A 50,488-nucleotide genomic window follows, 5' to 3' on the forward strand; every position below is an offset into this window, starting at 1 on the left:
GCTGCTCGCCGGGGACACCGTGCTCGGCCGCGGCACCACCGTCATCGCGCCCCCGGACGGCGCGCTCGGCCCGTACCTGGACTCGCGGCGCCCACCTGGCGGGCGCCACGCTCCACAACCGGTGATCACGAGTACCAGGTCGGCTCCGGCAGCTCGTCGCGCAGCAGGTGCGCGCCGACCTCGCGGCGCTTGTAGGCCACCGGATCGTGCAGGGTGTGCGTGCGCACGTTGCGCCAGAACCGGTCGAACCCGAGATGGGACGCGGTGGCCCGGGCGCCGAGCCCCTCGAAGATCCCCGAGGTGATCTCCAGGGCGACCTCGGTGGCCCGGGCCTTCACCGCCGCGACCCGCACCTCGTGTGCGCCGCGCTGCTCGGCGGTGACGTTCCAGGCGTCCCGGTGGATCTCCAGCGCCTCCTGCGCGACGGCGTCGGCGAGCGCCTCCACCGCCCACAGCTTGGACTGGTAGTCGCCGTAGAGGTCGAGTTGGTAGGGCTCGTCGACGGCGCGTTCCTGCCCGCCGTGCAGCCAGGGCCGGGTGGTGGTGCGGGTGTACTCGGCCCCGGTCTCCAGAGCCCCGCGGGCGATGCCCAGGTAGAAGCTGACGAACACCAGCTGGATCGTCGGCACGTTGAGCGTGTTGTAGACCCGCGGCTGGAAGGCGCGGTCGACGAAGCCGGCGGCCGAGGTCCACGGCACCCGGACGCCGTCGACGGTGACGCTGCCGCTCTCGGTGAGCCGCTGGCCGATGTTGTCCCAGTCGTCGTGGAAGGTGATGCCCTCCTGCTCGCTCGGGACGATCGCGAAGATGTGCGTGTCCGTCCCCTCGAGGACGCCCTCCAGCACGGTCACGTCGGAGACCTTGCTGCCGGTGGAGAAGCTCTTGCGTCCGGAGTAGACGATGTCGTCGCCGTCCTCCCGGATGGTCAGGTCGGCGTCGCGCGGGTTCACCGCGCCGCCGAAGAACCAGCGGTTGCGGGTGGCGTCGGCCTCCACCGCCTCGATCTGCTCGGGCGTGCCGACCAGGCGGGCGGCCCAGAACCACAGCAGGTGGTAGCCGAGCAGCTGACCGATCGAGCCGTCGCCCGCGGCGACCTCGCGGATCACCCGGTAGGCGGCCGGCCACTCCTGGCCGCCGCCGCCGTGCTCGACCGGGCCGAGCAGGGTGACCAGGCCGGACTCCTTGAGCAGCGCGACCTCGTCGTAGGGGGTGGCGCCGGCCCGGTCGCGGGCGGCGGCGTCGCGCTCCAGGATCCGGCGGACCTCGCGGGCCCGCTGCAGCCAGCCGGCCTCGTCGGTGGGCGCCGGTGCGGCCGACCAGTCGATCACATCGGATCCGGGGCGGTTCTCGGTCGTGGTCACGGACATCTCCCTGTCGTTTCGTGAATGCTGGGCAGCAGAATTCGGGCAGCCGGACGGACCCGTTGTGCACCGGCCACTGCAATGCGGCGGAAAATTGGGTGCGAAACGGGGTGGGACGCGGGCCGGTGACGATTCCGGAGGGCGTCGGGTGGCGGGCCGGACGGCGGGCGGGTGAGCGGGGGCGCCGGGGACGGCGCGGCCGGGGCCGGGGCCATGCCGGGGCCGGGGGTTGCGGGTCGGTGCCGGGAGCGAGGCCGGCGCCGAGGGCGGCACCAGGAGCCGGCGGCACACCGAGGTCGGGTGCCGGGGCCCCGGACCGGCGCCGAAGCCGGGACCGGGGGGCGACCCGGACCAGGGGCCGGGCAGCGGACCAGCCCCGGCCCGGCGGCGGGATCAGCAGAAGCCTGACGGCGGCGTCGGCGACCGGACCGGCAGGACGCCCGGCGCCGGGATCAGCGGCCGGACCACCAGCAGGGCCACCGCCGCGACCGGCACCGGGATCGGCCCCGAGTTCACCGACAGATCGACGACGCCACGCGGGACAGATCGACGTGACGTCGCCGGGTGAGCTCGGTGAACAGCACGTCCTGAATATTCAGGATATCGCCCCGAAATGTCAACTCCGCATTCCCCGGAATGGGATCCGGCGCACCTGTCCGGTCACCCCGGTGGCGCCCCGGAAATGCGTGAACGGGCCGTCCGTGCGGACGGCCCGTTCACGGTGGGACGAGGGGATCAGACCGCCGTCGGCTGCGGCTCGCGGGCGGCGAGCTCGGCCTCCTTCTCCCTGATGATCGGCAGCACCTTCGCGCCGAAGTACTCGACCTCCTCCTGGAAATGCAGGAAGCCCAGCAGCAGCAGGTTCGCGCCGCGCCGCTTGTACTCGATCGCCCGGTCGGCGATCTGCTCCGGCGTGCCGATGAGCTGGGAGCGGAAGCCGTCGTTGTACTGGACCAGGTCCTCGAACGACGAGTCCGCCCACATCCCGCGCTTGTCGCCGGTGGAGTTCCCGGCCTGCTGGACGGCGTCGCGGAAGCCCTCGACGGCGGGCCGGTTCGCCTTCGCGATGATCTCGCGCAGGGTCTCGCGGGCCTCGGTCTCGTCGTCGCGGGCGATCAGGAACGCGTTCAGCCCGAACCGGACGGGCGCGGCGCGCTGCGCGGTCTTCGCGTGCCCGAGCACCTCCTCGACCTGCTCGGTGAACCCGTCGTAGTCCTTGCCGTTGGAGAAGTACCAGTCGGACACGGTGCCGCCGTTGCGGCGTGCCGCGGTCGAGTTGCCGCCCTGGAAGATCTCCGGGTGCGGCCGCCCGGGGACGTCGACCGGCCTGGGCTTGAGGTCGTATCCGCGCACCCGGTAGAAGTCGCCCGCGAACTCGGCGCCGCCCTCGCCCGCCGTCCAGATCTCCCGGAGCATCCGGATGAACTCCGCGGAGCGCCGGTAACGCTCGTCGTGCTCCAGCCACGGCTGGCCGAGCGCGGTGAACTCGGCTTTGAGCCAGCCGGAGACGACATTGACCGCGATCCGGCCCTTGGTCAGGTGGTCCGCCGTGGCGACCCACTTCGCGAGGACGGTGGGCTCCCACAGCCCGGGGTGGACGGCCGCGATCACCTTCAGCCGCTCGGTCGCGAGCCCGAGCGCGAGCGAGAACGCCGTCGCCTCGTGCTGGTGGTCGGCACCGTAGCTGGCCATGTAGCGGATCTGGGAGAGCGCGTAGTCGAAGCCGTTGTTCTCGGCGGTCCTGGCGAGCCGGACGTTGTAGTCGTAGCCCCAGTCGGTGCGCTGCTCGATGGTGCTGGTGACCAGGCCGCCGGAGACGTTCGGGACCCAGTAGGCGAATTTCAGCGGCTCGGTGATCTGGGTGTTCAGGGTGGTGTCGAGAGGAGCGGTGGAGAGGTCGGACATGACAGGGCTGCTCCATGTGGTTGTCCGCCGGGCGGCGGAACCGGCGCGCGAGGGCGACCGGCTGTGCGGAGGAAGGTGCGGCGAATCCGGTGATCAGCGGATCAACGACAGGCCTGGCTCGTGATGAGCTGGTGATCGACGTGACGGCGACGCGTCAGTAGATGGGCGATCACAAGACTTACCGAACCGAGCAATGCCGAGGTTGTCAACCGTGTGTCCGTGACGACCACGCCACACCAGCCCGCTCCCGGCGCGGCCGCGCGGGTCCTGCGCGGCAGGGGGCGGCCCGGCCGCCGCTCGGAGGTTCGGCGGCCGGGCGCCGCTTCAGCCCGAGGCCAGCCCGCTGATCTGGTCGACGAGCGTGAGTACGAACAGCACGCCGAACAGGACGATGGCCCAGACGAGGCCCGCGAGGCGCCACCCGCGGACCCGGATCGGCGCCGGGAGGGACCGACGATTGATCAGGATCAGAAGGCCGGAGTAGAGGAACATCATGAACCCGCCGACGACCGCGGAGATGATGAGTAGCACCAGCGGCTGGGGGTTCCCGACCAGCAGGATGACGGTCCCGACGGCGACCAGGCCCCAGACCAGCCCGGCGTAGAGCTTGCTTTCGTTGGACTCCGGTCGGTACGAGGTCGTGATGACGTCGGCAGCGAGCCGGCTGGTGTAATCGACCAAGCCCATCGATGCCGCGAGCAGTGAGAAGGCACCGACGAACCAGAACAGGTACTGGAACCAGGCGCCGACCCGCATGCCCAGAACCTCGCCCTCGGTGCGGACGAAGTCGATGCTGTTCGACAGGCCGTCGGCCCCGAACACGGTCGCGTACGCCAGCAGCGAGGTGAACAGGATCGTCACGAACGTGATCAGGACGAAGGTGGCCAGCTGTTCGAGGTTCGCGAACCGCCACCAGCTGTGCCACCGGCGCATGTTCTCCTCGGTCGGCAGGAACACGTAACCAGGGCTCCGGGTCGCGGTGGGGGCACCGGTGACCGGGCTGGCCAGCCGCGGTACGTAGCTGCCCATGCCGAATCCCTTGTCGCGGATCCAGTTCGCCTGCACCAGGTTCTGTCCGCCGCCCGCGCCGGCGAAGGCCAGTGCCCCGAGCAGTAGGGCGAAGCCGAGTTCGGACGGGACGCGCGCATGGGTGACGACCTGCGGCAGGTCGGCCCACACCTCGGCGCCGATGGCGAACACCGCACCGACCACGAACAGCAGCACGACGGCGGCGACCTTGAGCATCTGCGCCTTCTCCAGGGCGACGTAGACGACCGGTGCGAGCGTGAGGACCAGTCCGATCGCCACCAGCATGCCGATCGCGATGAAGCGCGGCTCGCCGCCGAACATGTAGGTGGCGAGGGTCGCCGAACCGGTTGCCCACCCTGGCCAGATACTGGCGAAGTACACCAGCACGGCGAACATCAGGCCGGCGTGCCGCCAGTACCGGCTGAACCCGGTCAGCACGGTCTCCCCGGTGGCAAGGGTGTACCTCTCGATCTCCATGTTCAGCACGAACTGAGTGAGCAGACCGACCAGGGCTGCCCACACGAAGACCAGGCCGACCTGCGAGGCGATGTAGGGGAAGAGGATGAACTCACCCGATGCCAGACCGACACCGGCGGCAACGATCCCCGGCCCGATCAGGCGCCAGTACCGGGGTGGGGGAGCGGGCAGCTCGCGGATCTCGGGCCGCGGATGGTGCCGGCTCGGGAACGCATCGACCACCGCCTGCGCGTCGCCGGCCTCCTCGGCCGGCACGCCGTCGCTCGTCGTGGCCATTCGACTCCTTCCGTCGCATTCGCTGCGAGCGGGCGCTGATCCCGGTCAGCCCGGCCAGGCCCCTCCTCCCGTCGCGGCGGAGCACCGCGACGATGTGAGAGGGCACACAGTAAGCGAATCGTGTGATTTTTTAAAGATGCAACGATATTGATAAGATTTAAGCCGCGTTGATATCTCGCTCGCTCGAGGCACGCGCGGCGTCATCGGCGCTCGACCGTCGGACTCGTCGGATGAGTCGATCGACCGATGGCCGTCATCAGTTGCACGACGATGTCGTCGAGCGGTGTCGTGCGGGAGGCGGTCCGGGGCCTGGAGCCGAAGGGCCTGGTCGGTGTCCGACGGCGGGTAGGGATCACCGTGCGGCCCGCCGTGGCCCGGAACGCCCTGGACGGGGACATCATCCGGTGGCAGCTTGCCGGCCCGGACCGGCTCCGGCACTTCGCCCGGCTGAGCACGTTGCGGGTGGCGATCGAGCCGATAGCGGCGTCACTGGCCGCCGAGAACGCGAACGCCGAGCAGTGCGATCGGCTTGCCACGGCTGTGATCGGGATGTCCGGAACCGCGCGTGCCGCCGATCAGGAGATCTACCTGCAGCACGACGCCGGCTTTCACCGGACCCTGCTGGAGGCATCGGGAAACGCGTACTTCGCGGGCCTGGCCGACGTCGTGGTCGAGCTGTTGACCGGGCGGACCCACCACGGCCTGATGCCCGCGGTCACAGAGGGGTGGCCGGGACGGCGGAGCGTGAGCCGGCCGGTCGGCATCCGGACGGCCCTCGATGCGTGCCGGCTCCTGGCACGGGGCGCCCCCAACTCCGACGCCGTCGATAGCTCACCCCACCTGGTCAGTTCGGGTTCACTGAGTACGGGACGACACCGAGGCACCCGTGTGCCATCCCGACGAGCCGCTCGGTGAGCAGCTCCGGGGTCAGCCCGCTGCGGAAGAACAGTGTCGACTGGATCGCCCCGGTCGCGGCGTGCACCGCGAGCCGGAGCTCGGCATCGGAGAGGTCCTGGCGCAGCGGGGCGAGCGTGTGCACCCACTCCTCGACGTAGTGCCGCTGCCGCCTGCGCAGCGACCGCCGGTGCTCGTCGGGCAGTGTGTGCGACTCGCGGTGGTACACGGTCAGCTCCGCCCGGTGCGTCAGCGCAACCTCGGCGTAGTCTCTCACCAGTAGGAACAGCGCCTCTTGGTCGGACGAGGCGTGCCGCAGCGCCGCCGCGGCGCCGGACTCCAGGCGAGTCATCCCGCGGTCCAGCAGCGCGATCAGGATCGCCTCCTTGGAGGCGAAGTGCCGGTACACCCCGGAGCCGACGATGCCGGCCTCGGAGCCGATCTCGGCCATGCCCACGGTGTGGAAGCCTCGGCCCGCAGCCAGTCGGGCCGCCGCCGCGAGGATGCGCTCCGGGCGGTCCGGGTCCCGACGGCGTCGCGCCCGACGGTCCGTGTGCCAGATCTCCCCGACCATCTTCTCAGCATGGCAGGCGACGGGTAATGTCCGCTATGAGTGAATAGGAAATCACTTAGAGGGAGTCGGCGTGGACTTCACCGAAACCGACGAGGAGCGGGACCTGCGGGCCGCCGTGTCGGCGATCGCGGGGTCGTTCGGCAGCGAGTACTACGTGCGGTGCGCCCGCGAGGGCAGGCACACCCACGAGCTGTGGGCGGCGATGGGTGATGCCGGGTTCATCGGCGTCAACGTGGCGGAGGAGTACGGCGGGGGCGGCGGTGGGCTCGTCGAACTGGCTGCCGTCTGCGAGGAGGCGGGCGCCCAGGGGGCGCCGCTGCTGCTGATCCTGGTCTCGGCGGCGATCTCCGCCGAGGTGATCGGGGAGTTCGGGTCCGAGGAGCTGAAGCGGCGCTGGCTGCCCGGCCTGGCCGACGGCTCGACCAAGGTCGTCTTCGCGATCACCGAGCCGGATGCCGGCTCGAACACCCACAAGCTGGCCACCACCGCGGTCCGCGAGGGCGACGAGTGGGTGCTCAACGGGACCAAGCACTACATCTCCGGCACCGACGACGCCGAGGCCGTCCTGGTCGTCGCCCGTACCGGGCGCACGTCCGACGGCAACGCCCGGCTGAGCCTGTTCGTCGTCCCGGTCGACTCGCCGGGGCTGGTCCGCACCCCGCTGCCGGTCGACCTCATCGCGCCGGACAAGCAGCACGTCCTGCATTTCGACGACGTCCGGGTCCCGGCGGGCAATCTTGTCGGGGCCGAGAACGACGGCTTCCGGCAGGTGTTCCGCGGACTCAACCCGGAGCGGATCACCGGCGCGGCGCTGGGCGTCGGGATCGCCCGCTTCGCGCTCGCCAGGGCCGCCGAGTACGCCCGCACCCGTCAGGTGTGGGACGTCCCGATCGGCGCCCACCAGGGCGTCGCACATCCGCTGGCGAAGGCACGGATCGAGACCGAGCTTGCCGCGCTCATGACCCGCAAGGCCGCCTGGCTGCACGACCACGGGCTGCCTGCGGGCGAGGAGTCGAACATGGCCAAGTACGCGGCGGCCGAGGCCGCGCTCGCGGCGCTCGACGCGGCGATGCAGACGCTCGGCGGCAACGGCCTGGCCAGCGAGTACGGGCTGGTCCCGTACTGGGGGATGGCCCGGCTGATGCGGGTCGCCCCGGTGAACCGGGAGATGATCCTCAACCACGTCGCCCAGCACGGGCTCGGCCTGCCGAGGTCGTACTGATCCCGCGACCGGGCACCCGGCCCCGTCGCACGCGGACGGGGCCCGGCACCGCAGGCCCGGCGACGGACCGGGGACCACGCCCGACACCGGCACCCGGCCGCCCGCCGGGGAGGGAGCACGCATGGCCGTCCTGAGATCGGCACTGGACACCACGACCGAGGAGTTCCGGCACAACCGGGCCGTCCAGCTCGACGCGATCGCCGCGCTGGACGCCGAGCTGGAGACGGTCGTCGCGGGCGGTGGCGAGCGCCACCTGGCGCGCCACCGCGAGCGCGGGAAGCTGCCGGTACGGGAGCGGGTGGAGCTGCTGCTCGATCCGGACTCGCCGTTCCTGGAGCTCTCGGCGCTGGCCGGCTGGGGCAGCGAGCACACCGTCGGGGCCTCGGTGCTCACCGGGATCGGCGCGGTGTCCGGTGTCGAGTGCATGGTGATCGGGCACGACCCGACGGTGCGCGGCGGAGCGATGAACCCGTACTCGCTGCGCAAGACGCTGCGGGCGCTGGAGATCGCCCGGCTGAACCGGCTGCCGGTCGTCAATCTGGTGGAGTCCGGTGGCGCGGACCTGCCGAGCCAGTCGGAGCTGTTCGTGCCCGGCGGGCGGATCTTCCACGAGCTGACCGAGCTGTCCTCGCTGGGCATCCCGACGGTCGCGCTGGTCTTCGGCAACGCCACTGCGGGCGGGGCGTACGTGCCGGGGATGTGCGACCACGCCGTCCTCGTCGACGGCGGGGCGAAGGTGTTCCTCGGCGGCCCGCCGCTGGTGAAGATGGCGACCGGCGAGGACGCCGACGACGAGGCGCTGGGCGGCGCCGAGATGCACAGCCGGGTCTCCGGCCTGTCCGACCACTTCGCGGCCGACGAGCCGGACGCGATCCGGATCGGCCGGGCGATCGTCGCCCGGTTCAACTGGCGCAAGCGCGGGCCGGGGCCGTCGTACCCGCCTGCGCCGCCGCGCTACGACCCGGAGGAGATCCTCGGGCTGCTGCCGCCGGCGTCGAAGATCCCGTTCGACCCGCGCGAGGTGCTGGCCAGGGTCGTCGACGGCTCGGAGTTCGACGAGTACAAGCAGCTCTACGGGACGTCCCTGGTCACCGGGTGGGCGAGCGTGCACGGCTACCCGGTGGGGGTGCTGGCGAACCACCGCGGCGTGCTGTTCGGCGAGGAGGCGAAGAAGGCGACCGAGTTCATCCTGCTCGCCAACCAGACCGACACCCCGCTGGTCTTCCTGCAGAACACCACCGGCTACATGGTCGGCGAGTCCTACGAGCAGGGCGGCATCATCAAGGACGGCGCGAAGATGATCAACGCGGTCACCAACTCGACCGTGCCGCACCTGACGATCAACATGGCGTCGTCGTTCGGAGCGGGCAACTACGGGATGTCCGGCCGCGCGTTCGACCCGCGGTTCATGTTCGCCTGGCCGAGCGCGAAGCTCGCCGTCATGGGCGCGGCCCAGCTGGCCGGGGTGTTGTCGATCGTCGGCCGGGCGTCGGCGGCCGCCCAGGGCAAGCCGTACGACGAGGCCGCCGACGCCGCCCGCACCGCGGCGATCGAGGCACAGATCGAGCGCGAGTCGCACGCCTTCCCGATCACCGGGCGGCTCTACGACGACGGCGTCGTCGATCCCCGCGACACCCGCACCGTCCTGGGGATGTCGCTGTCCGCGGTGCACAACCAGACGATCGAGGGGCGCCGTGGCTACGGCGTCTTCAGGATGTGACGGCGATGATCCGGACCTTGCTGGTCGCCAACCGCGGGGAGATCGCGAGCCGGGTGCAGCGCACCGCCCACCGGCTCGGGATCGCCACGGTCGCGGTGTTCTCCGACGCCGACGCCGACGCGGGGTTCGTGCGGGACGCCGACCAGGCGGTGCGGCTCCCCGGTACCGCCCCGGCCGACACCTACTTGCGGGCGGACCTGGTGATCGCGGCGGCGCTGGCCACCGGCGCCGACGCCGTCCACCCGGGGTACGGGTTCCTGTCCGAGAACGCCGGCTTCGCGCGGGACTGCGCCGACGCCGGGCTGGTCTTCGTCGGGCCGTCCCCGGAGAGCATCGCCGCGATGGGCTCCAAGGTCGAGGCGAAGGCGCTGATGGAGGCCGCAGGGGTGCCGGTGCTGCCCGGAGTCACGCTCGGCCCGGAGACCGACCTGGCGGCCGCGGGGCAGCGGATCGGCTTCCCGCTGCTGGTCAAGGCCGCCTACGGTGGCGGCGGGCGCGGCATGCGGGTGGTCGGTGACCCGGCCGCGCTGGCCGACGCCGTCGACTCGGCCCGGCGCGAGGCGGCGGGCGCGTTCGGCGACGGGCTGGTGTTCCTGGAGCGCTACCTGGTCGATCCGCGGCACGTCGAGGTGCAGATCCTCGGCGACGGCCACGGCGCCGTCGTGCACCTGTTCGAGCGCGAGTGCTCGATCCAGCGGCGGCACCAGAAGATCGTCGAGGAGTGCCCGTCGCCCGCGGTCTCCGCGGCGTTGCGCGCCGAGCTGGGCGCGGCGGCCGTCGCGGCCGGGAAGGCGATCGGCTACACCGGCGCCGGGACCGTCGAGTTCGTGCTGGCCGGCTCGGAGTTCTTCTTCCTCGAGGTCAACACCCGGTTACAGGTCGAGCACCCGGTCACCGAGCTGGTCACCGGGCTCGACCTGGTCGAGCAGCAGCTGCGGATCGCCGAGGGCGCCCCGCTCGGGCCCGAGGTGCGCGACGCGACGATCACCGGGCACGCGATCGAGGCCCGGCTCTACGCCGAGGACGTCACCGCCGAGGGCTACCTCCCGGCCACCGGCACCCTGCACCGGTTCGACGTGCCGGGCGAGGTCCGGGTCGACTCCGGTGTCGGCACCGGCTCGGTCGTCTCTCCGCACTACGACCCGATGCTGGCCAAGGTGATCGCGCACGCGCCCACCCGCGCCGCCGCCGCCCGCGCGCTCGCCCGGTCACTCGCCGGCGCCGCGCTGCACGGCGTCACCACCAACCGCGACCTGCTCGTCGGGATCCTGCGGGAACCGGGGTTCCTGGCCGGCGACACCGACACCGGGTTCCTGGTGCGGCGCGATCCGGTCGCGCTCGGCGCGGGCACGCTCTCCGGCGACGGGCGCCGGCACGCCGCCGCGGCGGCGCTGGCCGCGCAGGCGGCGCACCGGCGTGACGCCCGGGTGCTGGGCGGGATGCCGTCCGGCTGGCGCAACGTCGGCGGCGCGTTCCAGCAGGTCGGCTACCGGCTGGGGGAGCGCGCGCTGCCGGTCGCCTACCGGTTCCGCCGCGACGGCCTGGACCTGCGGGTCGACGGCGAGCCGCTGGCGGTGACGCCGGTGTCGGTGACCCCGGACGCGGTGGTCCTGGAGTTCGACGGGATCCGGCGGACCTACCGGGTGCACCGCGCCGCGGAGGTGTCCTACGTGGACGGACCGGACGGCTCGGTGGCGCTGCACGAGGAGCCCCGGTTCGCCGACCCGAACGCGGCCACGCACGCCGGCTCGCTGCTCGCGCCGATGCCGGGATCGGTGGTGCGGGTGTACGCCGCGGCGGGCGACGAGGTCGCCGCCGGGCAGCCACTCGTCGTGCTGGAGGCGATGAAGATGGAGCACACGATCGCCGCGCCCGGGGACGGCGTCCTCGGCGAGCTGCGGGTCGCGCCCGGCGACCAGGTCGACACCGGGCAGGTACTGGCCGTCGTCGGGGAGTCCGGATCATGATCCGCGTTCTGGGAGCGCCCGTGTCCGTACCTCCTCGCCACACTCCCGGGACGGGGATCCTGGAATGAACATCGCGACCCTGCTGCGCCGTGCCGCGCTCGACCGTCTGTCCCCGGTCTACGCCTCGGCGGACGCCCATGAGGGGCACGCCGCGTTCCGCGACCACCGCACCCCGGTCTGGAAGGGAGCCTGATGCCGATCTCGATGGAGGCGCTCGCCGACGATCTCGCCGCCGAGTCCGCGGTGCTGCGGGAGCTGCTCACGCCACTGCCCGATCCGGACTGGCGCCGGGACACCCCGGCCGCCGGCTGGACGATCGCCGACCAGGTCTCGCATCTCGCACACTTCGACGACGTCGCGGTCCGCTCGGCCGTCGACCCGGACGGGTTCACCGCGGAGCGGGACCGGATCGTCGCCGCCGGTGGGATCGACCCGGACACGATCGCCGCGTCGTACCGGGATCGCTCCGGTGCGGCCCTGCTGACCTGGTTCGACGACGCCCGCCGCCACCTGCTGGAGGTCTTCCGCGGGCTCGGCCCGGGCCTGCGGGTGCCCTGGTTCGGGCCGCCGATGAGCGCGGCGTCCTCGCTGACCGCGCGGATCATGGAGACCTGGGCGCACGGCCAGGACGTCGCCGACGCGCTCGGCGTCGTCCGCGAGCCCACCGGCCGGCTGCGGCACGTGGCGCACATCGGCGTCGGCGCGCGGGCGTTCAGCTTCGCGGTGCACGGCCGCCCGGTCCCCGACGAGCCGGTCCGGGTGGAGCTCACCGGCCCGGCAGGCGAGGTCTGGACCTGGGGTCCGGCCGACGCCGCCGACCGGGTCACCGGCCCGGCCCTGGACTTCTGCCTGGCGGTCACCCAGCGCCGGCACCGCGACGACGTCGGGCTCGCGGTCACCGGCCCGGTCGCGGCCGCGTGGCTGGAGATCGCGCAGGCGTTCGCCGGGGCGCCCGGCAGCGGACGGGAGCGGGGAGCGGTCAGGTGAGCAGAGCAGAGGGGCGCAGGCCGGTCCGGATCGGGAACGTCTCCGGGTTCTACGGCGACCGGCTCGACGCAGCCCGGGAGATGATCGAGACCGGCGACGTGGACGTCGTCTGCGGCGACTACCTCGCCGAGCTGACGATGCTGATCCTGGCGAAGGCGCAGGCCCGCGAGGGCGGTGTCGGCTACGCGCGGACGTTCCTGACCCAGGTCGAGCAGATCCTCGCCGGCTGCGCCGAGCGCGGCATCCGGATCGTCGCCAACGCAGGCGGGCTGGACCCGGCCGGGCTGGCCGGCGCTGTCCGGGCGGTCGCCGCGGTGCAGGGGATCGCGGTGCGGGTCGCCCACGTCGAGGGCGACGACCTGCGCGGCGATCTGTCCGCGATCGACCCGCCGGTCGACCGGACGCCGGTCTCGGCGAACGCCTACCTGGGGGCGTGGGGGATCGCCGAGGCGCTCGCCGCAGGCGCCGACGTCGTCGTCACCGGGCGGGTCACCGACGCTTCGCTGGTCGTCGGGCCGGCCGCCTGGTGGCACGGCTGGGCCCCCGACGGCTGGGACGCGCTGGCCGGCGCCGTCGTCGCCGGGCACGTGATCGAATGCGGGCCGCAGGCCACCGGCGGCAACTACCCGTTCCTGCACGAGATCACCGACCGCCGCCGCCCCGGCTTCCCGATCGCCGAGGTCGCCACCGACGGCAGCTCGGTGATCACCAAGCCGGACGGCAGCGGCGGCCTGGTGTCGGTCGGCACGGTCACCGCGCAGCTGCTCTACGAGATCGGCCCGCCCGCCTACCTCGGCCCGGATGTGACCGCGCACTTCGACACGATCCGCCTGGAACGGGCCGGCGAGCACCGGGTCGCGATCGCCGGGGTGCGCGGCAGCCCACCGCCGGACACCCTGAAAGTCGCGCTCAACGACGTCGGCGGCTATCGCAACACGATGACGCTGGTGCTGACCGGTCTCGACATCGAGGCCAAGGCGGCCTGGGCCGAGGAGCTGCTGTTCGGGATCCTGGACCGGGACGCCTTCGACGACGTCGACGTGCGGCTGCTGCGCTTCGACCGTCCCGATGCCGGGTCCAATCCGGAGGCGACCGCGCACCTGCGGATCACCGTGAAGGGCGCCGACCGGCGGCTGGTCGGGCGCGGCTTCTCGAACGCGACGATGGAGCTCGCGCTCGGCGGGTACGCCGGGTTCCACACCACCACACCGCCGACCGACGCGACCGTGTTCGGGATCTACCGGCCGGCGAGGGTGCCCCGCACGGCGGTGACGCACACCGTCGTGCTGCCCGACGGGACCCGCCGGACGGTCGCCGACCCGCCCTCCTCCGGCCCGATACAACCGCAGGTCACGGCGCCGGCCCGAACAGGCGAGCAGAGCATCGGGGCGGCAGGTGAGCAGAGCAGCGGGACGACCAGGAGGGTCCCGCTCGGGACGGTCGCCGGCGCCCGCTCCGGGGACAAGGGCGGCAACGCCAACATCGGGATCTGGGCGCGCGACGACGCCGGGCGCGATTGGCTCGCGGCGTTTCTCACCCCGCAGCGGATCCGCGAGCTGCTCGGCCCGGAGACCGCCGGGCTCGACGTGGAGGTGTTCGATCTGCCGAACCTGCGCGCGGTGAACGTCGTCGTGCACGGCCTGCTCGGGGACGGCGTCGCCTCGTCGACCCGGCCGGACCCGCAGGCGAAGGGACTGGGGGAGTACCTGCGCAGCCGGCTGGTCGACGTCCCGGTGCAGCTGCTGCCGCGCTGACCCGGTCCGTCGCACCTCCGGGAGGCCGAGCGGCTGAACCCGCGCACCGCGATCAGCACCGGTTCCATCCTGCTCTGCACCGGGTCCGCCGACGCGTACCGCGAGCTGGGCCGCGGGTACCGGTGACCGGCCCGCCCCGGAGCCGCTCCCGGGCGGTGGCCCGCCGCCGTACCGGCGGGTGGCGCTCGCGGTGGCGACCGTGCAGCAAGCCGGCGCCCACCCCGGCCGGGGAAGGCGCCCGGCTCACGGCCCGCCCAGCCCCATCCGGCCCAGCATCCCGGCGACCCGCTCGTCCTCGGCGTGCAGGAACTCGCCGAACTGGTCCCCGGGCAGCCACACGTCCCGCCAGCCGTTGTCCCGCAGCACCTCCTGCCACTCCGGGGTCTCCCGCATCCGGGCGAAAAGGTCCACCAGCGCGGCCCGCGCGCCGGGATCGAGACCGGGTGGCGCGACGATGCCGCGCCAGTTGCTGAACTCGACGTCCACACCGGACTCGCGCAGGGTCGGCACGGCCAGCCCGGGCACCCGCTCGTCGGCGGTGACGGCGAGCGCGCGCAACGAACCGGTGCCGAGCTGGTCGGCGAACTCGCCGAGCCCGGAGACGCCGACCGCGACCTCGCCGGCCAGCAGGGCGGCGAGCAGCGCCCCGCCCCCGTCGTGGTTGACGTAGTCGACCCGCTCCGGCGGGATGCCTGCGCCCTCGGCCAGCAGCATCGTCGCGAGATGGTCCGGGCCACCGCCGGTCGAGCCGCCACCGACCGGCAGCGCCGCCGGATCGGCGCGCCAGGTGTCGATCAGGTCGCGTACGTCGTGCAGCGGCGACCCGGCCGCGACGACGACGATCTCCGACTCCTCGATCAGCCGGGCGACCGGGGTGGTGTTCGCCAGCGTCACCCGCGGGTCCTGGGAGGTGACCGCACCGACCACACCGAGGCCCATGCTCAGCAGCAGCCGGTCGTTGCCGGTCTCGTTCACCAGCCTGCCGAGCCCGGCGACGCCACCCGCGCCGGGCAGGTTGAACACCTCAACCGGATCGGCGAGCCCGGTGTCGGACAGCGTCCTGGCGGCGCTGCGGGCGGTCACGTCGAAGCCACCGCCGGGGACGTTCGGGACGAGCATCCGCAGGCCGTGCGACGCGCCGGGGCCGGGCGCGGCCAGGTCGCGGACGGCCGGAACGGCGGGCGCGACGGCGAGGCAGGCGAGCAGCGCGACGAGCGCCACCAGCCACCGTCCCCGGCCCATCACACCTCCGACGCCGTCCGGCCCGCATTGTGCCGTGACGGTCGGTGCCACGGCGAACGGCGGGCGAATAGGCTCGGCGCATGCGACGGCGCGCCGGGGGAGCGGGCGGCCCGCTGGCACGCCAGTTCCTGGTGTGGCAGCTGGTCGTCGTCGCGCTGCTGCTGGGCGCGGTGGCGGCGCTGGCGGCGGTGCAGTCGGCGGACTCGTTCCGGGAGACCCAGGGCCGCCGGATGTTGTCGGTGGCCGAGGACGTGGCGTCCGTCCCGACCGTGCGGGCCGCGCTGCAGACCGGCCGGAACGATCTGCTCCCGTCGTTCGCGCGCAGCGCGGAGAACCTGTCCGGGGCCGACCGGATCGAGATCGTCGACGCCGGGCTGGTGGTGCGGACCTCGCCGGACCCGTCGCGGGAGAGCACGCACTTCGACCCGGGTCTGAGCACCGCGCCGTTCGGCCGGGCCTGGATCGGCGAGCAGGCCGGGCGGACGGTCGTCGCGCAGGTCCCGGTGATCGGCGACGAGGGCACCGTCGTCGGGCTGGTGTCGGCCGGGATCCGGGCGCCCGCGCTGTGGTCGTACCTGGCCGGGGCCCGGGCCGAGTCGGTGACGCTGCTCGGGCTGGCACTGGGCATCGGCGTCGCCGGGTCGCTGCTGCTGGCCCGCCGGGTCCGCCGGCAGACCCTCGGCCTGGAGCCGGACGAGATCGTCGAGCTGGTGCAGCGCCGGGAGGCGATGCTGCTCGGCATCAAGGAGGGCGTCGTCGGGCTGGACACCGCGGACCGGATCACCCTGCTCAATCCGGTCGCCCGGGAGCTGCTGGAGCTGCCCGTGGCCCGGCCCGGCGACCACGTCGCCGAGCTGGACCTCGACGACCGGCTGCGCGAGGTGCTCACCGGCGCGGCGGCCGGCGAGGACCAGCTGGTGCTGCGCGGCCCGCGCGCGCTGGTCTTGAACCGGATGCCGGTCCGGCTCGACGGCCGGGAGGTGGGCGCCGTCGTCACCCTGCGGGACCGGACCGAGCTGACCACCCTGCAGCACCGGCTGGACGCCTCGCACACGGTCACCGACACGCTGCGGGCGCAGGCGCACGAGTTCTCCAACCGGCTGCACACCATCGCCGGGCTGACCGAGCTCGGCGAGCACGACGAGGTGCGCCGGTTCGTGTCCGGGATCGTCGCGGCGTCCGAGGGGTGGCGGCGGGAGGTGTCCGGGCGGGTCGGGGACCCGGCGACGGCGGCGCTGCTGGTCGCGAAGAACAGCCAGGCCGCCGAGCGGGGCGTGACGCTGGAGCTGGCGCCGGACACCCGCCTGGCCCCGACCGACCCGGACCGCGACCCGGACCTGTCCGCCGACCTGGTGACGGTGCTGGGGAACCTGATCGACAACGCGGTGGACGCGACCGCGTCGACGCCCCCGGGATCGGTGCGCCGGGTCGAGATCGGGTTGACCGGCGGGGGCGAGGACCCGGTGCGGGTCGAGGTCCGCGATTCCGGGCCGGGGGTCGCGTCCGGGCTCGCCGAGGAGGTGTTCCGTGCCGGGTTCAGCACCAAGGCCGCGGAGATCGGCGGCCGGGGGCTCGGGCTGGCACTGGCCCGGCAGGCCTGTCTGCGGCGAGGTGGCACGATCACAGTGCGCGACACCGGGCAGGGACCGCCCGGCGCAGTGTTCGCGGCGATGTTGCCGTTGGTGCCGACGGAGGTGCGGACGTGAGGGTGCTCGTCGTCGACGACGACTTCATGGTCGCCAAGGTGCACTCCGGCTACGTGGAGCGGATCGCCGGCTGCACGGTCGCCGCGGTGGCGCACGGCGGCGAGGAGGCCCTGGAGCTCGCCGCGCAGCTGCGCCCCGATCTGGTGCTGCTCGACGTGTACCTGCCCGACATGTCCGGCCTGGAGGTGCTGTCCCGGCTCCGCACCGGGATGCCGGACGACCCGTTCGTGCTGGTCGTGACGGCGTCGGACGATCCGGCGACGGTCGCGGCCGCGCTGCACGGCGGGGCGCTGCACTACCTGGTGAAGCCGTTCGACTCGGCGGCGCTGGCCGCCCAGGTGCACCGGGCGTCGCGGATCCGGCGTGATCTGGACCGGGTGCGCGACCAGACCGACATCGACCGGCTGTTCGGCGGGGCGGCCGTCCCGGCCGCGACGGCGGCCGGTCGGCGGGAGCGGATGCCGAAGGGGCTCACCACGCCGACCGCCGATCTGGTGGCGCGCACCCTGCGCGAGCACGGCGCGGACCTGTCGGCGTCGGAGTGCGCGGAGGCGGCGGAGCTGTCCCGGGTCAGCGCGCGCCGCTACCTGGAGCACTTCGTCTCCACCGGGGTGGCGACGGTGCGGCTGCGTTACGGCGGCACCGGCCGCCCGGAGCGCCGCTACCGCTGGGTGGGCTGAGTGGCCTGCGGGACACCGGCCCCGGCGGCGTGCTCCAGCAGCAGCGCGGCGACCGGCTCGTGCACGGCGGCGGGCAGCAGGTGCCCCATTCCGTCGACGGTGGCCAGGCGCGCGGCCGCTCCGATCCGGCCGGCGAGCAACCGCGCGTGCGGCGGCGGACGGACCGGGTCCTCCGGGCCCTCGACGACCAGCGTCGGCACGGTGATCCGGCCCAGCTCGCCGCCGCGGTCGAGCCCGGCCGGATCGGCCTCGGTGGCGTGGGCGGTGGACGGCTCGACCCGGCCGGAGTGCGCCATCACGGCCCGTTCCAGCGCGGCGTGCTCGGCCCGGTCGAACGGCAGCACGCTGCCGCACAGCCTGCGCCGGAACTCGACCCGCCAGGCCAGCTCGCCGCGCTCGTCGCGCGGGTCGTGCAGCTCCTGGCGCATCCGCAGGATCTCCCGGGCCGGCCCGGGCAGCCCACCGCCGGACGGCGCCGCTGCGGTCGTGGCCGGGGGAGCCGTCTCCAGCGGCGTCGTGGCCAGCAGCGCGGCGCTCACCAGCCGGTCCGGGTGGTCGAGCGCGAGCAGCTGCACCAGCTCCCCGCCGAGCGCGGCACCGACGGCGTGCACCCGGTCGATCCCGCAGGCGTCCAGCACCTGCAGCGCGTCGGCGGCCAGATCGGCGAGCCGGTAGGGGTGCTCGTCGAACCGGTGCGCCGAACGCCCGGTGTCGCGGTGGTCGTAGCGGACCACCCGGTGCCGGGTGCGCAGCCGGTCGACCAGTGGATCCGGCCAGCGGCCCAGGCCGGTCTCGTCGGCCCCGGCGACGAGCAGCATCGGCGCGGCGGGCAGCGCACCGTCGGCCGCGGGGAGGTCCTCCGCCCACACGGTCACGCCGGGCTCGACCTCGACCTCGTGCTGCACGGCCGAAGCCTGCCAAACGGCACCGATGCCCCGCGCGGGCGGGTCACCCGGTCCCGGACGTGCGACGACCCGGACCGCGTGCTGCGGGCCGGGTCGTCGCGGGCGAGGGTGGTGGCTCTCAGCCGACCTTCTCGATCAGCCGACCTTCTCGATCAGGGCCGCGCGCTGACGCTCGCCGAGACCGGCGGCCCGGCGCGACGCGTCGATCCCGGCCTCCTCCATCACCTTCGAGACCTTCGCCGGGCCCCAGCCCGGGACGCTCTTGAGCAGATCGGCGACCTTGGTCTTGCCGACGATCTGATCGGTCTTCGCGCGACCCAGGACCGCGGGGATGGTCTCCTCGCCGCTGGCGATCTTGTCGCGGAGCTCCTTGCGGGCGGTGCGCGCGGCGGCCGCCTTCTTGAGGGCCTCGGCGCGCTGTTCCGGGGTCAGTGTGGGCAGAGCCATCGCTGACGCCTCCTCTCGGTTCCACGCGCCCCGTTCCGGGGCGGATTGGTATCGCGGATCGCGGTACAGACTGGCAGAGACACCCTCACGACCTGCGGGAACCCCCTCCACGGGGCGTGTCGTGGCTGGTCACGCGCTGCTCGTCGCAGCCGGGCGACCGCCCGCCGCACCGGAAAGGTGAACTCTGTTGCCGCAGGTCAGCGGCATGAAGTCTCTCCGGGCCCGGGGATGCCGAGCGCGCCGCACAGGCCCGCGACGTCCCAGAGGATCCGCACCTCGTCGATCCGGCCCTGCCGCACCCGGGCCAGCTGCACCGCGGCGACCTGGGCCGGCCGGTGGGTGGCCGGAACGCCCGGCAGCAGCCAGGGCAGCTCGCGGTCGTGCATGAAGGAGAACCGGAGCTCGTCGGCGACCCGGCGCACGTCGAGCGTGCGGGAGACGCGGGCGCGCGCCCATCCGGCGGGCAGCGCCGCCACCACGGCGTCCAGGTGGGCGAGCACCGGGCCGTGGCCGGTGCCGCCGGCCCCGGTGGGCAGCTCGGTCCAGCTGACGTCCGCGGCGAGGAGCGTGGCGGCCGCGGTGGTGTCCCGCCGGTCGTACAGCCCGGCGACGACGTCGTCCCAGGTCCGCGCGATGTCGCGCATCAGCGTCTGCATGGCCGGGGTCACCCGGTCACGGTGCCACGACGCGCCGCTGCGCGGAACGCCGGGACCCGCCGGGTCGGGACGTTCCGCGCGTCCCGGAGGGGGTCAGGCGGAGGCGGCCGGGCGCTGCGCCGGCCCGGACGGGGTGTTCGGGTCGATCTCGGGCCGGTGCTCGACGTTCTCGTGCGGGTGCGCGGAGTCGACGGCGGCGGCGTGCGGGTCCAGCGACCGGTCGTAGGACGCGGTGACGCTGATCAGCCGGTGCCCGCGGTAGCGCGCGTAGCGCAGCGACCGGACCCAGTTGAACAGCGTGCCGAGCCGGTTGCCCCAGCCGATCAGGAAGGCGACGTGCACGTAGCACCACAGCAGGTAGCCGAGCCAGCCGGTGACCTTGACGCCGCGGACGTCGGCGACGGCCTCGCGGGCGCCGATGGTGGCCATCGATCCCTTGTCGAAGTAGCGGAACGGCGCCGGCGTGGTGTCGTCGCCCTTGGCCCGGGCCGCGATCAGCTTGCCGACGTAGGTGCCCTGCTGCATCGCGACCTGCGCGACGCCGGGCAGCCGGTCGATGGTCGAGACCATGTCGCCGACGGCGAAGACGTCCCTGCGCCCGGGCAGGCTGCAGTCCGGGTCGACCGACAGCCGGCCGGCCCGGTCGACCTCGGAACCGGACGCCTTGGCGAGCAGCTCGGCCAGCGGGGACGCTTGCACGCCGGCCGCCCACACCTTGGTGCGGGCGGTGATCCGCTCCTCGCCGTTCGGGCCCTTCACGGTGATCGAGTCGGCGTCCATGTCGGTCGCCATGGTGTTCAGCCGGACCTCGATGCCCTTCTTCTCCAGCGTCTTCTTCGTGTAGCGCTGGAGCTTCTTGGCGAACGGCGGCAGCACGGCGGGCGCGGCGTCGAGCAGGATGATCCGCGCCTGCCGGGTGTCGATGGCCCGGTACTCGCGGGGCAGCACGTGCCGGGCCAGCTCGGACAGCTGCCCGGCCAGCTCGACGCCGGTCGGTCCGGCCCCGACGACGACGAAGGTCATCCAGGCCTGCTGCTCGGCCGGGTCCTCGGCCACCTCGGCCAGCTCGTAGGCGCCGAGGATGCGCGAGCGCAGCAGCCGGGCGTCCTCGATGGTCTTCATGCCGGGGGCGTGCTCGGCCCACTCCGGGTGCCCGAAGTAGGCGTGCGTGGCACCGGCGGCGACGACGAGGGTGTCGTAGGCCAGGTCGATCCGCTGCCCGTCCGGGGCTGCCGCGTGCACGATCTTGCCGTCCAGGTCGATCTCGCCGACCTCGGCGAGCAGGGTCCGGACGTTGCGCTGCTTCTTCAGCACCCGGCGCAGCGCCGGGGCGATCAGGCCGGGGGACAGGATCCCGGTCGCGACCTGGTAGAGCAGCGGCTGGAAGAGGTGGTGGTTGGTGCGGTCGACGATGGTGACGTCGACGTCGGCGCCCTTGAGTGCCTTGGCGGCCTGCACGCCGCCGAACCCACCGCCGACGATCACGACCTTGTGCCGGTCCTGTTGTCCGTCGTGCCCTGCCGTGCTCACTGGGTCCGTCCCTCGTCGGTCGCTCCGGTGCGCGGGGTGTCCGCGCCCTGCTCCACGGCCGGGTTGGCTCCTCCCGTCCCGAGCGGGGGCGGTCCTGGTGACTCGACGGTCGGTCGAGCGCGACGAGGGGCCGTCCGGCCAGTCCCCGACCGTACGAACACCGGCGCAACAGAGCAATCCGAAACGACCCGGAAACGCATCTCGGAGTCCGAACTCACACCTCGATCATGCACAAGCGAGATGCGCGCTCATCCGGACGTGGGACCATGAATCGTATGTGCGGGATCGTCGCCGCTTTCGGCGGTACAGCAGTGGGACGACCGAAGGACACGGACAAGTACGAGCGGATGCTCGCCAGGGTGGCGCACCGCGGCCCCGACGACACCGGGATCCAGGTGGTCGGGAACTCCTGGCTCGGCCACCAGCGGCTGTCGATCATGGACGTGAGCGGTGGTCACCAGCCGATGTCCGACGCGGCCGAGACGGCCTGGATCGTCGGCAACGGTGAGATCTACAACCACGAGCGGATCAGCAAGGCGTTCCCGGACGGCACGGTGCGCACCAAGTCCGACACCGAGGCGGCGCTGCACGCGGTGATGTGGGACGGGCAGGTCGCCGTGGCCTCGCTGAACGGCATGTTCGCCGTCGCGATGGGCCGCAACGACGGCTCGGCCCTGGTCGCCAGGGACCCGTTCGGGGTGAAGCCGCTCTACTGGGTGCCCCCGACCCAGCTGGCCGACGGTGCGGGCGACACGGTGCCCTACACCGACCCGGACCCGCACGCGACGGTGCTGTTCGCCAGCGAGCTGCGGGCCTTCGACGAGTCCGACCGGCCCTACGTCGAGTCGTTCCCGCCCGGCTGCCTGTGGAGCCCGTCGTCCGGGCTGGTCCGGTTCGCCGAGTCGGTGCCGGTCGAGGTCCGCCCGGCCCGGCGCGCGATCCGTCCCGGCTGGGACGACGCCGACCTGTCCCGGGTCCGCGAGGCCGTCATCTCCGCGGTGCGCCGCCGGATGATGTCCGACGTGGGCGTGGGTGTGTTCCTCTCCGGCGGGCTGGACTCGGCGCTGGTCGCGGCGATCGCCGCGCAGGAGGCCCGGGCCCGCGGTGAGCAGCTGCCGACCTTCGCCGTCGGCACCGAGGACTCCGGCGACCTGATCGCGGCCCGCAAGGTCGCCGCGCACATCGGCTCGGACCACCACGAGATCCTGGTGACCGCCGAGGACATCGGCGAGGCGCTCGACCACGCCGTCGAGGTCATCGAGCACTACGACCCTGCGCTGGTCCGCAGCGCGGTGCCGAACCTGATCCTGGCCCGCGAGGCGGCGAAGAAGGTCAAGGTCGTGCTGACCGGGGAGGGCGCCGACGAGCTGTTCGCCGGGTACTCCTACACCCATGGGCCGGAGTACGCCGACCCGGACACCCTGCAGGCCGAGCTGGTCCGCTCGCTGGAGCAGCTGCACCACCTGAACCTGCAGCGCTGCGACCGCACCACGATGTACTTCGGGCTGGAGGCCCGCGAGCCGTTCCTGGACTCCGGCCTGGTCCGCACCGCGCTGGCGCTGCCCCCGGAGTGGAAGCAGCGCCCGGACGGCCGCCCGGAGAAGGCGATCCTGCGCGAGGCGTTCGAGGGCTGGCTGCCCGAGGACCTGCTGTGGCGGGGCAAGGAGCAGTTCGGCGACGGCTCCGGTGCGGGCACCGTGCTCGCCGAGCTGGCGGCCCGCAAGGCCGAGGCGGCGCGGCTGTCCGGGGAGACCCGCCGCGTGCCCGACCATCCCGAGCACTCCTGGCCGCTGCGCAGCGAGGAGGAGTTCCTCTACTACGAGATCTGGCAGTCGCACTTCGCCGGGATCCGCCCGGACCGCGTGCTGGGGGCCTTCGCCACCGCGTGACCGGGGCCCCGCCGCCGCGTGCTCAGCCGGGGATCTCCTCCTCCTCACCGGCCGGTACGTCGGCGGCGCCGACCGCGGCGCACGCGTCCTCGACCGACTGGGGGGCGGCCGAGGCCGGCTCCTCGTCCTCGTCGGGCCCGGCGGTCTGCGTCGACGACGTGGCGGGGGCCTCGGTCGTCGGGCCCGGTTCCGTCGTCGGGGCGGCGAGGGCCGGGTCCGGAGCGGGCGGCGGGTCCGCGATCGCGTCCCGGACGACCTCGCGCATGTACTCGATGTCCGGGTCCGCGGTGACGAAGAAGCCGGTGGACGAGTTCGGGTCCGGCAGTGACGGGTCGAACGCGACGCTCTCCAGTCGGAAGCCCTCGTCGGCGAGCACGGCCAGCGCCGGCAGCACCTGCTGCGGCATGTCGGTGGCGACGTTGTCCCGGGTGACGGCCGCGATGCTCTGGAACCGGCCGATCAGCTCGGTCGCGCTGGTCTCGGTGATCACCGCCTGGATCAGGCAGCGCTGCCGGCCCATCCGCTGGTAGTCGGTGCCGTCCCGGCGGGAGCGCGCGAACCACAGCGCGTCCTCGCCGTTGAGGGTCTGCACGCCGGGCTGGATGTAGCGGTCCGGGGTGGTGTAGCGGCCGAACGCGGTGACCCCGCCGACCGGGACCGGATCCGGGCCGACGTTCACGGTGACCCCGCCGACCGCGTCGATCATGGCGGAGAAGCCCGCCATGTTGACCTCGAGGTAGTAGTCGATCGGCAGGCCGGTCATGTACGAGATGGTCGACTGCAGCAGGTTGATGCCGGGGAAGCGGGTCGGGCCCGGCGGCGCGATCTGCGGGTTCTGCTCGCCGTAGGCGTAGACGCCGTTGAGCAGGTAGTCCCCGGCCGAGCCGGACGGGTCGTTGAACCCGTTCGGGAACTCCTCCGCGGCCGGGGTGCCGGGCGGGAACTCGGCGCGCTGGATGTTGCGGGGGAGGCTGAACAGCGTCGTCCGCCCGGAGCGGGTGTCGATGCTGGCGAGCATCATCGTGTCGGTGCGGGTGCCCGCTCGGTCGTCGCCCGCGTCGCTGCCGAGCAGCAGCACGTTCAGCCGGGGCTTCCCGAGTGCCTCCGCGGCGGACGTCCCGCCGCCCTGGAACAGCGAGTTCAGCAGCCCGCGCTGGGAGTTGAGGAGCTCGACGCCGTATCCGAACGGGACGGCCACGGTCAGGCACATCAGCGCCGCGGTCGCGGTGCCGAGGACCTTCTGGCCGAGCGGCATGCCGCGCGGCCGGGCGAGCGCGTAGGTGCGGGCGACCTGCGCGATCCAGCCGATCCCGCCGAGCACCAGCAGCCCGGCGATCACGGTGAGAGTGGTGGTGGACAGCAGGTTCTGCAGGAGCGTGGAGCGCCGGGCGAGTAGCACCAGCAGGGCGAGCGACACGACGACCGCCAGGACCGTCCCGAGGATCAGCCCGCCGGTGCGGCGGCGGCGCAGCGCGAGATGGCCGGACCCGGGGACGACCGCGGAGGCGGCGGTGAGGCCGAGCGCGGCGCCCAGGGTCGCCCGCGCGGTGTCCATCGGACGCCGGCGCGCCGGGGCGCCCGCCCGGTCCGCAGGGCGGTCGGCGGCCCGGTCGGCAGGGCGGTCGCTGGGACGCGGAGCGCCGCCGGGCCGGGCGCCGGGGCCGCGGCCGGACGGCTGGGCGCCGCCGCGCGGGGCGCTGCCCAGGCGGGCCGGGCCGCGGTGGCCCCAGGCGCCTGCGGCACCGGCTGCTGCGGCGCCGGCACCGGCTGCACCGGCACGGGCGGCACCGTCGGTTCCGGTTCCGGTTCCGGTTCCGGGAGCACCGTCGGCCGGGGCGTCGGCGGGCGGACCCGGCGCACGCGGCGGCCGGGCCGGTGGCCGGGTGCCGGGCCGGCCGGGGCCGGCCCGGTCAGATCCCGGGTCCGCGGCGGGCGGTGAGCCGGGACGGCGCGGCCCCGGCGCACCGGGCCGGGCCGGCGCACCGTCGGGGCGGCCCCGGCCCGGAGCGCCGTCCGGGCGCGCCGGAGGTGCACCGGGGGGCGAGCCACCTGCTGCCGGGCCACCGGTGGGCGGGGCCGCGCGGTCCTGGGGCGGGGCCTGCGGTCCGGGGGGCGGCCCGGGCCGTCCGGGCGCGGCCGGTCCGCCGTCACCGGTGGGCTCGGGCCGGGAACCCGGACCGCGGCGCGGCACGACCGGCAGTTCCCCGCTGAGCCGGGCGGCGCGATCGCGCTCCGCGGGGGGCGCGTCCGGTTCGGCGGCGCGGTACCGGCGGCGCTCGGCGGCGGTGTCCGGGCGGCCCGGTACGGCCGTCGCGCTGACGGTCTCGCCGATCCCGCGCCGGGTCGCCCGGATCGATCGGATGTCGGTCGGCCTGCTGTCGCTGTGCCCGCTCCGGCCGGCCGCCGGATCGGGTCGTGAGGCGCGTGCTCGCCAGGCGGCGGACCGTTCGGCCGCGGCGGCGGCCTCGCGCTCGCGGCGGCGCAACCACGGGCCGTCCGGTTCGCCGGGGGTCTCGCCCCGGTCGTCGGGTCCCGGCGGGCCCGGGGCCCGGCCGGGCCGTCCGTGCCCGCCCGGCGGCGGGCCGCCCGGACGCTGCTCGGGTCCGGTGCCCGTGGGGGGCCGGCCGTGGGATCCGGTCGGCGGCCGCTCGGCGCCACGGCCGTTCGGGCCGGGACCGGAGCCACCGGGGCCGCCGCCGGAGGGACCGGGCCCACCGGTACCGGCGCCGCCGGGTCCGCCCGGGCCGCCGGAACCCCCGGGACCGGGACCATCCGGACCGGAGCCACCGGGCACGGCCGCCCCGCCCCCCGGACGCTGCTGCCCAGGACCGCGACCGCCCGGCGGGTTCACCGCCCCGGGCCGGCCGGCCGACTGCGGACCGGAGTGCCGCCCGCCGGCGGGGCCGGGCTGAGGGTCGGCCTGCTGCCTGCCGGGATCACGAGGGTCGCCGCCGCCCGGTGCCGGATGCTCGCGGCGGCCGCCGGGCCGCAGGTGCGGGCGGTCGTCGCGCCGCCCGGAACGCCTGCCGTCCCGCGGCGGGCCGGACCGGGCCGGGTCGTGGCCATGGGGGCCCTCGCGCGGTGGTTCCGCCACCCGGGCACCCCCTTCACTGATCGGCACGGTCGGGCCCGCCGTGCCGGGCGTCGGGACCCGGGCACGGGTGTCTGCACCGGCGGCGGCTCCGGCGCTCGGGTCACCCGAGAGTACTTGCCGTGATCACGATCTCGGTGCCCGGCCACCCACCCCCGTGGGTGTTCCGGGGGAGGTCACGGGAGGCTCCGGACATACCCGTCACTGGTACGAGACGAACACCGGGGACTCGGGCCGGACATCGTAGGTCTGGCGAGGGGTGAAGGTGGGCGAGTCCTCGTCGAGGAAGTTCTTCCAGCCCCACCAGAGCCCCTCCGGCCCGGGCGCGGAGTGCAGCGTGTTCCAGGTCTCGATCTTCTCCTGCGGGGTGCCGAAGCCGTCCGCGTGCAGCACGGTGGCGAGCTCCGGGTGCGAGGTCACCACGTCGGCCCGGTCGGAGATCATCGGCACCTGGAACTGGTGCAGCAGGAAGACCTTCTGCGGCAGGTTCCGCTCCCGGACCAGCCCGGCCAGCCACTCCGAGGTCGCGTTGACCTCCGCCGCGCTCACCGAACCGACCTGGGCGCCGTGCCGCTGCCCGTCCGCCAGCCGCCACTCCGGATCGAGCGCGAGCCCGACGTGCGGCTGCGCGAGCAGCTCGGTGTAGCGCTGCGCCTGGGTGCGGAAGTCGGCCCGGCCCGGCTGCAGGTCCAGCACCACGTAGACGCCGGCCTGTCCGGCCTGCTCCACCCAGGGCCGCAGCTCTTCGACGCCCATCTCGGCCGAGTAGTCGCCGTCCGGCCCGGGTGCGGTGTCGGCGACCGTCGCGATGATCTCGAAGGCGGGCACCACCGGCTCGTCGACGAGCGGCTGGAAGTCGGCCGCCAGGTCCTGGGCCCGCGCGATCGAGGCGGCGATGTCCTGCTCGCCGAGCACCCCCATCGCGGGCGTCCCAGGATGGCCGTAGAGCGCCACCATCCGGCGCTGCGGGAACAGCTCGGTGCCGCCGCCGGGCAGCTCGGGCACCGGCGGGTCGACGCTGGTCGGCGCGGCCTCGGGGGTGGGCGGCGGCGCGGGTTCCGCGTCCGCCGCGGGATCGTTCGTGCAGCCGGCGAGCAGCGCGCAGAGCGCGAGCAACGTGCCGATCAGGGTGAGCGGGCGGATCGACCGCCCCGGTCGGTGACGGACGGTGGTCGGCTGAGTTACCCGCGAGGTGGACACCGGTCGCCAGGCTAGGTGAGCGGGGCCGTCGGGGCAGCGCGGAGTGTGTGCGGCGTGTCGCCGGGCGCCGGCGGGGTGTCAGTGGGCTGTCAGCCGGGCGCCAGCCGGGTGTCAGCGGGGGAGGATCGGGCCGTCCGGGCCGTCGTCGGGCCCGCGCTGCGGCCGCGGCGGGCGACCGCGCAGGATCCGCTTCAGCCCGGCGGTGTGCCGCCGGCTGACCGGCAGCTCGACCGCACCCGGGCCGTTGCCGAGCCGCACGACGTAGCCGGAGCCGGACATCCGCAGCTCGGTGATCAGCGCCAGCGCCACCAGGTACGCGCGGTGGATCCGGACGAAGCCGGCCTCGCCCCACCGGTCCTCCAGCACCGAGACCGGGATCCGGACGAGGTGGCTGCCCTCGTTGGTGTGCAATCGGGCGTAGTCGCCCTGCGCCTCCACGAACCGGATCGACGACCGCGGCACGAGCTTGGTGGTGCCGGCCAGCTCGACCGGGACCACCTCGTCGTCGGAGGTGGCGGCCGGGGCACCCCGGCGCCCGGCGGGCACCTGCTGGGCACCCGGCTGGGCGAGGTTCCCGGTCGGGCCGGGCTGCGCGGCCTCGGCGCGGCGGACGGCGTGCAGTGCGACGGTCCGGTCCAGCGACCCGGCGAGGCGCTCGCTGCGCAGCGGCTTGAGCAGGTAGTCGACGGCGCCGACCTCGTAGGCGTCGACGGCGCGGTCGTCGTGTGCGGTGACGAAGACGACCGGCGGCGGATCGGCCATCGCGTTGAGCACCCTGGCGAGCTCCAGGCCGTCCAGGCCGGGCATCCGGATGTCGAGGAACACCACGTCGACGCCGGGCTTGGAGGCGTCGGCCTGGGAGCCGTGCAGGATCCGCAGTGCCTCGGTCGCGTCCGGCGCGGTGAGCACCGTGTCCACCCGCGGGTCCTCGCCGAGCAGGTGGGCGAGCTCCAGCAGGGCCGGCTCCTCGTCGTCCACCGCCAGCACGGTCAGCAGCGCGCCACCCGGCGACGGCTGCTGCGGCGGCGGCTCGGGAGCCCGCGCCTGCCCGGGCAGGCCGATCGGCCGGTGGTTGCTCGCCCCGTATCCGGGCGGCGCCCCGTAGCCGGACGGCATGCCGTACCCGGCCGAGCCGGAGACGACCGGCGTCGCACCGGAAGCGTGCCCACCCCGCGCGTGGCTGTACACGGCTCCTCCTTGCCGCGGGCCTGCCGCCCGCTGACCGGTGACTGCGGGCACACCGTATCGAGGCTGCGGAGAGTTACCGACAGCCGGTCCTCCGCGCGTGCCGCCACGATCCGGTGTAGGCCGTCCGGGGGGTGCGGTTCGCGTGGCGTGACCCGGGACCGCGGCAGGCCGGGGTACCCCGTGGTCACCGGCCCGGCCCGGCGGTGTCGTCGCTGGTCGGGCGGATGGTCCGGGCCTCGCCGATCGGACGGGGTGACGGCCCGCCATATTGTGGCACTCGGTGCCGAAACGATACGGTGCGGTGCGGTCCGACATCCGTGACCGTGCGTACCGGCACGACCGTCGGTGACGCGCCGCATGCGGACCGTGCTGGGCACGCGTACCGCGCGGCGGCACCGGGACACTGCGAAGGGGCAGCGATGGCGAGCACCAAGGACTGGTTCGAGACGGTCGCGGAGGCGCAGCGCCGGGCGCGCCGCCGGCTCCCGAGATCCGTCTACTACGCGCTGGTGGCCGGGGCGGAACAGGGCATCACGCTGTCCGACAACGTCGCCGCGTTCGACGAGCTGGGCTTCCGTCCGCACATCGCGGGCCTGCCGCCGCAGCGCGACCAGCGGACCACCGTGCTGGGGCAGGAGATCGACCTGCCGGTGGTCATCTCGCCGACCGGCGTGCAGGCGGTCGACCCGGAGGGCGAGGTCGCGGTCGCCCGCGCCGCCGCCAGCTCCAACATCCAGAACCCGTTGAACCCCGAGCAGACGGTGTCGACCGCGATGGGCCTGTCGTCGTTCGCGTCGCGCTCGGTGGAGGACGTCTGCGCGGTCAACGACAAGGTGTTCTTCCAGGTCTACTGGGCCGGTTCCAAGGAGGACATCCTGGCCCGGGCCGAGCGGGCCAGAGCGGCCGGCGCGAAGGCGCTGATCGTGACCCTGGACTGGACCTTCGCCACCCGCCGGGACTGGGGCAGCCCGCCCATCCCGGAGAAGGTCGACCTGAAGGCCGCGCTGCAGTTCGCGCCGGAGATGATCACCAAGCCGCGCTACCTGCTGGACTGGGCGAAGAGCGGCCGGATCCCGGACCTCAAGGCGCCGAACATGGCGCCCCCCGGCGGCGGCGACGCGCCCACCTTCTTCGGCGCGTACGGCGTCTGGTGGACCACCCCGCTGCCGACCTGGGACGACATCGCCTGGCTGCGCGAGCAGTGGGGCGGGCCGTTCATGATCAAGGGCATCATGCACCCGGACGACGCCCGCCGGGCCGTCGACGCCGGGGCCACCGCGATCTCGGTGTCCAACCACGGCGGGAACAACCTGGACGGCACCCCGGCCGCGATCCGGGCGCTGCCCGCGGTCGTCGACGCCGTCGGGGACGAGATCGAGGTGCTGATGGACGGCGGCGTCCGCCGCGGCTCCGACGTGGTCAAGGCGCTCGCCCTCGGCGCCCGGGCCTGCCTGATCGGCCGCGCTTACCTGTGGGGGATGGCCGCGCAGGGCGAGCGCGGGGTCACGAACGTGCTGTCGATCCTCTACAAGGGCATCGACGAGGCGCTGCTGGGGCTCGGGAAGAAGTCGATCCACGAGCTGACCCGCGACGACCTGATCATCCCGGAGGGCTTCACCCGCTCCGCGAAGCACTGACAGTACTGAGCTGTGCGGTACTGAGCTGTGCAGTACTGAGCCGGGCCCGGCTCAGCCGCCCGCCATCGCCCCGACGACCAGCAACGGCTCGTCACCCCGGGCGACGGCGGGCGGCAGCGCGGCCCCGGCCGGGGAGTGCGAGAGGTCCTCCTCGCAGGCGAAGTAGCGCAGGTAGGGCCTGCGCCGCCCGGACCCGCGATCGCGGATCGTCCCGCCCAGCTCCGGATGCCGCCGTTCGACGGCGTCGAGCACCGCCCCGAGCGAGACCGGCGGCCCGGCGACCGGGACGGTGAGCTCTCCGTCGACCCGGGCCAGCCGGCGCAGCTGGGCGGGCAGCAGCACGCGGACCGCGCAGGTCGCGGTCACGACGCGGCCCCCAGCGTCTGTACCTCCACCGACAGCACGGCGGGCAGGTCCCGCACGATCGGTGTCCAGGTGTCCCCGGCGTCCGGCGAGGCGTACACCTGGCCGCCGGTGGTGCCGACGTAGATCCCGCACTCGTCGAGCCGGTCGACGGCCATCGCGTCGCGCAGCACGTCGACGTAGCAGTGTTCCTGCGGCAGGCCGCTGGTCAGCGGCTCCCACCGGCCGCCGCCGGTGCGGCTGCGGTAGACGCGCAGGCGCCCGTCCGGCGGGTAGTGCTCGGCGTCGCTGGTGATCGGGACGACGTAGACGGTGTCCGGCTCGTGCGCGTGCACGTCGACGACGAAGCCGAAGTCGCTGGGCAGGCCGTCGCCGATGTCGTACCAGGAGTCGCCGCCGTCGTCGGACCGCATGACGTCCCAGTGCTTCTGCATGTAGACGGTGTCCGGCCGGTCCGGGTGCCGGGCGAGCTTGTGCACGCAGTGCCCGACCTCGGCGTCCGGGTCGGGGATGCCGTCGCTGACCAGGCCGCGGTTGGCGGCCCGCCAGCTGGCGCCGCCGTCGTCGGTGCGGAAGACGCCGGCGGCCGAGATCGCGACCAGCAGCGCGGCGTCGTCGCGCGGGTCCGGGCAGATCGTGTGCAGGCACATCCCGCCCGCACCGGGCTGCCAGTGCGGCCCGGAGCCGTGCTCGCGCAGCCCGCGGACCTCGGTCCAGCTGTCGCCGCCGTCGACGGAGCGGAACAGCGCCGCGTCCTGCACACCGGCCAGCAGGGTGTCCGGGTCGGACGGCGACGGCGCCAGCTTCCAGACCCGGGTGAACTCCCAGGGGTGCGGCGTGCCGTCGAAACTCTGGTGGGTGCCGGGGACGCCGGCGTAGCTGAAGTCGTTGCCGCCCGGCGCCCAGCTGCGGCCGCCGTCGTCGGAGCGCTGCAACTGCTGGCCGAACCAGCCCATCGACAGCGCCGCCCACAGCCGGTCGGGGTCCGACGGCGAACCGGTGACGTGGTAGGCCTCCCAGCCGCCGAACAGCGGGCCGGTGACCGTCCAGTCCCGTCGTGTCCCGTCCGCCGTCAGCACGAACACGCCCTTGCGCGTGCCGACCAGTACCCGTACCCCGCTCATGCGGCCTCCTCACGCCGTGTACGGGTACCGACCGGCCGGGGCGGGTGAACTCATCGGTGCCGGACGCAACGGCCCGGCGTCACACCGGGAAGCCGACCTTCGTCAGCTCCTCGGCCCGCTCCCACAGCGCGCGCTGCACCCGGCGGTCGTGCGACGCGGCCGACGAGCCGACCGGACGCGGGTTGCCGCGCCCCTCGCCGATGCCGTCCGGCCCGATGTAGGCGCCGCCGGGCAGGTCCGGGACGGTCGCCGCGAACAGGGCGGGCAGCGCGCCGGCCGCCGCGGACTGGGCGACGATCCGGGTGGCGAGGCCGACCAGGGCGTCCTGGAACGACTCGGTGCGTCCCTGCAGGTTCGTCGCCGCGAAGCCGGGATGTGCGGCCGTCGACCGCAGCCGGGAACCGGCCGCGACGAAGCGGTGCTCCAGCTCGTAGGCGAACATCAGGCAGGCCAGCTTCGACTGGCAGTAGGCGGTCCAGCGCTCGTAGCGGCGGCGTTCGACGTTGAGGTCGTCGAGGTCGATCCGGCCCAGCCGGTGCATCTGGCTGGACAGCGTGACGACCCGGTCGGTGATCCGGTCGGCGAGCAGGCCGGTCAGCGCGAAGTGGCCGAGGAAGTTCACGCCGAGCTGCATCTCGAACCCGTCGACGGTGCGGCCCTGCGGGACCGCCATCAGCCCGGCGTTGTTCACCAGCACGTCCACCGGGCCCTCGATGCCGGCCGCGCACTCACGGACCGACGTCAGGTCGGCCAGGTCCAGCCGCCGCACGCTCGCGGCGCCGCCGAGCTCGCCGGCGACGGCGTCGCCCCGGTCGGTGTCGCGCACCGCGAGCACCACCCGGGCGCCCGCCCGGACCAGCGCGCGCGCCGTCTCCAGGCCGAGCCCGCTGTTCGCGCCGGTGACGACGATGGTGCGCCCGTGCTGGGGCGGGATCTCGCCGGTCGTCCAGGGAGCGGGTGTGGACCAGAACACGGGCGGCTCCTTACGGGGTGGGCGTGCCCCGGGTCTACCCGTTCGGTGGCCGCGTCATCCGCTGCGACACGGTCGCGGGCGTCGGGTCCACCCCGGTGGACGCCCGGCGGGCGGCCAGCGCGGCGTCCAGCAGCAGGAAGGCGACCAGCGAGATGCCGAGCACCGGCATGGCCAGCCCGATCAGCAGTGCCAGCCCCGCGACCAGCGCCACCGACGCCGGTGCCGGGCGTTCCCGCGATCCCGGCGGGCCCGCGTACCGGCGGCCGCCGGGCAGCGTGGGCCTGCGCAGCCACCACATCCGGTACCCCCACACGACCAGCACGATCAGTGCCGCCGCCAGCGCGGTCAGTGCGATCTGGTTGGCGACGCCGAACAGCAGCCCCATGTGTGCGTCGACGCCCCAGCGGGCCAGCTTCGCCGCGACCGGCCAGTCGTCGAAGGCGAGCCGGTCGACGATCGCGCCGCTCGCCGGGTCGACGGCGACCGAGTCCATCCGGGTGGGCCAGCTGCGCACCGTCCCGATCACCGACCACGCCTCGCCCGGGTCGCCCGGCAGCACCTCGACCGGGCCGGTCAGCCCGTCCGCGCGGGCGGCGTCCAGGACGAGTGCGGTGTCGGCGCCGACGGTGTCCCCGACGGCCGGGGCGCCCGCCGATCCGGTGAGCGGGGTGCCGCTGACCGTCGGGGTGGTCCAGTCCAGGGCGGTGCGCAGCGAGGACACGTTCGAGCCGGCGAACTGCGACCAGGTCAGGCCGGTCGCGGCCAGGAACAGGAACCCGACCGACGCCCAGATGCCGACCGCCCCGTGCCAGGACATGAGCCGGGAACGCGGGGAGCCGCCGGTCCGGGGCAGCACCCGTTCGCGGCGGGCGCGCACCCGCCGGGTCAGCTGCACGACCAGCCCGGAGACGGTCAGCACCGCCAGCCAGGACGCGGCCAGCTCGGAGTACACCTGGCCGGGCGGGCCGAGCAGCAGCGACCGGTGCAGGTTGTCGATCACCGCGCGGACCGGGAGCCACTCGGCGTAGGTGTCCAGGGTGGCCCGCACGTCGGCGGTGTAGGGATCGACGAAGACGGTCCGGTTGTAGCTGGGGGCGAGATCGGCGTCGAAGGACACCCGGGTGGTGACGCCCGGCTCGGGGGACGGCCGCACCTCGGTGACCGGCAGCCCGGGCTGGGTGGCGACGGCGGCGGCGACCTGCTCGGCGATCGGCAGCTCGGGCCCGCTGACCGGGGCGTACAGCGCCTCGGCGTGTGCCCAGCGCTCGATCTGCGGGGTCAGCGTGTAGAGCAGCCCGGTGATCGCGGCGACCAGCAGGAACGGGCCGACGATCAGGCCCGCGTAGAAGTGGATGCGGGTGACCAGCGGCCGGAGCCCGCGGAACGGGCCGCCCGGGAGGGCCGGGGCGGGAGGTTCGGGGCGGGCCTCGGGTGCGGCGGTCACCAGCCCGCCACCATCGCCGCGAGCATCAGGACCATGCCGATGCTCATGAGGGCGTGGCAACCGGCGTCCGTGCGCGGACCGAACGCCGGCGGCCGCGGGGCGGGGTGCTCGGCGACGGCGGTGGACGTGGTTCCCGCACCGGTGGCGGTGCGCGTGGCTACTGCACCGGCGGCTGTACGGGTATGGGTGTCGCCGTCGCAGCCCGCCGGGTCCAGCGGGACGCCGGGGAAGTCCTCGTCGGCGGCGTGCCCGTGGCCGTCGGCGGCGAGCGCCCGGACGGCCCAGAACCCGGCGACGGCCAGCAGCGCCGCGCACAGCGCCACGGTCACGCCGACCGCCCAGCCGGCCTGACCGGCCGCGTGTGCCGCGTGGTCGGCGCCGGCGTCGTGCCCGACGTGGCCGGTGTGCCCGCCGCCGCCCGCCGGGGCGGTCACCGGGGCGGGCATGATCAGCGGCATCGCGGCGAGCATCCACACCATCGCGGCCGCCATCAGTGCGTGCGCCGAGCCGCCGGTGCAGCCGTGCAGCCGGTGCCGCCTGCGGCGGACCGCGTCGGCCGCGAAGAACACCGCGAACCCGCCGAAGAGCAGGATCTGGAACCACAGACCGGTGGTTCCGTACCAGGTCCAGGTCATCACGACCATCGCCGCGCTCATCAGCAGGTGCGCCAGCTCCGAGGTGCGCCGCCCGGGAGGCGCGGCCTCGGCGACGGCACCCGACCAGCGCAGCAGCGCGTAGCCGCCGGTCAGCACGAACAGTGCGGTCAGGGTGAGCGCCACGGGCAGGGACGCGATCACGGGACCTCCTGGGGGAGCGGTGGGTCCGACGGGGGCACGTACCAGTTGGTCGTCGCCGTCACCCGCCCGGTTCCCGGTGCGACCGGCGTCACCCGGTCGGCGCGGCGCGGCCGTGCACCGGCGCTGTGTCAGCGCTGCGTCAGCGCGGTGCGGACCGGAGCGCCCGCCGCGGCCCGGGGGCGGCGGTGTCCGCCTCCAGCGCGCGCACCAGGTCCTCCCTGGCCCGGGCGACCCGGGACCGGATGGTGCCGACCGGGCAGCAACAGACCTGCGCGGCCTCGGCGTAGCCGAGATCCAGGATCTGGGTGAGCACGAACGCCTCGCGGCGGTCCGCCGGCAGGTCGTCGATCAGCGCCCGCAGCACGATCGCCTCCTGCGCCCCGCTGCGCGGCACCATCCGCTCCATCGTCTCCAGCGCGTCGTCACCGAGATCGCGGGTCCGCGGCCGGCGCACCGCGGTGCGGACCGCGTCGACGGCGACCCGGCGGGCGACCGACAGCAGCCAGGTGCGCGCGCTGGACCGGCCCTCGAAGGTGGACAGCGTCCGCAGCGCCCGCAGGTAGGTCTCCTGGGTGAGGTCCTCCGCGTCGGCGGGGCCGTTCAGGTGCACCAGGAACCGGTACACGTCGGCCTGGGTGGCCCGGACGAACGCCGTCAGCGCGGCCTGGTCACCGGCCCCGGCGGCCAGCGACCACGCCGTCACGGTGGCATCGTCGTGGCGTTCGGGCACCCCGCCACGGTAGTACGCGCAGCGGCCGGCGCAACGTCCCCCCACCTGCCGTTCCGCAGGCCGGGAACACGGTGCGTGACGAATCATCACTGTCCGGACAGCGGCGGTCCGCCGTTCCGCGCAGCGGATTGCGACTACCGTCGCGGCCGTGAGCGACGTCTGGGTGAGCTGGTCCGGTGGGAAGGACGCGGCGACCGCGCTCGCCACGGCGCGCGCGTCCGGGCTGCGGGTGACCGGGCTGCTCAGCACGACCGCGCGCCCGGCCGGGGCGGCGGCCGAGATCCCGGTGCACGGCGTCGGGCTGCCGCTGCTCGAGGCCCAGGCGGCGGCGCTGGGACTGCCCCTGCACACGGTCGAACTGCCATCGCCGTGCCCGGACGGCGAGTACACCGCGCGGATCCGCGCCGCGCTCGCCACCGCCCGCGCGGCCGGGGTGTCCCGGCTGGTCTGCGGCGACCTGGCGCTGGCCGACGTCCGCGCGTTCCGCGAGGCGGTCCTCGCGGGCACCGGCGTCGCCGGGGAGTTCCCGCTGTGGGGCACCGACACCGCGGAGCTGGCCCGGCGGATGATCGGCGACGGCCTGCGCGCGGTCGTCGTCGCCGTCGATCCGGCCCGGCTGCCCGCCGGGCTCGCCGGGCGGGCGTTCGACGCCGCCTTCCTCGGCGACCTGCCCGCCGGGATCGATCCGTGCGGCGAGAACGGCGAGTTCCACACCTTCGTCACCGGCGGTCCCGGGTTCGGCCACGACGTCTCGGTGGACGTCGCGGGCACCGTCGAGCGGGACGGCCACGTGCAGGCCGTGCTGGTCCCGGCCGGTCAGCCGGCGACCAGCGAGCGCAGCACCGACAGCCCGGCGTGCAGCTCCGCGAACGACGTCGACAGCGGCGCCGGGCCGATCCGCAGGCCGTCCGGGCCGCGGTAGTCCGGGATCACCCCGACGGCGTGCAGCGGCCCGAGCAGCCCGGCGAACCCCGGCCGGGTCAGCGTCACGTGGCCGCCGCGGCGGTCCGGGTCGCGCGGCGACGCGACGGCGACGCCGTGCGGCACCAGCCAGGCGTCGGCCAGCTCCAGGGCGTAGCGGGTGAGCCGCCGCGACTTCTCCCGGACCGCGCCGATCCCGGCCTCGGCGAGCATCTCCAGCGACACCTGCAGCGGCACCGTCGCCAGCACCGGCGGTGTCCCGGACAGCATCCGGCGCACCCCGTCGGCGGGCGCGAAGCCGTCGGTCATGCCGAACGGGTCGGCCCGGCCGACCCAGCCGCGCACCGGGTTCTCGACGTCGGCGAGCAGATCGGCGCGGACGTAGCCGAACGCCGGGGAGCCCGGCCCGCCGTTGAGGTACTTGTAGGTGCAGCCGGCCGCCAGGTCGGCGCCCCAGGCGTCCAGCTCGACCGGGACCGATCCGGCGGAGTGCGACAGGTCCCACAGCACGAGCGCGCCCGCGTCGTGCGCGATCCGGGTGATCGCGGGCGCGTCGGCGATCCAGCCGGACCGGTACCCGACGTGGCTGAAGCTGACGAGCGCGGTCCGCCCGGACACGGCGGCGGCGACCTGCTCCGGGGTGACCCCGGCCGCCGGGTCGGACCGGATCCGGCGGACGGTCAGGCCGCGCGCGTCGGCAATGCCGTCGAGCACGTCCCGGTCGGTGGGGAAGTTGCCGGTGTCGGTGACGATCTCGTCGCGGCCCGGGCGCAGCGCGACCGCGGCGGTCGCCAGCTTGTGCAGCAGCACCGTCGTCGAGTCGGCGACGACGGTCTGCCCGGGTGCCGCGCCGAGCGCCAGCCCGCCGATCCGGTCGCCGAGCCGTTCCGGCAGGGTCCACCAGCCCTCGTCCCAGCCGCGGACCAGCCGGGTGCCCCAGTCGTCGCGGACGAACCCGGCCAGCCGGTCGGCGGCGGCCGCGGGCGGGCGGCCGAGCGAGTTGCCGTCCAGGTAGGCGACGACGCCCGGGGCGGGGGTGAACCGCTCCCGGAACGACGCGAGCGGATCGGCGGCGTCGTGCGGGGCGGGATCGAGCGGATCGGGCACCCGGCCAGTCTCACCCGGCCGGCGCCCGACGGCCCGACCGCGGCCCGGCGACCCCGGACAGCAGGCCCGCCACAGCAGGCCCGCCGCAGGGGACCTGCTCAGCCGGCCAGCCGCCGGGCCAGCAGCCGGAAGGCCGGCGTCGGGAGCTCCGGCGCCAGGTCGACGGCGCAGGTGCGGGCCAGGATCTCCAGGGTCCGCGGACAGGCGTCCGGGCCGTGGTCGATCGCGGCGTCGACCGCGGCGTACGGGTCCAGCGCCGGGTGCAGCGGGTTGCGGGCCTGCAGCGAGCGCCAGTTCGTGTAGACGTGCCGGCCGGTGTCGATCAGCCGGTGCACGCCGCGGTTCGCGCCGAACTCCACGGCCGCGTCCGGCGTGCCGAACTCCAGCGCGAGCCCGGCGGCGCGGGCCGGATCGTGGTGCGGCACCGGGCGCAGGTCCGGGCCGACCCGCGACGCGAGCGACTCGAGCACGATGCCGCGGTGCTTGCGGCGCCGGGCCAGCTGCGCGTCCAGCCCGGCGAGCTGCGGGCGCAGCACGGCGGCGGACAGCTCGGGCATCCGCAGGTTCACCCCGACGATCAGGTCGGCGTCGGAACCGGCGAAGCCGGCCCGCTCGTAGCTGCCGACGTCGTGGTACATCGACGCCCGCTCGAACAGCCGCGGGTCGTTGGTGACCAGCGCGCCGCCCTCGCCGGAGCGGATGTTCTTGTGCTGGTTGAAGCTGAAGCAGCCGGCGTGCCCGATCGAGCCGGCCCGGCGCCCCCGGTAGGTGACGCCGATCGCCTGGCAGGCGTCCTCGACGACCAGCAGGTCGTGCGCGGCGGCCACCTCCATGATCGCGTCCATGTCGGCGACGTGGTTGATCATGTGCACCGGCAGCACGGCGCGGCTGCGCGGGGTGATCCGGTCCTTCAGGTCGATCGGGTCCATGGTGAGCGAGCCGTCGACCTCCACCAGCACCGGCACCGCGCCGACGGCGAGCGCCGCCGCCGCCGTGGACACCCAGGTGTAGGCGGGAACCAGCACCTCGTCACCGGGGCCGATCCCGGCACCGACGAGCGCGGCCACCAGCGCGCTGGTCCCGCTGTTCACGGCCAGCGCGTGTCGCGTCCCGACCAGGTCCGCGAGCTCGCGCTCGAACCGGCCGACCTCCGAGCGGTCCCCGCCGGTGAACCGGCCGAGCTCACCCCGTCCCAGCACGCGGACGGTCGCAGCCATACCCCGCGCGCTCGTCGCCATCGCGGCGAGTCCCATACTTGTCCTCCTGGACCGGTGGTGCCGGACGAACCCGGCGTCCCGGTCGTTCATCACACCGACCACTGTCCCGCGCATTACGGCGGAACCGGACACGACGGTACCCACCGTTGCGCCGGTGCCGCGGCGCCCGCCCCCGGTGACACCGGGCGACGGGGGCCGGCCGGTTCCGCCGACACGACCTGAGAGGACCCGCGCCGCATGCTCATCGACACCAGGCGAGCGCTCCCCGGATCCTGGTTCGAGGCCGAGGTCTGCGTGATCGGGAGCGGCCCGGCGGGCGCCGCCGCGGCCGCCGAGCTGGCCGACCGCGGCCTGCGCGTGGTCGTCCTGGAGGGGGGCGGTCCCGGGATGGGCCGCACCGCCCGGGACACCTACCGCGGGATCACCGGGCGCGGCGCGCACGACCCGGTCGACGCCGTCCGCCAGAAGCGGCTCGGCGGCACCTCGATCGTCTGGGGCGGGCGCTGCGCCCCGCTCGACGACGTCGACTTCACCGAGCGCGAGTGGCTGCCCGGCACCACCTGGCCGATCACCCACGACGAACTCCGCACCTGGTACCCGGTCGCGCAGCGGCATCTCGACGCCGGCGCCTGCGAGTACTCGGCGGCCGGGTCCGGCTTCCCGCTGACGCCGCCGGGGGTGTCGTCGGAGTCGCTGCGCTGGGACGACCTGTGGCGGTGGAGCCCGCCCACGTCGTTCGCGCCGCGGGTGGAGGCGATGGCGAAGTCCGGCCGGATCCGGCTGTTCCTGCACGCCACGGTGGCCCGCCTGGAGCGCGATCCGGTGTCCGGCGCGGCGACCGAGGCGGTCGTCGTCCCGCGGCCGGGGCTGGAGGTGCGGGTCCGGGCGAAGCAGTTCGTCGTCGCGGCGGGCGGGCTGGAGTCCACCCGGATCCTGCTGGCGTCCGACGGGTACGGCGGCACCGGCCTGGGCGCCGGGATCGGCGATGAGCACGGCCAGGTCGGCACCCATTACATGACGCACCCGGTCGGCGAGGTGGGCCGGCTGCGGCTGACCCGGGCCGGCCGCGAGCTCGGCCTGGGCTACCTGCCCACCGACGACGGCGTGTACGCCCGCCGGATGCTCTCGCTGTCCGGTCGGGCACAGGCCGACCACCGGCTCGGCAACCTGAAGGCGGCGCTGTGGTTCGCCGACCCGAAGGACCCCGACCACGGCGACGCGCTGCTGTCGACGTTCGCGCTGACCTACTGGGGGATGGGCAAGCTGCGGGCCGGGTTCAAGGCGGCCGGGACGCACGCCCAGTACGCGCGGACCACCGGGATCGGCCGGCACGTCCGGAACGTGGCCGCCGATCCGCTGCGGGTCGCCCGGTTCGCCCGCGGCTGGGCCCGGCCGCGGATCACCGGTGAGCGGCGGCTGCCGTCGTTCATGCCGCTGGACTCGGGCCACTGCCGGCTGCGGTTCGACGCCGAGCAGACCCCCGACCCGGCGAACCGGGTCACCCTGGACCGCGACCGGGACGCGCTCGGCCAGCACCGGCTGCGGGTGGACTACCGGGTGTCGGCGTCGGACCGGGACGCGATCGCGACCTCGCTGAGCCTGATCGGCAAGGAGCTGGAGCGGAGCGGGCTGGCCTACGTCGACATGTCCGACGTCGAGCGGGTGCACGACATGGACATGACCGACGGGACGCACCAGATGGGCCTGCTGCGGATGTCGGACTCGCCGCGCACCGGGGTCGTGGACGCGCAGTGCCGGGTGCACGGGACGCCGAACGTGCACATCGCCTCCAGCGCGGTCTTCCCGTCCGCCGGGGCGGTCGGCCCGACGCTCGCGCTGGTCGCGCTGGCCTGCCGGACCGCGGAGCTGATCGCCCGGGAGTCCTGAGCCGCCAGGTCAGCTCTGCAGCAGGGTGACCCCGGTCCCGGTGGCGCCGTCCAGGGCGGCCCACAGGGCGTCCAGCGGGAGCGGCCGGTACCGGGTCCGGGTGATCACGGCGTGGCACGGCGTCGGCACGAACGGGAACGCCGAGGACAGCCCGGCGACCGTCTCGCAGAGCCTGCGCGCCACGGTGGCGAGCGACCGGACGTCGAGCCCGGGCAGGATCAGCAGGAACTCCTCGCGGCCGACCCGGACCGCCCGCCCGGACGCCCCGGAGTGCGCGGCGAGCAGCCGTGCGACCCCGCGCAGCACGGCGGTCTCGGCCCGGAACCCGTGCCTGCGGTTGACGGCGCCGAGCCCCTGCACCCGCAGCAGCACCAGGCCCAGCGGCAGCGTGCCGGGGGCGGATCCGGCGGTCCAGCGGTCCAGGAACGCCCGGGTGGGCAGTCCGCTGCGCGGGTCGCGCTCGGCGCCGGGCTCCAGCTCGTCGAGCCGGGTCTCGGCCAGGTCGGCCCGCCTGCGCTCCTCGGACAGGTACCGGGCGAGCCGGTCGGCGGCGGCGTCGTAGCGGTGGTCGGTGGCGGTGCCCGGGATCGGGAGCACCCGGGAGAGCACCTCGTCCAGCGCGCCGGTGCGCCGGGCGCCGAGCCGCGATCCGAGCTGGTGGCGCAGCCGCAGCAGCTCGGCGTGCGCGTCGGCGTGCCGGAACGACCAGCGGGCGGCGAACAGCCTGCCGCGTTCGAGCGACCGGGCCGAGCCGTCGACGGACTCCAGGTCGTGCGCCACGACGGTCGCGCCGGACCGCGGGGTCAGCACGGTGACGCTCCACTCGCGGGTCGCGGGTTCGGAGTCGGCGAGCCGGACGTGGCCGAGCCCGGGCGGCAGCCCCGGCGGTGCGGCGCCGGCGGCGGCGACGGCCGCACCGCCCGCGCACTCCTGCGCGATCCGGGCCCACGTGGGGAGCTGCGGGGTGAGGTAGCCGGCCCGCTGGAAGAGGCCGACGACGGCCATCGGCCGGTCCCGGGCCGGGGCGAGGGCGAAGTCCTCCACCGCCCGGGACAGAGCGATCAGCAGCGGTTTGGTGACGGTGCGTGATCGGGTGGCGTCGTCGTCGGGCGCGGTGCCGGTTCCTGGCTCGGCATCGTGCACCCGGCTCCCTTCACACCCCCGCAGTAACGCCTGTGATCATTGTCCCCCGAGTGTGCACGATCCGCGATCGGTGGGGGGTGCACCCGGGTGACCGGGCCGGGAGGGCGGGGCCGGGATCAGCCGCCGATCGCGGCGAGCCGGGTGGCGAGCGTGCCGGCCGCGTCGGCGTCCACCCGCCCGACGCTCACCCGCAGCATCTGCCGGTCCTCCGGCAGGAAGGCGGTGCCCGGGATGACCAGCGTGTCGTGTTCGAGCAGCAGCTCGCGGACGACGTCGGTGCTGGGCCGGTCGGTGAACGGATGGCGCACCCAGGCGAAGAACCCGCCGGCGGACACGACCTCGAACCCGCCCGGCCGGGGTGCGAGCGCGTCCACCAGCCACTGCCGCCGCCGGGCGATCTCGGCCACCCGCTCGGCCCGCCAGGTACCGGCCCGGGTGAGGCCGGTCAGGGTCGCCTCCTGCCCGGCCCGCGGCGCGCAGATCGCGATGCAGTCGAGCACCTTGAGCACCTCGCGGTTCAGCTCCGGCGCGCCGACGACGGCGCCGACCCGGTAGCCGGGGATCGCCAGGTCCTTGGAGAACGAGTGCAGGCTGACCACTGTGGAGCGCCACTGCGGATCGGCGAACAGCGGGTGCGCCGGGGCGTCGGTGTCCCGGAAGGACCGATAGGTCTCGTCCAGCACGAGTGCGACGTCGTGCCGCCGGGCCAGCTCGGCGAACGCGACGATCTCGGCGGGCGGGACCGTGACCCCGCTCGGGTTGCCCGGGGTGACCAGCACGACCGCCCGGGTCCGCGGGGTGATCAGCGCCTCGGCGTCGGCGGCCCGGGGCACCAGATCGGCGTCCGGCTCCAGGTAGACCGGCCGCACGCCCTGCAACCGGACCCACATGTCGTGGTTGAAGTAGTACGGCAGCGGCATGACCAGCTCGTCGCCCGGACCGGCGAGCGCCGAGACGACGGTGGTGAACGCCTGGTTGCAGCCGGCCGTGACCACTACGTCGGACGGGTCGATCCCGCCGGCGTAGTCCCGGCTCAGCTCCTCGGCGACGGCCCGGCGCAGCGCCGGCAGGCCGGGCACCGGCGCGTAGCCCGCGCCGGCCGGGTCCCTGGCGACCTCCACGACCCGCTCGACGACCTCCGGTGCCGGTGGGTAGGGCGGGGCGGCCTGGGAGAGGTCGAGCAGCGGCCGGCGTCCGTCGTGCAGGGCGAGCAGCGCCTGCGCTGCGCCGATCGGGGAGTCGATCCCACCGGTCGTCGTCGGGTCGAGTCGCAACGCTGGCCGCCGTCCTCTCGGTCGTCGTCGGGCGTCCGTCGGCGGAGCCCGGCGCAGTCTAGTCAGCGGATCCGGGCGCAGTCACAACCTAATTGCGATTGTATATCGCTATTGCGGCGGGGTGATCGCGTAAACATGCCGCAAAGGACGGCGGGTGCGCTTGTCCAACCTGGAGCCCGGCCTTACATTGGTACGCCTGTTGTAACATTGACTGGCGGTTCGAGAACCCGGGCCGCGCGGTGATCCGGAACCCGAGGGGGTTTCCATGGGAGAGCCGGAGAGCTCTCGGGCGGTGGGGCTGCGGACATGTGTCCCGCACGGGACGACCGTCGAACTCGACACGACCGACGTGGAGCAGGCCCGCGCGGTGGCGGGGCGGGCGTACGCGCCGCACACCATCACCGTCCGCGGCGATCCCGACCGGTTCCGCGCGGTGCAGGCGTCGCTGTCCGACGGGCCGGTCGCGCTGGACGAGCTGCGCTACGGCACCGAGTGCGACGTCGTGGCGACCGCGCCGCTGGACCGGGTGCACTGCGTGGTGCAGCCGATCAGCGGCACGGTCACGGTGAGCGGCGGCCGGTCGTCGGAGACGCTCGTCCCCGGCCGGTCGGTGGCGCTCGACGCCGAGCTCGAGTTCCGGATGCACTGGCACGACGACGCCGCGATCAGCGGGATCCGGATCGACCGGGTCGCGTTCGACGCCGCGGTCGCCGACATCGTCGGCGACGATCCGGTGCCGCTGCCCCGGTTCCTGCTCCGCTGTCCGACCTCCGAGCGCGACGCCCGGCTGTGGCAGTCGGGCGTGCAGCTGCTCGAACGCTCCCTGCGCTCCGCGGAGCTGCGCGACGCGGGCCCGCTGTGGTGGGCCGAGCTGCACCGGCACCTGGTCGGCGTGCTGCTGGCGACCCACCCGACGGAGTCGCGGTACCCGCAGGCCACCCCCGGTGCGGTGCCGCGCTCGGCCGCCTCCCGGGCCGTCGACTACCTGCACGAGCACGCCGGCGAGCCGTTCAGCGCGCGGGCGGTGGCCCGGGCGAGCGGCACCTCGGTCCGGTCGATGCAGGAGGCGTTCCGGCGCGAGCTCGGCACCAGCCCGCTGCAGATGCTGATCCGGATCCGGCTGGCGAAGGCCTGCGCCGAGCTGCGGGCCGGCGACCCGGCCGTCGTGACGGTGGCCGACGTCGCCAGCCGCTGGGGTTTCGGCAACCTCGGTCGGTTCTCCCGCCGGTTCCGCGAGGAGTTCGGTGAGCTGCCCTCCGACGTCCTGAAGAACTGCCCGAAAGGACAGCTGTGACCGCACCGGCCGGTTCCATGACGACACGATCAGGTGAACCTTCGGCTAGGGTGTCCGGACAAAATCGTCCCGCCGGGGACGGGCCGGACCGTGCGGCGGGGGGATGGTGCCCCGGCGGCGCCCGGCCCCCGGCGGCCGCCACGGAGGTGTCACAGCGCCGATGTCGAGGGGTGGCCCCGCTTCCGGGAACTTCCAGCAGCTCCGGGTGGACGTCCTCGATCCCGGCCGGGAGCCGCCCGACGCCACCGCGGGCCGGGTGCTGTCCGCGGCCCGGCGGGTGGTCGAGGAGTTCGGGCTGCGGCGCTTCACGATGGACCAGGTCGCCCGGCGGGGCCGGGTCTCCCGGATGACCGTCTACCGGCACTTCCCGCGCAAGGACGAGCTGGTCCGCGCGCTGCTGACCGCCGAGCTGCGGCGGTTCACCACCGAGGCCGACGCGGTGGTCGAGGCGGAGCCGACGATCGACGGCAAGCTCGCCGTCGGCGTCCGGTTCTGCGTCGAGCACCTGCGCCGGCACCCGGTGCTGGCCCGGTTGCTGCGGACCGAGCCGGAGATCCTGCTCCCGCACCTGACGACCGCGGGCGGGCCGCTGATCTCGGTGGCGACCGAGTGGATCTCCGGTCACGTGCGGCGGGAGATCGCGGCCGCCGGGCTGCAGATCCCGCCCGGACACGTGCAGCCGCTCGCCGAGCTGCTGGTCCGGCTGGTCGTGTCGCTCGTCCTCAATCCGGTCTCCACCCTCGATCTCGACTCCGACGAGGGCTGGGACCGGGTCCGCGCCCTCTACGTTGCGCCGTTCGTGGCGGTGCTGGCCCGGGAGGTGGAGCCGGGGGGCCGGGCCGCCGCCCCCGCCACGTCCGGCGCGGCCGAGGCGGCGGCGGTCGCCTCGGTCAACCCGCTTTGACGGCGATCACCGGGACCGGGGCCGGCAGCAGCAGCCGCTGCGACACGCTGCCGAGCACCGCCTTGCTCACCGGGCTGCGCCGGCGCAGCCCGATCACCGGGAGGCCCCGCCGCTCGGGTCGAAGGGCAGGTTCAGCACGACCAGTTCGGTGCCGAGCAGGGTCGCCTCGGCGCTACCCGCCTGCAGGGCGGCCGCCCCTCGGGGCCGGCCGGAACCGCCACCAGATCGCTCACGTCGTCGTCCTTCCGATCGTCGGGTGGATCATGAGTAGCGCTCGCGGAACTCGGCCTCGAGCTGCTCGAGGGACCGGCCGCGGGTCTCCGGGACCATGGTGTGGACGAAGGCGAGAGCCACGAGCCCCAGCACCACGAAGATGAAGAACGTCGAGGCGATCCCGATGCCCTCGACGATCGGCGGGAACACCAGCGCGACCAGCGCGTTGGCCAGCCACAGCGCCAGCACGCTGATCCCGATCGCCATGCTGCGGATCCGCAGCGGGAAGATCTCGGAGCAGACCAGCCAGGTCAGCGGCCCGAGCGAGCCCTGCATGCAGAACACGGACAGCACAGTTCGGTGCGACGACGCGGCCGTGCGTGCCGACCATGAACACGATCGCCAGCAGCAGGATGGTGTGCCGGCGGCCGTAGCGGTCGGACAGGGCCCCGCCGACGAAGGCGCCCGCAGCCGCACCGAAGATCAGGATGCTGACGACGAAGCCCTCGGTGAACGCGGTCAGCGCGAGGTCCCGGGTGAGCGGCTCCAGCGCGCCGTTGATGACGCCGGTGTCGTAGCCGAACAGCAGGCCGCCGAAGGTGGCGATGACGGTGATCAGTCCGAGGCGCCGCGAGTGCGGCCCCCTGGTGTCCGGAGGCAGCTCGGTGGCTCCCGCATCGGTGCGCAGGGACATGACGGTTCTCCCCGTTGAGGCGGCCGGATCCTGGGCGTGTCGCACACCGGCGGTGGCCGCGAACCGTACGACGCCCGGTGTCTTCGACGGTCGACCCGGACCCGAACGCTAGGTACGCCACGCAATTCCGCCAATATTCTGTACAGACATATAGTCAAAGCACGAGGGTGTGACACGTAGTGGTCGCGATATTGCGCTGAACGGGTGGTCTGTGGCGGCCGATACCCCGATTGCAAGGCGTCCGGTTGCGTTGTGTATCTTTGTGATCTGAAACACCACTGATCTAATGTGTGAAACAGTGGTGACCGGGTGACGGCAGCGGGGGGCCGATGGTGAGTGCCGTGTCGTTCCGGGACGTGAGCAAGCGCGCCGCCGACGGCTCCTGCGCGGTGACCGGGGTGAACCTCGACGTGGCGCCCGGGGAGACCGTCGTCCTGCTCGGACCGGCCGGCAGCGGCAAGTCCACGCTGCTGCAGCTCGCCGCAGGGGCGACGGCACCCTCGGCGGGCGCCGTTCTGCTCGACGGCCGGCCGGTCGTCGACGTCCTCTCGCAGGATCGGCCGCTGGCCATGGTCACCCCGCAGCAGAACTTCTATCCCCGGCTCGACGTCGGGGAGAACATCGCACTCCCGCTCACGATGTCCGGCCTCGGCGCGGGGGAGCAGCAGCGGCGCGTCGCCGCGGTCGCCGGCCGGTTCGGCGTCACCCCGCTGCTGCGGTCGCGGCCGCGCGAGCTCTCGGCGGTCGACCTGCGCCGGGTCGCGCTCTGCCGAGCGATGATCTGCAGGCCGCGCCTGCTGCTGCTGGACGAGCCCCTCAGCGGGATGGACGCCCGGGCCCGGGACGAGCTGCGCCCCGTCGTCGCCGAGCAGATCCGGGAGCTCGGCGCGACGGTGCTCTACGCGGCGGCCGGCGTCGACACCGCACCGCAGGAGGCGGACCGGATCGTCGTCCTGCGGGCCGGCCGGATCCGCGACGTCGGCACGCCGGGTGGCCTGTGGGCCGATCCGGGCACCGTCTTCACCGCCGCCGCGCTCGGCGACCCGCCGATGAACCTGGTCGAGGCGAGCGTGCACGTCGAGCTGGAGGAGTTCGTGGCGCTCGGCGTCGGCACCCGCTACCTGCGGCTGCCGTGGAACGACATCCGGTCCCGGGCGATCGCGCACTACCACGGCGAGCGCCTGGTGCTCGGCGTCCGGCCGGAGGCGGTGCGGCCCGGCCGGCCCGGCAGTGCCCTGCAGGGGCGGGTGCTCACCGTCGAGCACCGCGCGGGCGGGACCTACGCCCGGCTCGACATCGGGGCGGGCGCCGTCGACACCGGCCCGCCCCCGGTGGATCGCCCGGTGGTCGGCCCCCGGCGCGGCTGGTTCGGCCGTCCCGGCGGCGGTCGCGGCATCGCGACCGCGGTCTCCGACACCGTCCTCCCGCCGCTCGACCAGCCCACCAGGTCCGCGGAGTTCGTTGTGCGACTGCCGCCCGGAAATGGGATCGCGCCGGGGCGCACCATGCCGATCGGGTTCACGCTGGGCGACATCCACTTGTTCGACGATCGCGGCCTGCGGATCGATCTCGGGCGCGGTGTCCCCGGGCCGCCCGCGCTGCACCTCTGACCGTCGCCGACCGCCCCTCCCGCTCCACCACCTGTCTCCCCGGCCACCCCGATCGCGATGGGATCCCGCAGGTCCGGTACCGCCCGGGCGCCACCTCAGATGTCCGGCCCGGCCCGGCCCGGGCCGCAACGCCCGGCCTGGGGTGCCCGGTCGCCCAGACGCTGTCCGCGCTCGGGACGTTCGCCATCGGGCTCGTGCTGCGCCCGGTCGGCGCGGTGCTCTTGGGTTACATCGGCGACCGGGTCAGCCGGACGACCTCGCTGTTGCTCACCCTGGTGCTGATGGGCGGTCGACGACCGCGGTCGGGTTGCTCCCCACCCACGAGTCGATCGGGCTGCTCGCACCGGTCGCGCTGAGAGCGCGTCGCGGGCGGCGCGTTCGGCATCGAGAGGTTCGAACGCCGCCCTTCCCGGCGGGCCGGGCGCTGCGGTCGGTCGAGCTCGACCACCACCTCACCGGCCGCAGCCGGCGTGGACGCCTGCCACGCGGCCGCCTTCGCGGACCTTGAGCACCAGGGCGTCCGCGGCGACACAGGTGTACGGGCCCTGGTCGAGCGGGCGGGTCCGGAACTGCTCGACCTGGCCGTCGAGGTCTCGGGCCATCTCCGAGACTTGCGACGTGGACAGTCTGGTGATCCCGAGGGACCCGACGAGCTTCTCCATCCGCCGGGTGGAGACCCCCGAGCAGGTAGCAGGTCGCGACCACCGTCGTGAGCGCTCGCTCCGCCCCGCCGCCGAGCTGGCGGCGACACCAAGACCGGGTCCATCCGAGTGCTCAAGCGCAGGCTGTCCGACGTTGTCTACCGCGCCCTACTCGCCGACCTCGACCGCTGCTCACAGCCGCAACAGGACGCTGACACCGCCGCTTGACATAGGAGCAAGTGGACGCCACTCGAGGGGGAAGCGGCACACGCGGCAGGCCGATCGGGGGCGAGGCGTCGGCCACTGCGGCAGGGACCAGGAGCGGTGTGATGGATTCGGCGCTCACAAGGACCACCCGCATGTGGCAGTCGTGCCACCGGAGTGGTGATGGGGTGCCTTCAAGCACTGGCCCGTCAGGTGTGGCAGGGATGTCACGAAAGTGTGTCCGAGGGGGGAGTTGCACGCTAGCCACACCCTTCGACGACCTGTCCATCCCGTGGGCGGAGTGGTTGGGACAGGTACTCGGACGGTTGTAGAAGCCATGACCTGGTGATGTCGACGATGGACAGGATCCTCGTGAGTGTCCATCTGTACGGGCTCGATCGACTCTTAAGGGCCGGTCGACAGCCGGTTGTCGGGACGGACACTGACGAGTGTCGACGGACCGAGATGACGCCGGGGGTGCATCTGGCTCGCCCGCGGCGGATCGATTGCGCGGGCGGCGTACGTCCGGAAGATCCTGTCCGGCGGCGACCTCGATATCGCGACCGCGAGCAGGGGCCTGCGGTTCGACCTCACCTGCCATCACATGGCCCTCGTCGCCACCCGTCATCAGGACAGCCACGGTGAGGAGCCGCTCGGCTCGGTCGCGCACCCCGGTCGCCGCGCGGAGGACGTTAGCCGCTCCGCTGCTCGCCCGAGTCGACCTGGACACCGTCCTGTGCTGGATCCCGACTGACGACCCCCGCCCGTGTCCGCAGTAGGGGCCGATCCTGATCGGTCAGGGCCGACCGGCGCGCGGGATCGACGGGTTCCGGGACTGTCAAGTTCTTACAGTCCCTCACTTGAGCGGCGACCACGGCTGACCCACGTTGGACCGGCGCCGGGCACATGGACGGCTCGGGATGCAGTGCGGTGCAGGGCGTCGATGAACCCGCCCGACCGTCCAGTGCGGGGTCACCGGAGGCCGCGGGCGTCGGTGAAGCCGACGGTGAGATGGTGTCGCCGAACGACCCCGGCAGAGGGCCCACGCCATGCCTGCCACTCCTTGGACGAACGCGCGTCGATCGAAGTCGATGCTGTGCACGCGATGTCGCCCACGGGGGGAACTCTCGCCACCAGTCGTCACGCAGCGCGCGCAGGGTCTCGTCGGTCATCAACTCCGCAGCCCTCCTGATCCTCCTGGAGAGCGAAGGGCTGGTGGAGAATCTGCCTCGGCGTGGTTGCTATGTCGCAGTTGGGTGGCGCCCGGAGGTGGACGCTTCACTGGTCGGCCCAGATCGTGATCGTCCGTTTCCTCAGTCGTCCCGTCTGGCACCTCCATGATCAAGGTGTTGCGACGACCAGTTGAATCCGCCTTGCGAACCGTGGTCGGGGTGCAGGATCGCCGAGTGCGGTTCGGGGTCGCGGCGGGTGATGGCCATACCGAGTGCGTCGGTGACCAACCCCGGTCATTCATGACGCTGCTGATTGATCTCGGATTCGGTGTTGTCTGCTGGAGCTGGTGTGACGGCGTGCGGGAGTGTCCGGCGTGCGGTTCTGTCGGGTGCTCCGCGGGGTTGGTCGGGTCGCTGGTGCGGGGTCAGCCGGCGGGAA

Annotated in this window: 41 protein-coding genes and 2 pseudogenes; 16 read left to right on the forward strand and 27 right to left on the reverse strand. The window is 74.2% G+C overall.

The annotated features are described in order from the left end of the window. Window positions 1-125 precede the first annotated feature (125 nt). The 4 genes from ABZ881_RS28370 to ABZ881_RS28385 form a co-directional block, all read right to left on the reverse strand. A complete protein-coding gene (locus ABZ881_RS28370) occupies window positions 126-1,325 on the reverse strand; it encodes an acyl-CoA dehydrogenase family protein (protein ID WP_358488789.1) in 1,200 nt (399 codons plus the stop codon). A 548-nt stretch (window positions 1,326-1,873) separates the two neighbouring features. Next, window positions 1,874-1,945 carry a putative leader peptide gene (locus tag ABZ881_RS28375; RefSeq protein ID WP_358488790.1) on the reverse strand — a complete coding sequence of 24 codons (72 nt, stop codon included), beginning with the start codon at window positions 1,943-1,945 and terminating at the stop codon, window positions 1,874-1,876. A gap of 151 nt (window positions 1,946-2,096) precedes the next feature. Continuing rightward, window positions 2,097-3,266, reverse strand: coding sequence for a dimethylsulfone monooxygenase SfnG (gene sfnG, locus ABZ881_RS28380; protein ID WP_358488740.1), 1,170 nt, complete (start codon window positions 3,264-3,266; stop codon window positions 2,097-2,099). Between the two features lie 324 nt (window positions 3,267-3,590). Next, the gene (locus ABZ881_RS28385; RefSeq protein WP_358488741.1) at window positions 3,591-5,048 is read right to left on the reverse strand and encodes an Nramp family divalent metal transporter; all 1,458 of its coding nucleotides are present in this window, start codon (window positions 5,046-5,048) and stop codon (window positions 3,591-3,593) included. A gap of 246 nt (window positions 5,049-5,294) precedes the next feature. On the opposite strand from ABZ881_RS28385, the gene ABZ881_RS28390 reads away from it, so the two are divergent. Further along, the gene (locus tag ABZ881_RS28390; protein ID WP_358488742.1) at window positions 5,295-5,963 is read left to right on the forward strand and encodes an FCD domain-containing protein; all 669 of its coding nucleotides are present in this window, start codon (window positions 5,295-5,297) and stop codon (window positions 5,961-5,963) included. Here ABZ881_RS28390 and ABZ881_RS28395 read toward each other — a convergent pair. Next, a complete protein-coding gene (locus tag ABZ881_RS28395; RefSeq protein WP_358488744.1) occupies window positions 5,893-6,516 on the reverse strand; it encodes a TetR/AcrR family transcriptional regulator in 624 nt (207 codons plus the stop codon). The two genes, ABZ881_RS28390 and ABZ881_RS28395, sit on opposite strands and share 71 nt — an antisense overlap. Window positions 6,517-6,586: 70 nt before the next feature. Here ABZ881_RS28395 and ABZ881_RS28400 point away from each other — a divergent pair, with 70 nt between their 5' ends. From ABZ881_RS28400 to ABZ881_RS28425, 6 genes are all read left to right on the forward strand, one after another. Further along, window positions 6,587-7,738 (forward strand): acyl-CoA dehydrogenase family protein, encoded by a 1,152-nt coding sequence (locus tag ABZ881_RS28400; protein ID WP_358488745.1) that lies wholly within the window; start codon window positions 6,587-6,589, stop codon window positions 7,736-7,738. Between the two features lie 121 nt (window positions 7,739-7,859). Then, a complete protein-coding gene (locus ABZ881_RS28405; RefSeq protein WP_358488747.1) occupies window positions 7,860-9,458 on the forward strand; it encodes a carboxyl transferase domain-containing protein in 1,599 nt (532 codons plus the stop codon). 5 nt (window positions 9,459-9,463) lie between these two features. Continuing rightward, window positions 9,464-11,425, forward strand: a complete 1,962-nt coding sequence (locus ABZ881_RS28410; protein ID WP_358488748.1) for a biotin carboxylase N-terminal domain-containing protein — start codon at window positions 9,464-9,466, stop codon at window positions 11,423-11,425. Window positions 11,426-11,489: 64 nt separating this feature from the next. Beyond that, window positions 11,490-11,618, forward strand: coding sequence for a hypothetical protein (locus tag ABZ881_RS28415; protein ID WP_358488749.1), 129 nt, complete (start codon window positions 11,490-11,492; stop codon window positions 11,616-11,618). After that, a complete protein-coding gene (locus ABZ881_RS28420) occupies window positions 11,618-12,412 on the forward strand; it encodes a TIGR03084 family metal-binding protein (protein ID WP_358488750.1) in 795 nt (264 codons plus the stop codon). Before ABZ881_RS28415 ends, ABZ881_RS28420 begins: the two co-directional genes overlap by 1 nt. Then, complete coding sequence (locus ABZ881_RS28425) at window positions 12,409-14,166, forward strand: acyclic terpene utilization AtuA family protein (RefSeq protein ID WP_358488752.1); 1,758 nt, start codon at window positions 12,409-12,411, stop codon at window positions 14,164-14,166. The genes ABZ881_RS28420 and ABZ881_RS28425 overlap by 4 nt, the downstream gene beginning before the upstream one ends. 243 nt (window positions 14,167-14,409) lie before the next feature. Here the strand turns inward: ABZ881_RS28425 and ABZ881_RS28430 are convergent, their stop codons facing one another. Further along, on the reverse strand, window positions 14,410-15,408 hold the full coding sequence (locus ABZ881_RS28430; protein ID WP_358488753.1) for a tripartite tricarboxylate transporter substrate-binding protein: 999 nt from the start codon (window positions 15,406-15,408) through the stop codon (window positions 14,410-14,412). Between the two features lie 80 nt (window positions 15,409-15,488). On the opposite strand from ABZ881_RS28430, the gene ABZ881_RS28435 reads away from it, so the two are divergent. Further along, a complete protein-coding gene (locus ABZ881_RS28435) occupies window positions 15,489-17,114 on the forward strand; it encodes an ATP-binding protein (RefSeq protein WP_358488754.1) in 1,626 nt (541 codons plus the stop codon). Further along, a complete protein-coding gene (locus ABZ881_RS28440; protein ID WP_358488755.1) occupies window positions 17,111-17,794 on the forward strand; it encodes a response regulator in 684 nt (227 codons plus the stop codon). The genes ABZ881_RS28435 and ABZ881_RS28440 overlap by 4 nt, the downstream gene beginning before the upstream one ends. Here ABZ881_RS28440 and ABZ881_RS28445 read toward each other — a convergent pair. The 4 genes from ABZ881_RS28445 to ABZ881_RS28460 form a co-directional block, all read right to left on the reverse strand. Beyond that, window positions 17,776-18,699 (reverse strand): alpha/beta hydrolase, encoded by a 924-nt coding sequence (locus ABZ881_RS28445; protein WP_358488757.1) that lies wholly within the window; start codon window positions 18,697-18,699, stop codon window positions 17,776-17,778. The genes ABZ881_RS28440 and ABZ881_RS28445 overlap by 19 nt on opposite strands. 135 nt (window positions 18,700-18,834) lie before the next feature. Then, the gene (mihF, locus tag ABZ881_RS28450) at window positions 18,835-19,146 is read right to left on the reverse strand and encodes an integration host factor, actinobacterial type (RefSeq protein WP_085916071.1); all 312 of its coding nucleotides are present in this window, start codon (window positions 19,144-19,146) and stop codon (window positions 18,835-18,837) included. A gap of 197 nt (window positions 19,147-19,343) precedes the next feature. Beyond that, window positions 19,344-19,814 carry an ester cyclase gene (locus ABZ881_RS28455; protein ID WP_358488758.1) on the reverse strand — a complete coding sequence of 157 codons (471 nt, stop codon included), beginning with the start codon at window positions 19,812-19,814 and terminating at the stop codon, window positions 19,344-19,346. Window positions 19,815-19,895: 81 nt separating this feature from the next. Beyond that, window positions 19,896-21,332: an NAD(P)/FAD-dependent oxidoreductase gene (locus tag ABZ881_RS28460; protein ID WP_358488759.1), complete on the reverse strand. Its 1,437-nt coding sequence runs from the start codon at window positions 21,330-21,332 to the stop codon at window positions 19,896-19,898. Window positions 21,333-21,643: 311 nt separating this feature from the next. On the opposite strand from ABZ881_RS28460, the gene ABZ881_RS28465 reads away from it, so the two are divergent. Next, window positions 21,644-23,221 (forward strand): asparagine synthase-related protein, encoded by a 1,578-nt coding sequence (locus ABZ881_RS28465; RefSeq protein WP_358488760.1) that lies wholly within the window; start codon window positions 21,644-21,646, stop codon window positions 23,219-23,221. A gap of 22 nt (window positions 23,222-23,243) precedes the next feature. Here ABZ881_RS28465 and ABZ881_RS28470 read toward each other — a convergent pair whose 3' ends face one another. The 3 genes from ABZ881_RS28470 to ABZ881_RS28480 all read right to left on the reverse strand — a co-directional run bounded on the left by ABZ881_RS28470 (window position 23,244) and on the right by ABZ881_RS28480 (window position 28,700). Next, window positions 23,244-24,776 (reverse strand): LCP family protein, encoded by a 1,533-nt coding sequence (locus ABZ881_RS28470; RefSeq protein WP_358488762.1) that lies wholly within the window; start codon window positions 24,774-24,776, stop codon window positions 23,244-23,246. Between the two features lie 1,737 nt (window positions 24,777-26,513). Next, complete coding sequence (locus tag ABZ881_RS28475) at window positions 26,514-27,512, reverse strand: hypothetical protein (protein WP_358488763.1); 999 nt, start codon at window positions 27,510-27,512, stop codon at window positions 26,514-26,516. A 111-nt stretch (window positions 27,513-27,623) separates the two neighbouring features. Next, on the reverse strand, window positions 27,624-28,700 hold the full coding sequence (locus ABZ881_RS28480) for a LytTR family DNA-binding domain-containing protein (RefSeq protein WP_358488764.1): 1,077 nt from the start codon (window positions 28,698-28,700) through the stop codon (window positions 27,624-27,626). Window positions 28,701-29,119: 419 nt separating this feature from the next. On the opposite strand from ABZ881_RS28480, the gene mftD reads away from it, so the two are divergent. After that, on the forward strand, window positions 29,120-30,337 hold the full coding sequence (mftD, locus tag ABZ881_RS28485) for a pre-mycofactocin synthase MftD (protein WP_358488765.1): 1,218 nt from the start codon (window positions 29,120-29,122) through the stop codon (window positions 30,335-30,337). 51 nt (window positions 30,338-30,388) lie between these two features. On the opposite strand, the gene ABZ881_RS28490 is transcribed toward mftD, so the two are convergent. The 6 genes from ABZ881_RS28490 to ABZ881_RS28515 all read right to left on the reverse strand — a co-directional run bounded on the left by ABZ881_RS28490 (window position 30,389) and on the right by ABZ881_RS28515 (window position 35,768). Then, window positions 30,389-30,703 carry a MoaD/ThiS family protein gene (locus tag ABZ881_RS28490; RefSeq protein ID WP_358488767.1) on the reverse strand — a complete coding sequence of 105 codons (315 nt, stop codon included), beginning with the start codon at window positions 30,701-30,703 and terminating at the stop codon, window positions 30,389-30,391. Next, entirely contained in the window at window positions 30,700-31,824 is a 1,125-nt protein-coding gene (locus ABZ881_RS28495; RefSeq protein ID WP_358488768.1) for a sialidase family protein, read from the reverse strand. Before ABZ881_RS28495 ends, ABZ881_RS28490 begins: the two co-directional genes overlap by 4 nt. A 79-nt stretch (window positions 31,825-31,903) precedes the next feature. After that, complete coding sequence (locus ABZ881_RS28500; RefSeq protein ID WP_358488769.1) at window positions 31,904-32,797, reverse strand: oxidoreductase; 894 nt, start codon at window positions 32,795-32,797, stop codon at window positions 31,904-31,906. Window positions 32,798-32,831: 34 nt separating this feature from the next. Continuing rightward, window positions 32,832-34,241 (reverse strand): PepSY domain-containing protein, encoded by a 1,410-nt coding sequence (locus tag ABZ881_RS28505; protein ID WP_358488771.1) that lies wholly within the window; start codon window positions 34,239-34,241, stop codon window positions 32,832-32,834. Further along, entirely contained in the window at window positions 34,238-35,038 is an 801-nt protein-coding gene (locus ABZ881_RS28510; RefSeq protein ID WP_358488772.1) for a DUF5134 domain-containing protein, read from the reverse strand. The genes ABZ881_RS28505 and ABZ881_RS28510 overlap by 4 nt, the downstream gene beginning before the upstream one ends. A gap of 139 nt (window positions 35,039-35,177) precedes the next feature. Further along, the gene (locus tag ABZ881_RS28515) at window positions 35,178-35,768 is read right to left on the reverse strand and encodes a sigma-70 family RNA polymerase sigma factor (protein WP_358488774.1); all 591 of its coding nucleotides are present in this window, start codon (window positions 35,766-35,768) and stop codon (window positions 35,178-35,180) included. Between the two features lie 148 nt (window positions 35,769-35,916). Here ABZ881_RS28515 and ABZ881_RS28520 point away from each other — a divergent pair, with 148 nt between their 5' ends. After that, window positions 35,917-36,690 carry an ATP-binding protein gene (locus ABZ881_RS28520; RefSeq protein WP_358488775.1) on the forward strand — a complete coding sequence of 258 codons (774 nt, stop codon included), beginning with the start codon at window positions 35,917-35,919 and terminating at the stop codon, window positions 36,688-36,690. Here the strand turns inward: ABZ881_RS28520 and ABZ881_RS28525 are convergent. Next, window positions 36,585-37,796 carry an aminotransferase class V-fold PLP-dependent enzyme gene (locus ABZ881_RS28525; RefSeq protein ID WP_358488777.1) on the reverse strand — a complete coding sequence of 404 codons (1,212 nt, stop codon included), beginning with the start codon at window positions 37,794-37,796 and terminating at the stop codon, window positions 36,585-36,587. The two genes, ABZ881_RS28520 and ABZ881_RS28525, sit on opposite strands and share 106 nt — an antisense overlap. Before the next feature lie 98 nt (window positions 37,797-37,894). Continuing rightward, window positions 37,895-39,013 carry a DegT/DnrJ/EryC1/StrS family aminotransferase gene (locus ABZ881_RS28530; protein ID WP_358488778.1) on the reverse strand — a complete coding sequence of 373 codons (1,119 nt, stop codon included), beginning with the start codon at window positions 39,011-39,013 and terminating at the stop codon, window positions 37,895-37,897. 237 nt (window positions 39,014-39,250) lie between these two features. On the opposite strand from ABZ881_RS28530, the gene ABZ881_RS28535 reads away from it, so the two are divergent. Further along, window positions 39,251-40,900, forward strand: a complete 1,650-nt coding sequence (locus ABZ881_RS28535) for a GMC family oxidoreductase (RefSeq protein ID WP_344023694.1) — start codon at window positions 39,251-39,253, stop codon at window positions 40,898-40,900. Window positions 40,901-40,909: 9 nt separating this feature from the next. Here the strand turns inward: ABZ881_RS28535 and ABZ881_RS28540 are convergent, their stop codons facing one another. Both ABZ881_RS28540 and ABZ881_RS28545 read right to left on the reverse strand, forming a co-directional pair. Beyond that, window positions 40,910-42,043: a DICT sensory domain-containing protein gene (locus tag ABZ881_RS28540; RefSeq protein ID WP_358488780.1), complete on the reverse strand. Its 1,134-nt coding sequence runs from the start codon at window positions 42,041-42,043 to the stop codon at window positions 40,910-40,912. A 116-nt stretch (window positions 42,044-42,159) separates the two neighbouring features. Continuing rightward, entirely contained in the window at window positions 42,160-43,317 is a 1,158-nt protein-coding gene (locus ABZ881_RS28545) for an aminotransferase (protein WP_358488782.1), read from the reverse strand. 265 nt (window positions 43,318-43,582) lie between these two features. On the opposite strand from ABZ881_RS28545, the gene ABZ881_RS28550 reads away from it, so the two are divergent. Next, complete coding sequence (locus ABZ881_RS28550) at window positions 43,583-44,611, forward strand: AraC family transcriptional regulator (RefSeq protein WP_358488783.1); 1,029 nt, start codon at window positions 43,583-43,585, stop codon at window positions 44,609-44,611. A 160-nt stretch (window positions 44,612-44,771) separates the two neighbouring features. Next, window positions 44,772-45,515, forward strand: coding sequence for a TetR/AcrR family transcriptional regulator (locus ABZ881_RS28555; RefSeq protein WP_358488784.1), 744 nt, complete (start codon window positions 44,772-44,774; stop codon window positions 45,513-45,515). Here ABZ881_RS28555 and ABZ881_RS28560 read toward each other — a convergent pair. The 3 genes and pseudogenes from ABZ881_RS28560 to ABZ881_RS28570 all read right to left on the reverse strand — a co-directional run. Then, the gene (locus ABZ881_RS28560) at window positions 45,502-45,612 is read right to left on the reverse strand and encodes a universal stress protein (protein WP_358488785.1); all 111 of its coding nucleotides are present in this window, start codon (window positions 45,610-45,612) and stop codon (window positions 45,502-45,504) included. The two genes, ABZ881_RS28555 and ABZ881_RS28560, sit on opposite strands and share 14 nt — an antisense overlap. A 164-nt stretch (window positions 45,613-45,776) precedes the next feature. Next, window positions 45,777-46,064: an MFS transporter gene (locus ABZ881_RS28565; RefSeq protein WP_358488787.1), complete on the reverse strand. Its 288-nt coding sequence runs from the start codon at window positions 46,062-46,064 to the stop codon at window positions 45,777-45,779. 61 nt (window positions 46,065-46,125) lie between these two features. After that, a pseudogene (locus tag ABZ881_RS28570) lies at window positions 46,126-46,422 on the reverse strand (MFS transporter); the annotation flags it as partial. 341 nt (window positions 46,423-46,763) lie between these two features. Between ABZ881_RS28570 and ABZ881_RS28575 the strand changes: the two are divergent. Continuing rightward, window positions 46,764-48,032, forward strand: coding sequence for an ABC transporter ATP-binding protein (locus tag ABZ881_RS28575; RefSeq protein ID WP_358488788.1), 1,269 nt, complete (start codon window positions 46,764-46,766; stop codon window positions 48,030-48,032). Window positions 48,033-48,514: 482 nt separating this feature from the next. On the opposite strand, the pseudogene ABZ881_RS28580 reads toward ABZ881_RS28575, so the two are convergent. Beyond that, window positions 48,515-48,758: pseudogene (locus ABZ881_RS28580) on the reverse strand (transposase); the annotation flags it as partial. Between the last annotated feature and the right edge of the window lie 1,730 nt (window positions 48,759-50,488).

The sequence above is a fragment of the Pseudonocardia sp. NPDC046786 genome, from assembly GCF_040645415.1.
Taxonomy (GTDB): Bacteria; Actinomycetota; Actinomycetes; order Mycobacteriales; family Pseudonocardiaceae; genus Pseudonocardia; species Pseudonocardia kongjuensis.

What these genes read in the sequence shown, in the direction of transcription:
- ABZ881_RS28385 (WP_358488741.1), bottom strand. Translation starts at nt 5,048, where the DNA reads ATGGCCACGACGAGCGACGGCGTGCCGGCCGAGGAGGCCGGCGACGCG.
- ABZ881_RS28550 (WP_358488783.1), top strand. Translation starts at nt 43,583, where the DNA reads ATGGGAGAGCCGGAGAGCTCTCGGGCGGTGGGGCTGCGGACATGTGTC.
- ABZ881_RS28535 (WP_344023694.1), top strand. Translation starts at nt 39,251, where the DNA reads ATGCTCATCGACACCAGGCGAGCGCTCCCCGGATCCTGGTTCGAGGCC.
- ABZ881_RS28415 (WP_358488749.1), top strand. Translation starts at nt 11,490, where the DNA reads ATGAACATCGCGACCCTGCTGCGCCGTGCCGCGCTCGACCGTCTGTCC.
- ABZ881_RS28435 (WP_358488754.1), top strand. Translation starts at nt 15,489, where the DNA reads ATGCGACGGCGCGCCGGGGGAGCGGGCGGCCCGCTGGCACGCCAGTTC.
- ABZ881_RS28495 (WP_358488768.1), bottom strand. Translation starts at nt 31,824, where the DNA reads ATGAGCGGGGTACGGGTACTGGTCGGCACGCGCAAGGGCGTGTTCGTG.
- ABZ881_RS28420 (WP_358488750.1), top strand. Translation starts at nt 11,618, where the DNA reads ATGCCGATCTCGATGGAGGCGCTCGCCGACGATCTCGCCGCCGAGTCC.
- sfnG (WP_358488740.1), bottom strand. Translation starts at nt 3,266, where the DNA reads ATGTCCGACCTCTCCACCGCTCCTCTCGACACCACCCTGAACACCCAG.
- ABZ881_RS28555 (WP_358488784.1), top strand. Translation starts at nt 44,772, where the DNA reads ATGTCGAGGGGTGGCCCCGCTTCCGGGAACTTCCAGCAGCTCCGGGTG.
- ABZ881_RS28430 (WP_358488753.1), bottom strand. Translation starts at nt 15,408, where the DNA reads ATGGGCCGGGGACGGTGGCTGGTGGCGCTCGTCGCGCTGCTCGCCTGC.
- ABZ881_RS28530 (WP_358488778.1), bottom strand. Translation starts at nt 39,013, where the DNA reads ATGGCTGCGACCGTCCGCGTGCTGGGACGGGGTGAGCTCGGCCGGTTC.
- mihF (WP_085916071.1), bottom strand. Translation starts at nt 19,146, where the DNA reads ATGGCTCTGCCCACACTGACCCCGGAACAGCGCGCCGAGGCCCTCAAG.
- ABZ881_RS28395 (WP_358488744.1), bottom strand. Translation starts at nt 6,516, where the DNA reads ATGGTCGGGGAGATCTGGCACACGGACCGTCGGGCGCGACGCCGTCGG.
- ABZ881_RS28405 (WP_358488747.1), top strand. Translation starts at nt 7,860, where the DNA reads ATGGCCGTCCTGAGATCGGCACTGGACACCACGACCGAGGAGTTCCGG.
- ABZ881_RS28470 (WP_358488762.1), bottom strand. Translation starts at nt 24,776, where the DNA reads ATGGACACCGCGCGGGCGACCCTGGGCGCCGCGCTCGGCCTCACCGCC.
- mftD (WP_358488765.1), top strand. Translation starts at nt 29,120, where the DNA reads ATGGCGAGCACCAAGGACTGGTTCGAGACGGTCGCGGAGGCGCAGCGC.
- ABZ881_RS28410 (WP_358488748.1), top strand. Translation starts at nt 9,464, where the DNA reads ATGATCCGGACCTTGCTGGTCGCCAACCGCGGGGAGATCGCGAGCCGG.
- ABZ881_RS28390 (WP_358488742.1), top strand. Translation starts at nt 5,295, where the DNA reads ATGGCCGTCATCAGTTGCACGACGATGTCGTCGAGCGGTGTCGTGCGG.
- ABZ881_RS28565 (WP_358488787.1), bottom strand. Translation starts at nt 46,064, where the DNA reads ATGCAGGGCTCGCTCGGGCCGCTGACCTGGCTGGTCTGCTCCGAGATC.